Origin of the sequence: Methylophaga sp. UBA3603 (assembly GCF_002375335.1) — a bacterium.
In the GTDB taxonomy this organism is placed as follows: Bacteria; Pseudomonadota; Gammaproteobacteria; order Nitrosococcales; family Methylophagaceae; genus Methylophaga.
Genome location: NZ_DFMC01000008.1, coordinates 1 through 57,671, shown reverse-complemented (window position 1 = coordinate 57,671; position 57,671 = coordinate 1). Strand labels below are relative to the sequence as shown.

The 57,671-nt window shown below is 45.2% G+C and carries 58 protein-coding genes, 1 pseudogene and 2 riboswitches (1 of these 61 running past the window's edge); of the genes and pseudogenes, 24 read left to right on the top strand and 35 right to left on the bottom strand.

All coding sequences use genetic code 11. The annotated features are described in order from the left end of the window. Both B4F66_RS05735 and B4F66_RS05730 read right to left on the bottom strand, forming a co-directional pair. Nucleotides 1–1,139, bottom strand: the 5' portion of a protein-coding gene (locus B4F66_RS05735) for an O-succinylhomoserine sulfhydrylase (RefSeq protein ID WP_292357606.1). Its footprint begins 46 nt before the window's first position; the window shows 1,139 of its 1,185 coding nt (coding positions 1–1,139); it begins with the start codon at nt 1,137–1,139; its stop codon lies beyond the left edge, outside the window. Between the two features lie 201 nt (nt 1,140–1,340). Continuing rightward, nucleotides 1,341–3,170 (bottom strand): TonB-dependent receptor domain-containing protein, encoded by a 1,830-nt coding sequence (locus B4F66_RS05730; RefSeq protein ID WP_292357608.1) that lies wholly within the window; start codon nt 3,168–3,170, stop codon nt 1,341–1,343. A gap of 61 nt (nt 3,171–3,231) precedes the next feature. Further along, nucleotides 3,232–3,427, bottom strand: a riboswitch (cobalamin riboswitch). Between the two features lie 79 nt (nt 3,428–3,506). Further along, nucleotides 3,507–3,709, top strand: a riboswitch (cobalamin riboswitch). Between the two features lie 55 nt (nt 3,710–3,764). Between B4F66_RS05730 and B4F66_RS05725 the strand changes: the two genes are divergently transcribed. From B4F66_RS05725 to cobO, 10 genes are read left to right on the top strand one after another with little or no spacing between them, the layout of a single operon-like run. Next, entirely contained in the window at nt 3,765–4,340 is a 576-nt protein-coding gene (locus B4F66_RS05725; protein ID WP_292357609.1) for a hypothetical protein, read from the top strand. Next, on the top strand, nt 4,340–5,632 hold the full coding sequence (locus B4F66_RS05720) for a cobyrinic acid a,c-diamide synthase CobB (RefSeq protein WP_292357611.1): 1,293 nt from the start codon (nt 4,340–4,342) through the stop codon (nt 5,630–5,632). The genes B4F66_RS05725 and B4F66_RS05720 overlap by 1 nt, the downstream gene beginning before the upstream one ends. Next, the gene (gene bluB, locus B4F66_RS05715; protein WP_292357613.1) at nt 5,629–6,291 is read left to right on the top strand and encodes a 5,6-dimethylbenzimidazole synthase; all 663 of its coding nucleotides are present in this window, start codon (nt 5,629–5,631) and stop codon (nt 6,289–6,291) included. The genes B4F66_RS05720 and bluB overlap by 4 nt, the downstream gene beginning before the upstream one ends. Next, the gene (gene cbiB, locus B4F66_RS05710; protein WP_292357615.1) at nt 6,288–7,196 is read left to right on the top strand and encodes an adenosylcobinamide-phosphate synthase CbiB; all 909 of its coding nucleotides are present in this window, start codon (nt 6,288–6,290) and stop codon (nt 7,194–7,196) included. Before bluB ends, cbiB begins: the two co-directional genes overlap by 4 nt. Beyond that, nucleotides 7,189–8,178 carry a threonine-phosphate decarboxylase CobD gene (cobD, locus tag B4F66_RS05705; RefSeq protein WP_292357617.1) on the top strand — a complete coding sequence of 330 codons (990 nt, stop codon included), beginning with the start codon at nt 7,189–7,191 and terminating at the stop codon, nt 8,176–8,178. Before cbiB ends, cobD begins: the two co-directional genes overlap by 8 nt. Continuing rightward, entirely contained in the window at nt 8,175–9,641 is a 1,467-nt protein-coding gene (locus B4F66_RS05700) for a cobyric acid synthase (protein WP_292357619.1), read from the top strand. Before cobD ends, B4F66_RS05700 begins: the two co-directional genes overlap by 4 nt. After that, nucleotides 9,634–10,152 (top strand): bifunctional adenosylcobinamide kinase/adenosylcobinamide-phosphate guanylyltransferase, encoded by a 519-nt coding sequence (gene cobU, locus B4F66_RS05695; RefSeq protein WP_292357621.1) that lies wholly within the window; start codon nt 9,634–9,636, stop codon nt 10,150–10,152. The genes B4F66_RS05700 and cobU overlap by 8 nt, the downstream gene beginning before the upstream one ends. Beyond that, nucleotides 10,153–11,211, top strand: coding sequence for a nicotinate-nucleotide--dimethylbenzimidazole phosphoribosyltransferase (gene cobT / locus B4F66_RS05690; RefSeq protein WP_292357623.1), 1,059 nt, complete (start codon nt 10,153–10,155; stop codon nt 11,209–11,211). Beyond that, nucleotides 11,211–11,933 (top strand): adenosylcobinamide-GDP ribazoletransferase, encoded by a 723-nt coding sequence (locus tag B4F66_RS05685; protein WP_292357625.1) that lies wholly within the window; start codon nt 11,211–11,213, stop codon nt 11,931–11,933. Before cobT ends, B4F66_RS05685 begins: the two co-directional genes overlap by 1 nt. Nucleotides 11,934–11,940: 7 nt before the next feature. Further along, nucleotides 11,941–12,549 carry a cob(I)yrinic acid a,c-diamide adenosyltransferase gene (cobO, locus tag B4F66_RS05680; RefSeq protein WP_292357627.1) on the top strand — a complete coding sequence of 203 codons (609 nt, stop codon included), beginning with the start codon at nt 11,941–11,943 and terminating at the stop codon, nt 12,547–12,549. 366 nt (nt 12,550–12,915) lie between these two features. Here the strand turns inward: cobO and clpA are convergent, their stop codons facing one another. From clpA to B4F66_RS05650, 6 genes are all read right to left on the bottom strand, one after another. Further along, on the bottom strand, nt 12,916–15,165 hold the full coding sequence (gene clpA / locus B4F66_RS05675; RefSeq protein ID WP_292357629.1) for an ATP-dependent Clp protease ATP-binding subunit ClpA: 2,250 nt from the start codon (nt 15,163–15,165) through the stop codon (nt 12,916–12,918). A 32-nt stretch (nt 15,166–15,197) separates the two neighbouring features. After that, nucleotides 15,198–15,524 carry an ATP-dependent Clp protease adapter ClpS gene (gene clpS / locus B4F66_RS05670; RefSeq protein WP_292357631.1) on the bottom strand — a complete coding sequence of 109 codons (327 nt, stop codon included), beginning with the start codon at nt 15,522–15,524 and terminating at the stop codon, nt 15,198–15,200. A gap of 8 nt (nt 15,525–15,532) precedes the next feature. Continuing rightward, the gene (gene grxD / locus B4F66_RS05665; protein ID WP_014707423.1) at nt 15,533–15,844 is read right to left on the bottom strand and encodes a Grx4 family monothiol glutaredoxin; all 312 of its coding nucleotides are present in this window, start codon (nt 15,842–15,844) and stop codon (nt 15,533–15,535) included. A 73-nt stretch (nt 15,845–15,917) separates the two neighbouring features. After that, nucleotides 15,918–16,748, bottom strand: a complete 831-nt coding sequence (gene serB, locus B4F66_RS05660) for a phosphoserine phosphatase SerB (RefSeq protein ID WP_292357633.1) — start codon at nt 16,746–16,748, stop codon at nt 15,918–15,920. 91 nt (nt 16,749–16,839) lie between these two features. Beyond that, nucleotides 16,840–17,367, bottom strand: a complete 528-nt coding sequence (ppa, locus tag B4F66_RS05655) for an inorganic diphosphatase (RefSeq protein WP_292357635.1) — start codon at nt 17,365–17,367, stop codon at nt 16,840–16,842. Between the two features lie 151 nt (nt 17,368–17,518). Continuing rightward, complete coding sequence (locus tag B4F66_RS05650) at nt 17,519–18,328, bottom strand: sulfite exporter TauE/SafE family protein (protein WP_292411222.1); 810 nt, start codon at nt 18,326–18,328, stop codon at nt 17,519–17,521. A gap of 106 nt (nt 18,329–18,434) precedes the next feature. Here B4F66_RS05650 and B4F66_RS05645 point away from each other — a divergent pair, with 106 nt between their 5' ends. Continuing rightward, on the top strand, nt 18,435–19,754 hold the full coding sequence (locus tag B4F66_RS05645) for an MATE family efflux transporter (RefSeq protein ID WP_292357639.1): 1,320 nt from the start codon (nt 18,435–18,437) through the stop codon (nt 19,752–19,754). Here the strand turns inward: B4F66_RS05645 and B4F66_RS05640 are convergent. After that, nucleotides 19,751–19,951: a hypothetical protein gene (locus B4F66_RS05640; RefSeq protein ID WP_292357641.1), complete on the bottom strand. Its 201-nt coding sequence runs from the start codon at nt 19,949–19,951 to the stop codon at nt 19,751–19,753. The genes B4F66_RS05645 and B4F66_RS05640 overlap by 4 nt on opposite strands. 67 nt (nt 19,952–20,018) lie before the next feature. Beyond that, entirely contained in the window at nt 20,019–20,831 is an 813-nt protein-coding gene (locus B4F66_RS05635; protein ID WP_292357643.1) for an RluA family pseudouridine synthase, read from the bottom strand. 54 nt (nt 20,832–20,885) lie between these two features. Between B4F66_RS05635 and B4F66_RS05630 the strand changes: the two genes are divergently transcribed. The 7 genes from B4F66_RS05630 (at nt 20,886) to B4F66_RS05600 (ending at nt 26,940) form a co-directional block, all read left to right on the top strand. Next, nucleotides 20,886–21,344, top strand: a complete 459-nt coding sequence (locus B4F66_RS05630) for a DUF4124 domain-containing protein (protein WP_292357645.1) — start codon at nt 20,886–20,888, stop codon at nt 21,342–21,344. A gap of 2 nt (nt 21,345–21,346) precedes the next feature. Then, entirely contained in the window at nt 21,347–21,682 is a 336-nt protein-coding gene (locus B4F66_RS05625; RefSeq protein ID WP_292357647.1) for a phenylpyruvate tautomerase MIF-related protein, read from the top strand. Between the two features lie 71 nt (nt 21,683–21,753). After that, a complete protein-coding gene (locus B4F66_RS05620) occupies nt 21,754–23,469 on the top strand; it encodes a proline--tRNA ligase (protein ID WP_292357649.1) in 1,716 nt (571 codons plus the stop codon). A 2-nt stretch (nt 23,470–23,471) separates the two neighbouring features. Then, nucleotides 23,472–25,001 (top strand): fumarate hydratase, encoded by a 1,530-nt coding sequence (locus B4F66_RS05615; protein WP_292357651.1) that lies wholly within the window; start codon nt 23,472–23,474, stop codon nt 24,999–25,001. An 11-nt stretch (nt 25,002–25,012) separates the two neighbouring features. Then, nucleotides 25,013–25,465: a CopD family protein gene (locus B4F66_RS05610; protein WP_292357653.1), complete on the top strand. Its 453-nt coding sequence runs from the start codon at nt 25,013–25,015 to the stop codon at nt 25,463–25,465. Nucleotides 25,466–25,470: 5 nt separating this feature from the next. Continuing rightward, entirely contained in the window at nt 25,471–26,172 is a 702-nt protein-coding gene (locus B4F66_RS05605; protein ID WP_292357654.1) for a lytic transglycosylase domain-containing protein, read from the top strand. A gap of 51 nt (nt 26,173–26,223) precedes the next feature. Further along, nucleotides 26,224–26,940, top strand: coding sequence for an ElyC/SanA/YdcF family protein (locus B4F66_RS05600; protein WP_292357656.1), 717 nt, complete (start codon nt 26,224–26,226; stop codon nt 26,938–26,940). On the opposite strand, the gene B4F66_RS05595 is transcribed toward B4F66_RS05600, so the two are convergent. Continuing rightward, the gene (locus tag B4F66_RS05595; RefSeq protein WP_292357658.1) at nt 26,926–27,450 is read right to left on the bottom strand and encodes a retropepsin-like aspartic protease family protein; all 525 of its coding nucleotides are present in this window, start codon (nt 27,448–27,450) and stop codon (nt 26,926–26,928) included. The genes B4F66_RS05600 and B4F66_RS05595 overlap by 15 nt on opposite strands. A 108-nt stretch (nt 27,451–27,558) precedes the next feature. On the opposite strand from B4F66_RS05595, the gene B4F66_RS05590 reads away from it, so the two are divergent. Together B4F66_RS05590 and B4F66_RS05585 are read left to right on the top strand one after the other, a co-directional pair. After that, on the top strand, nt 27,559–28,239 hold the full coding sequence (locus B4F66_RS05590) for a tellurite resistance TerB family protein (RefSeq protein ID WP_292357660.1): 681 nt from the start codon (nt 27,559–27,561) through the stop codon (nt 28,237–28,239). 12 nt (nt 28,240–28,251) lie between these two features. Next, on the top strand, nt 28,252–29,820 hold the full coding sequence (locus B4F66_RS05585) for a hypothetical protein (RefSeq protein ID WP_292411224.1): 1,569 nt from the start codon (nt 28,252–28,254) through the stop codon (nt 29,818–29,820). A gap of 36 nt (nt 29,821–29,856) precedes the next feature. Here B4F66_RS05585 and B4F66_RS05580 read toward each other — a convergent pair whose 3' ends face one another. Then, nucleotides 29,857–32,589: a cation-transporting P-type ATPase gene (locus B4F66_RS05580; protein ID WP_292357664.1), complete on the bottom strand. Its 2,733-nt coding sequence runs from the start codon at nt 32,587–32,589 to the stop codon at nt 29,857–29,859. Between the two features lie 129 nt (nt 32,590–32,718). Between B4F66_RS05580 and B4F66_RS05575 the strand changes: the two genes are divergently transcribed. Continuing rightward, entirely contained in the window at nt 32,719–33,498 is a 780-nt protein-coding gene (locus B4F66_RS05575; protein ID WP_292357666.1) for an SDR family oxidoreductase, read from the top strand. Continuing rightward, nucleotides 33,498–33,956, top strand: a complete 459-nt coding sequence (locus B4F66_RS05570) for a YchJ family protein (protein ID WP_292357668.1) — start codon at nt 33,498–33,500, stop codon at nt 33,954–33,956. Before B4F66_RS05575 ends, B4F66_RS05570 begins: the two co-directional genes overlap by 1 nt. Before the next feature lie 2 nt (nt 33,957–33,958). On the opposite strand, the gene olsF is transcribed toward B4F66_RS05570, so the two are convergent. From olsF to glyA, 14 genes are all read right to left on the bottom strand, one after another. Continuing rightward, the gene (gene olsF / locus B4F66_RS05565) at nt 33,959–35,674 is read right to left on the bottom strand and encodes a bifunctional ornithine lipid synthase OlsF (protein ID WP_292357670.1); all 1,716 of its coding nucleotides are present in this window, start codon (nt 35,672–35,674) and stop codon (nt 33,959–33,961) included. A gap of 116 nt (nt 35,675–35,790) precedes the next feature. Next, the gene (panD, locus tag B4F66_RS05560) at nt 35,791–36,171 is read right to left on the bottom strand and encodes an aspartate 1-decarboxylase (RefSeq protein WP_292357672.1); all 381 of its coding nucleotides are present in this window, start codon (nt 36,169–36,171) and stop codon (nt 35,791–35,793) included. A 51-nt stretch (nt 36,172–36,222) separates the two neighbouring features. Continuing rightward, nucleotides 36,223–37,077, bottom strand: a complete 855-nt coding sequence (panC, locus tag B4F66_RS05555) for a pantoate--beta-alanine ligase (RefSeq protein ID WP_292357674.1) — start codon at nt 37,075–37,077, stop codon at nt 36,223–36,225. Continuing rightward, entirely contained in the window at nt 37,077–37,871 is a 795-nt protein-coding gene (gene panB, locus B4F66_RS05550) for a 3-methyl-2-oxobutanoate hydroxymethyltransferase (protein WP_292357676.1), read from the bottom strand. The genes panC and panB overlap by 1 nt, the downstream gene beginning before the upstream one ends. Then, nucleotides 37,868–38,527, bottom strand: coding sequence for a deoxynucleoside kinase (locus B4F66_RS05545; RefSeq protein WP_292357678.1), 660 nt, complete (start codon nt 38,525–38,527; stop codon nt 37,868–37,870). Before B4F66_RS05545 ends, panB begins: the two co-directional genes overlap by 4 nt. Beyond that, entirely contained in the window at nt 38,524–39,012 is a 489-nt protein-coding gene (gene folK / locus B4F66_RS05540; protein WP_292357680.1) for a 2-amino-4-hydroxy-6-hydroxymethyldihydropteridine diphosphokinase, read from the bottom strand. The genes B4F66_RS05545 and folK overlap by 4 nt, the downstream gene beginning before the upstream one ends. Then, nucleotides 39,012–40,385, bottom strand: a complete 1,374-nt coding sequence (gene pcnB, locus B4F66_RS05535) for a polynucleotide adenylyltransferase PcnB (RefSeq protein WP_292357681.1) — start codon at nt 40,383–40,385, stop codon at nt 39,012–39,014. The genes folK and pcnB overlap by 1 nt, the downstream gene beginning before the upstream one ends. Before the next feature lie 51 nt (nt 40,386–40,436). Further along, complete coding sequence (rnhB, locus tag B4F66_RS05530) at nt 40,437–41,009, bottom strand: ribonuclease HII (protein WP_292357683.1); 573 nt, start codon at nt 41,007–41,009, stop codon at nt 40,437–40,439. Next, a complete protein-coding gene (gene lpxB / locus B4F66_RS05525; protein ID WP_292357685.1) occupies nt 41,009–42,139 on the bottom strand; it encodes a lipid-A-disaccharide synthase in 1,131 nt (376 codons plus the stop codon). Before lpxB ends, rnhB begins: the two co-directional genes overlap by 1 nt. A gap of 10 nt (nt 42,140–42,149) precedes the next feature. Continuing rightward, complete coding sequence (ribBA, locus tag B4F66_RS05520) at nt 42,150–43,256, bottom strand: bifunctional 3,4-dihydroxy-2-butanone-4-phosphate synthase/GTP cyclohydrolase II (protein ID WP_292357688.1); 1,107 nt, start codon at nt 43,254–43,256, stop codon at nt 42,150–42,152. Further along, nucleotides 43,257–43,898: a riboflavin synthase gene (locus B4F66_RS05515; protein ID WP_292357690.1), complete on the bottom strand. Its 642-nt coding sequence runs from the start codon at nt 43,896–43,898 to the stop codon at nt 43,257–43,259. A gap of 2 nt (nt 43,899–43,900) precedes the next feature. Next, nucleotides 43,901–44,998, bottom strand: a complete 1,098-nt coding sequence (gene ribD, locus B4F66_RS05510; RefSeq protein WP_292357691.1) for a bifunctional diaminohydroxyphosphoribosylaminopyrimidine deaminase/5-amino-6-(5-phosphoribosylamino)uracil reductase RibD — start codon at nt 44,996–44,998, stop codon at nt 43,901–43,903. Between the two features lie 87 nt (nt 44,999–45,085). Then, the gene (gene nrdR / locus B4F66_RS05505; protein WP_292357693.1) at nt 45,086–45,559 is read right to left on the bottom strand and encodes a transcriptional regulator NrdR; all 474 of its coding nucleotides are present in this window, start codon (nt 45,557–45,559) and stop codon (nt 45,086–45,088) included. A 14-nt stretch (nt 45,560–45,573) separates the two neighbouring features. Continuing rightward, on the bottom strand, nt 45,574–46,827 hold the full coding sequence (glyA, locus tag B4F66_RS05500; protein WP_292357695.1) for a serine hydroxymethyltransferase: 1,254 nt from the start codon (nt 46,825–46,827) through the stop codon (nt 45,574–45,576). Between the two features lie 104 nt (nt 46,828–46,931). On the opposite strand from glyA, the gene B4F66_RS05495 reads away from it, so the two are divergent. After that, on the top strand, nt 46,932–47,795 hold the full coding sequence (locus B4F66_RS05495; RefSeq protein WP_292357696.1) for an NAD(P)-dependent oxidoreductase: 864 nt from the start codon (nt 46,932–46,934) through the stop codon (nt 47,793–47,795). A gap of 58 nt (nt 47,796–47,853) precedes the next feature. Here the strand turns inward: B4F66_RS05495 and B4F66_RS05490 are convergent, their stop codons facing one another. From B4F66_RS05490 to rho, 9 genes and pseudogenes are all read right to left on the bottom strand, one after another. Further along, the gene (locus tag B4F66_RS05490) at nt 47,854–49,149 is read right to left on the bottom strand and encodes an adenylosuccinate synthase (protein WP_292357698.1); all 1,296 of its coding nucleotides are present in this window, start codon (nt 49,147–49,149) and stop codon (nt 47,854–47,856) included. Beyond that, nucleotides 49,142–50,332, bottom strand: coding sequence for an ATP phosphoribosyltransferase regulatory subunit (locus B4F66_RS05485; protein WP_292357700.1), 1,191 nt, complete (start codon nt 50,330–50,332; stop codon nt 49,142–49,144). The genes B4F66_RS05490 and B4F66_RS05485 overlap by 8 nt, the downstream gene beginning before the upstream one ends. A 5-nt stretch (nt 50,333–50,337) precedes the next feature. Then, nucleotides 50,338–50,535 (bottom strand): DUF2065 domain-containing protein, encoded by a 198-nt coding sequence (locus B4F66_RS05480; protein WP_292357702.1) that lies wholly within the window; start codon nt 50,533–50,535, stop codon nt 50,338–50,340. Continuing rightward, complete coding sequence (gene hflC, locus B4F66_RS05475) at nt 50,532–51,404, bottom strand: protease modulator HflC (RefSeq protein ID WP_292357704.1); 873 nt, start codon at nt 51,402–51,404, stop codon at nt 50,532–50,534. Before hflC ends, B4F66_RS05480 begins: the two co-directional genes overlap by 4 nt. Nucleotides 51,405–51,406: 2 nt before the next feature. After that, nucleotides 51,407–52,621, bottom strand: a complete 1,215-nt coding sequence (gene hflK, locus B4F66_RS05470) for an FtsH protease activity modulator HflK (RefSeq protein WP_292357706.1) — start codon at nt 52,619–52,621, stop codon at nt 51,407–51,409. 94 nt (nt 52,622–52,715) lie between these two features. Then, the gene (hflX, locus tag B4F66_RS05465) at nt 52,716–53,861 is read right to left on the bottom strand and encodes a ribosome rescue GTPase HflX (RefSeq protein ID WP_292357708.1); all 1,146 of its coding nucleotides are present in this window, start codon (nt 53,859–53,861) and stop codon (nt 52,716–52,718) included. A 28-nt stretch (nt 53,862–53,889) separates the two neighbouring features. Then, nucleotides 53,890–54,099: pseudogene (gene hfq, locus B4F66_RS05460) on the bottom strand (RNA chaperone Hfq); the annotation flags it as partial. A gap of 75 nt (nt 54,100–54,174) precedes the next feature. Next, nucleotides 54,175–55,092 carry a tRNA (adenosine(37)-N6)-dimethylallyltransferase MiaA gene (gene miaA / locus B4F66_RS05455; RefSeq protein WP_292398496.1) on the bottom strand — a complete coding sequence of 306 codons (918 nt, stop codon included), beginning with the start codon at nt 55,090–55,092 and terminating at the stop codon, nt 54,175–54,177. Nucleotides 55,093–55,139: 47 nt separating this feature from the next. Further along, a complete protein-coding gene (rho, locus tag B4F66_RS05450; protein WP_014707466.1) occupies nt 55,140–56,399 on the bottom strand; it encodes a transcription termination factor Rho in 1,260 nt (419 codons plus the stop codon). Between the two features lie 250 nt (nt 56,400–56,649). On the opposite strand from rho, the gene B4F66_RS05445 reads away from it, so the two are divergent. Further along, nucleotides 56,650–57,213, top strand: a complete 564-nt coding sequence (locus tag B4F66_RS05445) for a Slp family lipoprotein (RefSeq protein ID WP_292357713.1) — start codon at nt 56,650–56,652, stop codon at nt 57,211–57,213. The last annotated feature ends 458 nt before the right edge of the window (nt 57,214–57,671 follow it).

The following is a 57,671-nucleotide window of genomic DNA, read 5'->3' as shown; positions in this document are numbered from 1 at the left end:
ACATTTTCCAAGCCTACCGATAAACGTATCATGCCATCACTGATACCTGATTCAGCTCGCGCCTCAACTGACACTCGACCATGAGTTGTTGTGGCCGGATGGGTGATAGTGGTTTTGGTATCACCCAAATTGGCCGTTATCGAAATAAACTGTGTGGCATTAATCAATTTCCAGGCAGCTTCCTGTCCGCCTTCGACTTCAAACGCAATAATGCCACCAAAATCAGATTGTTGCTGTTTTGCCAACTGATGTCCTGGATGTGACTCGAGCCCCGCATAAAACACCTGGGTAACCTGTTTCTGCTGCTGCAGCCAATGTGCCAGTTGATTGGCATTGGCTGAATGCGCTTTCATGCGTAAATCCAGTGTTTCCAAACCTTTCAGAAAAGTCCAGGCATTGAATGCACTCATGGTGGGGCCTGCTGAACGCAGGAAACCGTATACCTCTTCTCCAACCCGTTGCGCATCGCCGACCACCGCACCACCCACACAACGTCCTTGCCCATCGATATATTTGGTCGCCGAGTGAATGACGATATCGGCACCGAGTACTAATGGTAGTTGCAACGCCGGTGTACAGAAACAGTTATCAACAATTAAAAGGCAGTCATGTTGCTTAGCCAAAGCCGATAAAGCAGCTAAATCAGCAATTTCATTGAGTGGATTGGAAGGTGTTTCCAGAAATAACGCTTTGGTATTGGGCTTGATCGCCGCTTCCCAGGCTGCCAGATCGGTTAACGGTACATAGTCTGTCTTCAAACCGAATTTGCTCAGATACTTATCAAACAAAACCCGTGTCGTACCGAACACACTACGTGAAGAAACAATATGATCTCCGGCCGCGCATAAGCCCATAAAAGTAGCAAGAATAGCGGACATGCCCGAAGCTGTTGCCACGCAGGACTCACCCTGTTCCAATGACGCCAGGCGTTGTTCAAAAGTACGTACGGTTGGATTGGTAAACCGTGAATAGATATTTCCCGGTTCATCTCCGCCAAATCGTGCTGCCGCCTGTTCCGCGCTATCAAACACAAAACTCGATGTGGGGAAAATCGGTTCGGAATGTTCGCCTTCGGGCGTTCTTACCTGTCCGGCACGCACTGCGCGGGTAGCAAAACCTTTGTCTTTAAGATTGGTCATGACAACTCTGAAATAGCTGGAAAATCCTGCCATTCTAAAAGATAAGCCTTATTGCTGACCAGCTTTATCCTTAAGTGGCTTAGTGAAATAAACCTCAGGAAAGAGATTTAAGGAAATATTGGAAAATGGCTTTATTAATAATGGTGAAATTAAGCAGTTATGCTCAGCCAACAATGACTGAGCATGCAACAATGAATTACCTTATGGCTGATAATGTAAAGACAACATATAAGTGCGATCTAAGGTATTGAAGTTGTTGACGGTTTGATATTCCTTATCGAATACATTCATTGCATTTAACTTAACTGACCAGTCGTTATCTATCTGATAAGCCACTCTGAAGTCCACCAGACCATAACCACTTAAACGCGTGTTGTTAGCGGCATCATCATAACGATAATCACTGACTTTCCAGCTGCCGCCAATTAACCAATCACCAAACTGACGATCAACATGCAGATTCGCGAAGCGCTGTGCTCTGCGTGGTAGCTTATTACCCGTTTCTTCATCTTCGGGTGTAAGCACAGTCGCATTGAACTGTACCTGCCAATTCATCAGCGTTGTAGCCAAATCGAACTCAAGACCTTTAATTTTGGCTTCAGCCACATTTTCAGTGGTGGGAAATTGATACACCAGCAAATCACGGATTTTGTTCTGGAAAGCATGAACTCCCCAAGTACCCCAATCCGTGTTGCCTAACAAACCAACGCCATAGTTTTTGGATTTTTCGGCTTCTAAATCGGGATTGCCAACAAAAAAACCAACATCTGGATAATAAAGTTCATTAAATGTTGGGGCTTTAAATGCAGTTCCTACATTCGCCGTAAACTGAAGTGCCTGTGTTAATTGATAGCCCCACTCTGCAGTGCCAGTAGTTTCTTCCCCATAGGCTTCATTATCATCATGACGTGTACTTAATAACCAACTGTGATTACCTGCATGCCCCTGCCAGCTGATAAAAATCGCCTTGTTATCACGTGAGGTTTCATCGTAATCAATCGTGCCCTCAATACGATCGTTATCATAATCCAGCCCAACATTGAGACGTTGCTGTTTTGACAGCATAAAAGTATTAACCAGACTGAAAAACCGATGACGAGTATTGAACGTGCCATCGGCAGTACCATCCGCATAATTATCTGACTCGTCGCGGGATTCAGATAAATTAAAGGACATTAGCCAATTATCCGTGAATTGATAACGTGAATTTACACCCATAACCTGTTGAATATTATCAGCATAAAAATCTTCGGTCAGGGAAAAACTATCATAATGATTTTGTGATTGAGCGCGTAAAAAATTCGCTCCAACACTCCAGTCCTTATTGATATCGTGATCAATTTTTGCTGAAACACTATTATTTCGATAACCATCATGATCCGGATTATCTTCTTCTCTGGCATTAATTCCATTGGTTGATTGATGCGAGAAATTGGCATGATAACGAGTCGTTTCATTACCTCCACTTACGCCCGCACTTGCCTGTTTAGTATTATGACTACCAATATCCACCGAAGCATAGGGAGTTGGATCCTGGTTTTTACCTTGCCGGGTAAATATCTGAATGACGCCACCAATCGCCTCTGAACCATACAAACCAGACCTCGGTCCACGTACGATTTCAATTCGTTCAATCTGATTTACCGGAAAGTCCTGGATGGCAGCCCCTCCTGATGTAGCAGAATGCCATTTAACCCCATCAACTAAAAAAAGCACATGATCTGAATTTGTGCCTCGTAAATAGACACTGCTGTTTTTCCCCAAGCCACCGCTATTTGAAATATCCATACCTGGAAACCGTGACAGTAAGCTGGGCAAATTATTAATCTGCAAACGATCTATATCCGCACGTGTGATAACGGTATTCGGGGCCAATACATTTTCCGTGGGCATACGGTTTGCCGTAATCGTCATTGCATCAAGGGATTCCTGTTCAGCCAGAGCCGTAACAGAGAAGGTGGAAGTAGCCAGTGCCGCCAAAGTCAGTCGTGCACAGACACGCAAAGGCATGGCCTTTGTTGAAGGTTTCATATTGTCTCCTAGGGATACGCTCACCCGCGATCCAGGTTAATAAAGTCACACAACACGATTCGGTTGTGATGAACTTCAGGCCGGTCTCCGGACTCACGTTGTGGCTTGCGCCAGTACATCCGCCTTCCCACGATTAATACGCAGTGGCTGATTGGATGCATTTTCAACGTTTACCGTTGCGGGGGCAGTGTTGGATTTTCACCAACTTCCCGTTTAACTCTGATGGATATCAAAGCACCTGAAGAGGCGCGCATCTTAAATCTCCCATGGCTTATCGTCAAACCTGATAAGGACAATTAATGATTTCCAAATTGACAATATAGCTTGCTAATCCTTATTCTGTCGGCAGTTTCAGGTGTCGCGAAAGTGATGAAACGGGAAGTCGGTGCAGCCAAACATTGGATAAACCCGACACTGCCCCCGCAACGGTAAATGAGTTCAGGTTGAACGTTACGCCACTGTATCTATTACGGGAAGGTGTTCAACCGGTGACAACACCGCTCATGAGTCCGGAGACCGGCCTGAAATATCCTGGTCTGTTGACCGAAAATGCTATTAACCAAGTTGTGCGGGTGAGCACATCGGAGAACCTCAATGTCGTTATTATCTCTACGTCAGCAACTGATCGTGGCTGCACTTCTTGTCTTATTAATGGTGATGACTCGTGGTCATCATTTCGCCGATATCAACGTTTTACCCAGCGCCTCCTGGGCAGTATTTATGCTCGCCGGATTTTATCTGGCCTCAAAATTGTGGTTTCCGGCTTTTTTAGGTCTGGCTGTTGTGCTGGATTTGATGTCGGTATACATAGGCGGCGCCAGTAATTTCTGTGTTTCGCCATCTTATGGCTTTTTACTGCCTGCATATGGAAGTTTGTGGCTGGCAGGTCGCTGGTTTCAATCCAAATACCAATTTAACTGGACTGCTCTGTTTACACTGGCGATGACGCTGGTGACGGTTACCGCAGTTGCCGGCCTGTTCAGTGGCGGTGGTTTTTACTGGTTTTCAGGTCGTTATGTCGATCCAACCATGGCTGAGTATCTGACCCGGTTTGTCCAGTCCTATCCTGGCAACCTGAGTAAATTAAGCTTTTATATTGCTGCTGCCGCGGTGATTCATATCAGCTTCCGTTTTGCGAATTTGAGCCAGCGCAGTAATCAGCTACGTTAATGTCACAGCAGCCGCAAACCTGCGCTGCGCTGATTATTGCTGCCCCCGCCTCAGGTCAAGGTAAAACAACCGTTACCGCGACCTTGGCGTGGCATTATCGACGTCAGGGTAAACAGGTCCGAATTTTCAAAGTGGGTCCAGACTTTCTGGACCCAATGATCCTGTCATTTGCCTCCGGCCATCCGGTTTATCAAGTTGATTTATGGATGGTCGGTGAAACTCACTCCAGACAATTGATTGCCGACGCCGCCAAACAGGCAGATATCATTCTGATTGAAGGCGTGATGGGTTTGTTTGATGGTACGCCTTCCACAGCTGATTTAGCTGCCATTATAGGAATCCCGGTGTTAGCGGTCATTGATGCCAGTGCCATGGCACAAACATTTGCCGCTTTAGCATTCGGCTTAGCCAACTTTCGTCAGGATGTGACGTTGGCTGGTGTTCTGGCCAATCGTGTGGGCAGTGCCAGACATGCTGAAATGCTGACGTCCGCTTTACCTAACGATTTACCTTGTCTTGCTAATATGCCTCGTCAAATTGAAAGTCTGCCCAGCCGTTATCTGGGTTTGGTTCAGGCTGATGAACTCACGGATTTGACTGAGCGTCTGGACCGACTGGCAGATAGCCTGCAGCTGAATCCCGAATTTGTTTTACCGCAAATCAAAATCAACAATCAGCCTTTTGAAGCTTTACCCGCATTATTAAAAGATCTTCGCATCGGGGTGGCTAAGGATGCAGCGTTTGCCTTTGTTTATCAGGCAAATCTGGATTGTTTAACCGCTATGGGTGCTGAGCTGATATTTTTTTCCCCGTTAACGGATACAACGCTTCCTGAGGTAGATAGCCTTTATCTCCCTGGTGGCTATCCTGAACTGCATCTGGAAACACTCAGCCAAAATATGTCGATGCGTCAGGCGATATGTGAATACATTAATGCCAATAAACCAGTTGTGGCTGAATGTGGTGGCATGCTGTATTTGTGCCGCACATTAACCGATAAGCATGGCCAACAAGCTGAAATGTGTGGCGTGCTGGCCGCTGATGCCAAATTACAAGCCAGACTGACAGCCTTGGCATTGCAACAAGTTACTCATGATAATTACACTTTACGTGGTCATACCTACCACCATTCCTTGTTGGAAAATCAACCCATAGCTATCCTCTATGCTGAATGCCCAAACGGCAATAAAGTCAGTGAAGCCGTGTTTCAGCAACAACGCCTGACCGCCAGCTATATCCACTTTTATTTTCCGTCAGCCCCTGAACTCATTGCCCGCTGGTTTACCCCATGAGTCAGGATAAATACCGCTTTAATCACCAGGATCGTGAGGCTGTATATCGCGCTATTGGTGAGCGTCGTGATATGCGGCATTTTATTGCTGATCCAATCGATCAGGATATTCTGCAGCGATTATTTCAAGCAGCCTGGCAGGCTCCCAGCGTAGGACTGATGCAACCTTGGCGGATGATTCGGATTACCGATACCGGCATCCGCAATGCTATTCATCAAATCGTTGAAAATGAAAGAGTGCTGACTGCCAAGGCGTTGGGTGAGCGTGAAACAGAATTTCTGCAGCTGAAAGTTGAAGGCATCAAGGATTGCGCTGAAGTGTTGGTTGTCTCGTTGATGGATAAACGTGAGTCGCATATTTTTGGTCGCCGCACCCTGCCGGAAATGGATCTGGCATCGGTCTCATGTGCCATTCAGAATATGTGGCTGGCTGCCCGTGCCGAAGGATTGGGCATGGGCTGGGTCTCCTTATTTGATCCCCAAAAATTAGCCGATTTATTGGGGATTCCTAATGGGGCCTGCCCGGTGGCGATTCTGTGTCTGGGTCATGTTGATGATTTTTACCAACAGCCCATGCTGGAGCAGGAAAACTGGCGACAACGTCAGCCTCTGGATGAACTTATCTTTGAAAACCGCTGGGAAAACAATACTAAGTCATGACCTTTATTATCATGCTCAGCGCTTTGATCATTGACTGGTTTGTCGGTGAACCGAAACGGTTCCATCCTCTGGTCGGCTTCGGCACTTTGGTGAACAAAATCGAAGCACGTCTTAATCACTCCCATCATCATCGGTTTGTTCAGTTTTTTTTGGGTATTCTGGCATTGGTCATTTGTGTGGTTCCAATAACGGTTCTTACTTACCTGATCAGCCAGATTCCGTTCTGGGGCACCTTATGTTCCGTGGTGCTGTTAACGCTGTGCCTGGGTCATCGCAGTCTATTTGACCATGCCAGGCCTATTCTGCATGCCATGCAACAAGGCGATATCAAACACGCCAGAACATTGACCAGCCGAATTGTCAGTCGTGATAAAGATCATATTGATGTGAATAAAGCGACGATTGAATCCGTGCTGGAAAATGGTAACGATGCCGTTTTTGGTACGCTTTTCTGGTTTGTTATCGGTGGTGCAGCCGGAGCGGTTGCCTACCGTCTGGTCAATACGCTGGATGCCATGTGGGGCTATCGAACTCCACGCTTTTTCTATTTTGGTAAAACGGCAGCTCGGTTGGATGATGTATTAAATTTTGTACCCGCCCGACTGACCGCTTTAAGTTATGCCCTGCTTGGCAATACGCGAAAGGCATTGAGCTGCTGGCATCAGCAAGCACCGTTATGGGACAGTCCAAATGCCGGTCCGGTAATGGCCAGTGGTGCGGGCGCTTTGGATGTTCAACTCGGTGGGGCTGCTTGTTATCACGGTGAATGGCACCAACGCCCCATGCTCGGCACGTCAAATATTGCTGAAGCAAATGATATTGTGCGTGCTCTAAGATTAGTGTCTAACAGTGTGTTGTTATGGCTTTCCGTCATAGGGATTGTTACGGGGATCATTTATGCTTAATCACGGCGGCAGAATTCAAGCTTATGCCAAACAATATGGCATTGCTCGAGAGGATTGGCTGGATTTATCTACTGGTATAAATCCAAACGGCTGGCCCGTACCAGAACAGATCCCGGCAGAAATTTGGGCAAGACTGCCTGAAAATGAAGATGATTTAATCGATCAGGCTAAAGCGTATTATCAATGTGAACATATTCTGCCAGTTGCCGGATCGCAGGCCGCCATACAAATCTTACCGACATTAAGATCAGCTTGTCACGTTGCTATCCTTTCACCAGCATACGAAGAACATCGTCATTGCTGGCAGGTAGCCGGTCATGAAGTGGTCGCGCTGGAAAGTTTTGAGCTGGATCAACAGATTGATATGTTTGATGTGGTGATTGTTATTCACCCGAATAATCCCAGCGGTGAAACGTTTGATAGACAACGTTTATTAAACTGGCAACAACGTTTGCAAATGCGTAATGGCTGGTTGATCGTCGATGAAGCATTTCTTGATATCACACCAGAGCAAAGTCTGGCACCATTCCCCTGCCAGCATGGATTAATCATTTTACGTTCGCTGGGAAAGTTTTTTGGCCTGGCCGGTGTAAGAGTCGGGTTTGTGATCACACACCCTGATTTGTTAAAGCAAATCGCCGAAAAATCTGGCCCCTGGCCGATTGCTACAGCATCCAGATGGATTGCCTCGCAGGCATTAGCTGATAAAAACTGGCAACAGCAATCGCGTCAGTATTTACCGCAACATGCCCAACGACTGACAGAGCTGCTCGGTCAATATAAATTAGCACCCAGCGGCGGTTGCGCCTTATTTCAATGGGTTAAAACCGCTCATGCTGCCAGCATTCATCATCAACTGGCCCAACAAGGTATTCTCTGTCGATTATTCGATCGACCGGCAGCCTTAAGGTTTGGCTTACCGGCTACTGAACAGGACTGGCTACGTCTGGAAACCGCATTACAGAAGGTCGAACAACCATGACAGCTAAGACTTTAATGGTTCAGGGGACAACATCGGATGCTGGTAAAAGCACACTGGTAACCGCGTTATGCCGCTGGCTGGTCAAACAGGATTACTCTGTCGCACCCTTTAAACCGCAGAATATGGCGTTGAACAGTGCTGTTACAGCAGATGGTGGTGAAATTGGTCGTGCTCAGGCCGTTCAGGCCCAGGCCTGCAAACTGCCGCCGCATATCGATATGAATCCGGTTTTACTAAAACCCAACAGTGATACCGGCGCTCAGGTCATTATTCATGGCAAAGCCATTGCCAACATGGATGCCCGCTTTTATCACGACTATAAACAAACCGCGATGACTGCAGTATTAGAATCGCATGCCCGTCTGCTTAAACAATATGATGTCGTAATGGTGGAAGGTGCCGGTTCACCGGCAGAAATCAATCTGCGTGATCGGGATATTGCCAATATGGGTTTCGCTGAAGCCGTGGACTGTCCAGTGATCCTGGTTGCTGATATTGATCGTGGCGGTGTATTTGCTCACTTGGTGGGTACTTTGGATCTTCTGTCAGCTTCTGAGCAACAGCGTGTTAAAGGCTTTGTAATTAATCGCTTTCGCGGTGATATCAGCTTATTACAATCCGGTCTGGACTGGTTGGAGCAACGCACTGGCAAGCCGGTTCTAGGCGTTCTGCCCTATCTCCATGGCCTGCATCTGGAGGCCGAGGATGCGATTAATATTACGCAGGTAGAAAAAGCCGACAATGTGCTGAACGTTATCGTGCCGGTTATGCCTCGTATCAGTAACCATACCGATCTAGATCCATTACGGCTGCACCCAAACGTAAACTTACAATTTATCGGCCCAGATTCACCGATACCGCCAGCCGATTTGATCATTCTGCCAGGTAGCAAACATGTCAGCGCTGATCTGCAATGGCTGGAACAGCAAGGCTGGCCTGCAGCGATTCAAAAACATCTGCGGTACGGTGGCAAACTATTAGGGATTTGTGGTGGTTTTCAAATGCTGGGTCAGCAGATTGATGATCCAACAGGTGTTGAAGGTTCGCCTGGCACTTGCAAAACAGGTCTAGGCTTATTGGATATGCACACTACCCTGCATGCCGAGAAACAATTACGGCAAAATCAGGGACAGTTATTGTTCAATAATGCTGCCATCAGTGGCTACGAAATTCATGCCGGTGTCACCGAAGGCAAAGCTTTATTGCGTCCGCTGCTACAGTTATCGCATGGCCCGGATGGAGCGATCAGCGAAGATAATCAGATTATCGGCACGTATCTGCATGGACTTTTTGAACAGCAAACAAGCTGTGATGCCTTGCTGCAATGGGCTGGACTGAATAACGTAAGCAGTTCGGATTATCATGCTTTGCGGGAAGCAGATATTGAACGACTGGCAGAGATGGTTGAGCAGCATATGGATACCACAGCACTACTGACTATTTTAAAGGCAGCAAATGGCTAAAACCCTGATCCTTGGCGGTGTAAAATCCGGTAAAAGCAGACTGGCTGAACAACGCGCTATCAACAGTAAATTAGCCGTCTGCTATGTGGCGACGGCTCGTGCTGATGACAGTGAAATGCAGCAGCGTATTGCATTGCATCAACAGCAACGCCCTGCTCATTGGACTACTATCGAAGTACCGCTAAATCTTGCCGCTGCATTGCAGCAACAGGACGATGCAGATAAATGTCTTTTGGTGGATTGTCTGACCTTATGGCTGACCAATTTGCTGCTCACCGATGATGAGAATTTATTAACTAACGAAATCCAACTATTACTTGAGACCTTGCCAACTCTACAGGCTGACATCATTTTGGTCAGCAATGAAACCAGTATGGGCATTGTGCCGATGGGCGAATTGACCCGGCGCTTTTGTGATGAAGCCGGCAGCCTGCATCAACAACTTGCTGTGCTGATGGATAATGTCATCCTCACCGTGGCCGGTTTGCCGCATGCTTTGAAAGGAAACTGAATGATCGACTTCACCCAATGGTTAACATTACCTGCCAAAACGATTGACCAAAATGCTGCAGATGCAGCGTTAACGCGACAAAGCCAGTTGACCAAACCGGCAGGGTCATTAGGTCAACTCGAACAATTAGCAGTGCAACTGGCAGCACTGCAAGGCACAACGCCCCAAGCCGATCATGTGCATATCACCGTTTATGCAGCTGATCATGGTGTAATGGTAGAAAATATTTCGGCCTATCCACAATCCGTTACCGCCGCAATGATTCGTAATTTCGCCAGTGGTGGCGCGGCTATTAGCGTATTGGCGAAGCATTTGGATGCTTCGCTGGACGTGATCAATGTTGGCACGGTCAGTGAATTGGAAGAGATTAAAGGTGTGCAAGATCAGCGGATTGCTAATGGTACTGCCAACTTTCACCAGCAAGCTGCGATGACTGAAGCCGAATGCCAACAAGCCATGCTGATTGGTCAACATAATGTCGAATGCTGCATGCAGAACGGCGCCCAGCTTTATATCGCCGGTGATATGGGAATTGGCAACACCACAGCAGCCAGTGCAATGGCCTGTGCGATGTTGAATCTACCAGCCAGTCAATTGGCCGGTCCAGGCACCGGACTAAATGCTGAAGGCGTCTCGCATAAAGCAACTATCATTAAAGAATCCTTGTTATTACATAAAAACCATCTGGATTCTCCCTTAGCCATTTTGCGTTACCTGGGCGGCTTTGAAATTGCTGCCATGGTCGGCAGTTATTTACACTGCGCCAAATCTGGTCTGCCGGTGGTGATTGATGGCTTTATTAGTAGCGTGGCGGCTTTATCTGCTGAACAAATCTGTCCTGGTAGTCGGCAGTGGTTTTTATTCAGTCATCACAGCGCCGAACCCGGGCATAGCAAGATTTTACAGGCGCTTGAGGCTCAGCCTTTAGTGAACTTCAATATGAGGTTAGGCGAAGCCAGTGGCGCAGCCGTTGCTATTCCGTTACTAAGAATGGCCTGCGCTCTGCACAATCAAATGGCGACGTTTGAAGAAGCGGCCATCGCCGGAGCCATCAACTAATGCGAGCTTTGTTAATCGCCCTGCAGTTTTTAACTATTCTGCCGGTCAGATTGCAGGGTGAATTTACTGCACAGGATATTGGCCGCTCGTTATTGTTTTATCCAGTTGTCGGCTTACTAATCGGTATCGTGTTAAGCCTTCTGGGCTGGAACCTGACATCTCAGTCACCAATGTTCTCCGCCATATTGGTATTAGCGGTCTGGGTAACCATCACCGGGGCATTACATATCGATGGATTGGCTGACAGTGCCGATGCCTGGTTGGGTGGCATTGGCGATAAAGCTAAAACCCTAAGCATTATGAAAGACCCAGCAGCTGGCCCTATTGCAGTGGTGACAATCGTATTAGTGCTGTTAATTAAGTTTGTCATGCTGACAGTTTTACTCGCCGAACAGAACTGGTGGGCATTAATCTGGTCTGTGATACTGGCCCGCACAGCTTTACCATTATTGTTTTTAACCACTGATTATGTGCGGCCCCACGGTTTAGGCAGCATCCTCAAACAACAGCAATCTGGCGTGCATACACGCCGGTTGATGCTTCTCATCGGTGTATTGGCTTTATTCAGTGTCGGCCTGTTTGCCCTGTTGTTTGGGTTATTGGTTTTTCTATTGCTACGCTACCTGATGGAGCGTCGATTAAACGGGTTTACCGGTGATACTGCGGGCGCAATGGTGGAACTGCTTGAAGCTGCATTATTAATATTTTTTGTTTTATTTTAGGAAAATTATGACTGATTCTGAGAAAAGCCAACGCCATAAAGATCGCATGCAACGTCACAAGGAAGTGGTTGATCAGAAGATCCAAAAAGCCACTAAGGATAAAGGTTTATTGCTGTGCATAACTGGCAACGGCAAAGGTAAAAGTTCATCCGGTTTTGGCATGATTGCCAGAGCATTGGGCCATGATATGAAAGTCGGTATCGTGCAATTTATTAAGGGGGCGATGAGTACTGGCGAAGAAGCTTTTTATCGTCGATTTCCTGAGCAGGTGAGTTATCACGTGGTTGGCGATGGTTTTACCTGGGATACGCAAAACCTGGAACAGGATAAAGCTTCCGCAGAAGCAGGCTGGGATATTGTTAAAACGATGTTACAGGATGACAGTATCAACGTGGTTCTGCTGGATGAACTGAATATTGTCTTAAAAATGAAATATCTCGATGCAGATAAAGTAATAGCTGATTTAGCTGCCCGCCCGGCAATGCAACACGTGATTATTACTGGCCGCGGAGCACCGGACAGCATCATTGAAGCGGCTGATACCGTCAGCCGGATTGAGGATGTCAAACATGCATTTCGTGATGGTATCCGTGCTCAAAAAGGCATTGAGCTCTAAAGATTTTTTTGAGGTTTTTGGCTTGTTTTTTGCTGTGTCATCAAACGGTAAAGTTACTCACATTTTCTGTGGATAAGTCTGTGTTTAACTTTGGAGTTAGTCTCTAAGCTGTTCATATTTAAGCACTCTGCACAAAATGGTCAAAAAATGCTCAAACTAAAATATATGTTTACATTCAACAACTTAGGATCACCTCTATGATAATCAGTGAGTTAGCGACATCTGTTATATAAAGATGTGAAGATTTTGTGAAACAGGTGAATAACTTACCGTTATATAAGTCCCGATAAGCTGGGATTCTGGAATATAACAGACATAAAAAAACCCGGTAGTTAAGTTAATAACTACCGGGTTTGTCGTTTAGGGTTACACAGATTCTGTTTCTTTGACGATATCCAGAAACAGTTCATCATTTTTCAGGATAACTCTTACATGGCCACCATCGCTGAGTTTGCCAAATAACAATTCATCGGCCAACGGACGCTTGATTTTTTCCTGTACCAGTCGCGCCATTGGCCTGGCACCCATTTGTACATCGTAACCATGCTCTGCCAACCATTCACGCGCATCATTATCAATTTCGATGGTCACGTTTTTATCCTGCAATAGCATTTCCAATTCAAGCACCGCTTTATCAGCAACACGTAGAATCGCTTCTTTAGTAAGCGGCTGGAATTGAATAATACCGTCCAGACGATTACGGAATTCAGGTGAGAATGCACGTTTCAATGCTTCCGTACCATCCATATGATGCTCTTGTTTGGTAAAGCCAATCGAGCTGCGGCCCATTTCCTGTGCACCGGCATTACTGGTCATTACTAATACAATATGGCGGAAATCCGCTTTACGGCCATTATTATCCGTTAAAGTCCCATGATCCATCACTTGCAATAGCAGGTTAAAGACATCGGGATGAGCTTTTTCAATCTCATCCAACAACAACACAGCATGTGGTTGTTTAATGACTGCATCGGTTAATAACCCACCTTGATCAAACCCTACATAACCTGGAGGAGCACCAATCAGACGGGAAACTGTATGAGGTTCCATATACTCGGACATATCAAAGCGGATCAGTTCTACCCCAAGGATATGCGCCAACTGACGAGTAACTTCTGTTTTACCTACACCGGTTGGCCCTGCAAACAGGAAAGCACCAGTGGGTTTCTCGGGATGTCCCAAACCGGAACGTGCCATTTTAATTGCCGAGCTTAATGCAGAAATCGCATCGTCCTGACCGAAAATAACGTGTTTAAGGTTCGGTTCAAGATTACGTAGATTATCTTTATCTGCATTACTGACTGTCTTGGCAGGAATACGAGCAATCTTGGCAACGATCTGCTGGACATCCTGGATTCCAATCATTTTTTTGCGTTTTGACTTTGGCAGAATACGTTGGGCAGCACCAACTTCATCCAATACGTCAATCGCTTTATCCGGCAGATAACGGTCGTTGATATGACGGGCGGCCAGTTCTGCTGCCTGCTCAATTGCAGCATTGGAGTAACGCACATTGTGGTGTGATTCCAAGCCAGGCTTTAAACCTTTTAAAATTTCAATGGTTTCTGCAACGGATGGTTCAGGCACATCAATTTTCTGAAAACGCCGTGCCAAAGCACGATCATGTTCAAAAATACTGCGATATTCCTGATAGGTTGTTGAGCCGATACATTTCAATTCGCCATTGGCCAATAACGGTTTAAGCAAATTGGCAGCATCCATCGCACTGTTTCCTGCACTCCCCGCACCAATCATGGTATGGATTTCGTCAATAAACAGAATCGCATGATCCTGTTGTTTGATTTCGCGCAACAATCCTTTCAGACGTTTTTCAAAATCACCACGGTATTTGGTACCAGCAACCAGAGCGCCCATATCCAATGAATAAACCACTGCCTGCTCCAGCACTTCGGGTACATCACCATCAACAATACGTTTGGCAAGACCTTCCGCCAGCGCAGTTTTACCAACACCGGCTTCACCGACAAACAGAGGATTATTTTTACGGCGACGGCATAGCACCTGCAATGTCCGCTCAATCTCATTGGCACGGCCGATTAATGGATCAATCCGACCCAGTTTGGCTTCGGCATTCAGATTAGTGGCATATAACGCCAATGGACTTTTACTTTCGGAATTCCCATCTTCAACTTCAATCTTTTCGCTTTTGGTTTCTTCTGCCAGATTTTCGATGCTGCCGTGACTGATAGCGTTGACCACATCCAGTCGACTGACATCTTGCTTCTGCAGTAAATAAACCGCTTGAGATTGCTGTTCAGAGAAAATTGAAACCAGTACGTTCGCACCGGTTACCTCTTCACCACCAGAAGATTGCACATGCATCACTGCACGTTGCAGAATGCGTTGGAAAGCCAGCGTTGGCTGAGTTTCGCGATCGCTGTCTTCGGCCAATGTAGGCAGATTATCTGCAAGAAAATCGGTCAGATCCTGACGCAAGGCATTGATATCCACCTCGCAGGCTTTGAGCACCGCCAGTGCTTGTCCATTTTCCAGTAAGGCTAACAATAAATGTTCAACCGTCAGAAATTCATGGGATCTTTGTCGAGCATAATTGAATGCCTGACTCAGCGTGTGTTCAAGTTCTTTACTCAGCATATTGCTATCCGCCTATTGTCGTTGCAGCCATCTCATTCCTGTTCCATGGTGCACTGTAAAGGATGCCCATGTCTTTGGGCATAACTATTCACTTGTTCCACTTTGGCCTCAGCGATCTCAAATGTAAAGATACCGCATAAAGCCTGTCCTTCAGTGTGCACTTGTAACATGGTTCGTGTGGCACGTTCACGCCCCATATCAAACAAGGTTTCCAAAACCTCCACCACAAAGTCCATCGGCGTGTAATCATCGTTCATCATGATCACCCGATATTTGGGTGGTTGTTTTAAATCAGGTTTAGACGGCGCAACCGCAAAATCATGCTCGGTCTGCCAATCTTGATCATGTTTATCTGCCATCGCAAAAATCAACTCGCTGCTTCAACCATCTGTTTGAGCTCACCGTTTTCGTACAGTTCCATAATAATGTCACATCCACCAATTAATTCACCATTGATATACAGCTGAGGAAAGGTTGGCCAGTCAGCATAACGGTGAAGATTTTCGCGAACTTCAGGATCAGCCAATACATTCACATAAGCAAATTCTGAGCCACAGGCAGTCAGCGCCTGTGATGAGCGACTGGAAAATCCACATTGTGGAAACTCTGGCGTACCCTTCATAAACAGAATTACCGGGTTTGATTCAATCGCCTGCTTAATACGCTCCATAATATCCATTGTTGTTACCTCTTTATTTGGTTAGTTGTAGCAGATGGGGGCACCTGCTGTTAATTCAAGATTACGCCTTTGATTAAGGTCGTTGCAATAGTCCCAACACACCATCAAGACCACAGTGATTCAAAGCTGTATCGGCAGCTTGCTGCACTTTGGGTTTGGCATGATAAGCCACGCTCATACCCGCTTCAGCCATCATCAACAGATCATTTGCACCATCACCAATTGCCACTGCCTGGTGTTTTTCAATATTCAGTTCGGCGCAACATTTAATTAAAAAATCGGCTTTGGCCTGAGCACCGCAAATATCACCGGTTACTTTACCTGTGAGATAACCCTTTTCATGTTCCAGTACATTGGCCTGGGTAAAATCGAGATTGAGACGCTTTTTCAGTTTATCGGTGAAAAAAGTAAATCCGCCCGAAACCAGTGCGGTTTTTATTCCAGCCTGCTGCACCGTTTTTAACATCAACTCTGCACCAGGATTGAGCATAAGACGTTCGTTATAAACACGATCCAGCATATCGACGGGCAGTCCTTTTAATAGCGCTACCCGTTGTTTAAGTGATGTTTCAAAATCTATCTCACCACGCATTGCAGCCTCCGTAATCGCTGCCACCTGCGGTTTAAGATCCATGAAGTCCGCAATTTCATCGATACATTCAATGGTGATTAAGGTCGAATCCATGTCCATAACTATCAAACGGCAATTATCTGTTTCAAACTCAGCAGGAAGGACATTAATATCGACAGCATACTGTTGTCGTAACATCGACAAATCTGCATGCTGGGTATTTTCAATCAATGCAAAACTGTCTCGCCATTGGCATTGCCCCGTTAGTTTTTCGGCAATTTCATCGGCCAGTTCCCGAGTGAGTTGAGGTCCCTGAACAATTATCTGTGTCATGATGTTTCCAGTCTTAAAATGACAAACGGCGAACTGACATACATCAGTTCGCCGTGTGCAAAAACAGATTTAGTTATCAATTCAATGATAATTATTTCGCTTCATTTTGGTAACGTGAAACGCTGTCCACAATTTCCTGTTTGGCCGCATCAATTCCTGCCCAGCCTTCGATTTTAACCCATTTGTTCTTTTCCAAATCTTTGTAATGTTCAAAGAAATGTGCGATCTGATTGAGCAAAAATTCCGGCACGTCATTGATATCTTTAACATGGTCATACATTTTGTCATGAGGGACCGCAACGACTTTGGCATCTTCGCCCTTTTCGTCTGTCATTTTCAGCATACCGACTGGACGGCATGCCACCACGCATCCGTTAATTAATGGAAATGGCGTCACCACCAATACATCTACCGGGTCACCATCATCAGACAACGTATTCGGCACGTAACCATAATTTGCCGGATAGAACATAGCGGTATTCATAAAACGATCAACAAACAGCGCGCCAGTCGCTTTATCAACTTCATATTTAACCGGATTGGCATTTGCAGGAATTTCGATAATAACGTTGATATCTTCAGGCAGATTGCTGCCTGGGCCGACTCGGTCAAGATTCATAAAGCGATTGCTCCAATAAAAAATAGGGGTAAAAGAAACCCGCCAATTATAAAAGAAACTGTCCAAGCATCAAAGCCGACATCTCTTTAGGGCTTTATTGATCTTTCATCTCCGCCTCTGTTGTGAGATGAACGATCAACAAGCCCAGACGTTATCGACTGAAAAAATAGGCGGCGACACAAATCAGTAACAGCGAAAACAGACGGCGCAACCAATGTGCAGGTAACCGCTTTGCCAGTCTGGCACCAAACTGGGCAAAAATCACACTGGTCAGGATAATGCCGAGAAATGCCTGCCAATGTACGAAACCTGTTTGCCAGGCAGATTGCTGATTTATTTCACTTGGAGCAAACACAATGAAGCCAATCACTCCTGCAATGGCAATTGGCAAACCACAGCATGCAGCAGATCCAATCGCCTGTTGAATGTTAAGACGAGCCATCAGCAGATAAGGGACAATCAATGTTCCTCCACCGATACCGACTAGCGCCGAAAGTGCACCACTAAACAAACCATACAAACTCGAAGGCAATCGGTTTAACAATGCAGGAGACGTTGTACTGGCATTAGGTAGCCAAATCCGCAATGCCATTAACAAAGCAAAGGTAGCAAAAAATATCTGCAGCATATCACCGCTGATTAAACTGGCCAGCAGAGCTCCACCAAAACTCCCAAAAAGTAATGCTGGAACCAAACGGGTGACCGCCAGCATCGAAATATTTCCCAGTCGCCAATGCGCAAAGATAGAAGAAATTGATGTTACAACAATGGTCATCAGTGAAGTGGCAACCGCCATATGAATCAGATATTGATCCGGCAGCCCTTGTTTGCTGAAAAGCCATACCAACACCGGTACAATGACCAGTCCCCCGCCGATACCAAACAGCCCGGCAAGCGTACCGGCCACTATTCCGGCTGCGGCATAACTTAACCATTCAATCCACATAAGCTTCACATCCATAGGGTATGCTGTTTCTATTCGTTAAGATCATTGTTTTCCAAGCTGTATCGACTTTTGAATCCAGGGTACCCGAGACATGACGGGCTTATATTGATGGATAGTTAATTTGACAGAACACATAGTAACGCACCGTCAGGTCTGGCGAATCGCCGGACCGATGATTATCGCCAACATCTCTACCCCACTGCTGGGAATGGTCGATACAGCGATGGTTGGCCATCTCAGTGCAGCGCATTATCTCGGCGCCGTAGCGATCGGCAGCATGATTTTTACCTTTGTCTTCTGGGGGTTTGGCTTTCTCAGAATGGCCACCACTGGCCTGACATCACAAGCTTATGGTGAAAATAGTACCGCAAAAATGCAGGCTGTATTAATGCAATCCATCTGGTTGGCATTGGTAATTGCCTTGATATTATTGCTGCTACAGATGCCGATACGTGATGTGGCTTTGCATCTGGTAGACAGTAGTGGTGACGTCGAACAATTTGCCGCCATCTACTTTGATATCAGGATCTGGAGCGCACCAGCGACACTTATAAATTACGCCATACTGGGCTGGCTGATTGGTCGTGAAGCGTCAAAAGCAGCTTTGCTGATGGTGCTGGTAATCAATATTACAAATATTTTACTGGATGGCTTATTTGTCATGGGCCTGGGAATGGATGTTGATGGCGTTGCGCTGGCATCTGTTATCGCTGAATACACCGGTTTGATAGTGGGACTGGTATTACTCAATCATTACGGGCTAAATAAAAGCGGTATTCATTTATCACTCAGTAAGAAAGTGCTGCAACAAAGCCGGCATGGCTTAACTGTTCATGGCAATGTGATGATCAGAACCTTTTTGCTCATCTCCTGCTTTGCTCTGTTTACCACCCAGGGCGCCCGACAAGGCGATACAGTATTGGCTGCCAATAGTGTGCTGTTGAACTTTATTACTCTGATGGCATTTGTACTGGATGGATTTGCCAATGCAACCGAGGCATTAACCGGCAAGGCCATAGGGCGTAAATCCCCCTCCATGTTAAGAAAAGCACTTAGCTTGACTGCATTCTGGTCAGTATTAATGGCAGCTTTGTTTTCGCTGACATATCTGTTGTTTGGGGAATGGATTATTCGATTATTAACCGGTATAGAGGCGGTGATTGACTATGCTGGTATGCATCTTATCTGGGTGATTATTGCGCCGCTGATTGCGGTATGGTCATATTTGCTGGATGGACTTTTTGTTGGAGCAACACGCAGCCGGGAAATGCGAAACACCATGTTGTTTTCAGCATTCTGTTGCTATCTGCCAGCATTTTACCTACTACAGCCATTTGGCAATCACGGATTATGGGCTGCCTTGCTCATTTTCCTGGCAGCAAGAGGCCTTTCCCAAAGTCTCTACATAGGCGGGATCATGCGTCTGGCGGATCCGAATTAATGATTTTTTCTGGTCTGTTGATTTCCGGGTACTAATCGGCGATCACGTCCCGAACGACGTAACACATGACTCAAATCAAAACGGATCTGTTCCCGTCGCGTTTGCAGCTGACGTCGTTGATATCGGCGGCGATCATCATCACCATAAAACTGACCATATTCAGGATCTAAAACATATTGTTGCTCAGTCCGACTCATGAAAGGCCCCTTCCATAGAATTTTGATAGCAGATCATTACGCCGTAAAAAAACTAATGTCAACGTATTCAGCAGCTAAATATTTGTTTTTTATGGGTAATAGGGCAATCAAAAACTAAACGGCTGGCTTTCAACTGCAAACCATCTGCAGTCTTTTTCCCGTAACGGCTATCACCAGAGACCGGATGGCCAATCGATGCGCAATGACGGCGAATTTGGTGCATACGTCCCGTTTCAATTGAGACAGTTAACACTGTTCGGTTTTTATCAGCATCATAAGTACATTTAGCAAAATGGCTGACAGCATGCTTGCCATCCAAAGGGGAATTAACGGTCAGTTTTTGCCATTCAACGTCACCATCCACCTCGATCTCATAGTGCTTTTCAATCTTTCGTTGTTGAAACAACGTAGATAACTGAGCTGCCGCTTTTTGCTGATGGGCAATAATCATCAATCCAAAAGCTTCCCGATCCAGCCGTTGCACCAGAAAACTCTGTCTCGGTTTAGCAAAGGCCAGCTCGGATACTCGCAGTAAACTGCAATGATCGCCCCACTCGGTGCCTTGTGCCAACATACCGGCGGGTTTAAACCAGACACTGTAAGCCCCAAAATCATGTAATAACTTTGGGGGTACAGGGGTTTGATCCAATAAACGCTTATCGTAATAAAGCTGTAACAGCTCGCCAGAATTCAAGTTTTTTGTCGCTCGACGCAAACGTTGGGTGCGTTTACCTTTTTGCAACCAGACAGCTCCCTTACTCATCGCCTGCTTGATTTGCTGACGGGAAAGTTCACAGTGGTCAGCTAACAGATCGATGGCATTTACGGAGCCTTTTTCCACCGGAATTTTTAATTCAAAACGAACAGTATTATCAGACATTTTATGAAATAGCGCTTTGGCGTAGAATAATGATTTATTTTATAGGTATCCGTGATGTTTATACCGCAATTAAGCTGTTGCTGTCTTGCTTTAGTCCTTGCCATGACGGTTCAGGCGGATGCTTACAAGTGGGTTGATGATGATGGTGAAGTTATCTACTCACAAACCCCGCCTGTCGATAAACCCTATGAAAAAATGGATACCCCCCCTCCACCGTCGATGAATCCGGAAGCGGCAAAAAAAGAAATCGAGTTGCTGATTGAACAACAGAAAGCAAGCGATGAAGCCCGTGAGGAGCAACAACAAAATCAACAACAGGAAGAACAGGCTGCTGAAGCTTTAGCGGAAAACTGTCGAATTGCCAAATATAATTTACAGCAGTACCAGGACAATCCCGGTCGGCGCGTGATGGACTCAGAAGGCAATGTGACCCGCCCCACTGAAGAAGAAAGACAACAGAAAATTAGCACACTTAAACAGCAAGTTAACCAATTCTGTAAACAGGAGAAGTAACCATGCCTTATTTAAATATTGTGACCAATCAGCCTATTACTGATGAAACAGCCTTACTTAAAGTTGCCAGTAAAACCGTAGCGCAGGCTTCTGGTAAACCGGAAAGTTATGTGATGGTGGCTGTTGAATCCAAAACTGCAATGTCTTTTGGCGGCAGTACTGAGCCTACCGCTATTCTGGATTATCGTTCGCTTGGCCTGCCCAGCGACCGCAAAGCGTTATCTGATGCTTTATGTTCGATGATTGAGGAGCAGATTGGCGTCAGTGGCAGCCGTGTTTACATCAGTATGACCGACTCCGAACGACAAAACTGGGGCTGGGATCACAGTACTTTCTAACAAAATTCAACTGCGCTGATACGGTGTGTCAGCGCAGTTTTTTAATCCAATAATCAGGAATCACCTTTTCCATGCGTACTTCGAAGCTTCTCATTTCCACTTTAAAAGAAACACCTGCAGACGCTGAAATCGTCAGCCATCAGTTAATGTTGCGGGCAGGCCTTATCCGCCGTCTGGCATCCGGTCTGTATACCTGGATGCCGATGGGTTTGCGGGTACTGCGTAAAACCGAAGCAATTGTGCGTGAGGAAATGAATAAAGCCGGAGCCCAGGAGGTATTAATGCCTTCCGTGCAACCAGCTGAATTGTGGCAGGAAAGCCAGCGCTGGGAAAAGTATGGTCCTGAACTATTGCGTATAACTGATCGTCATCAACGTGAATTCTGTTATGGCCCAACTCACGAAGAGGTCATTACTGATCTGGTGCGTCAGGAAATTCGCAGTTACAAACAATTACCGGTTAATTTTTATCAGATTCAAACCAAATTCCGTGATGAAATCCGTCCACGTTTTGGTTTGATGCGAGCTCGTGAGTTTCTAATGAAAGATGCGTATTCCTTCCATGTGGATCAAGCATCTTTGCAGCAAACCTATGATGAAATGTATGCAACTTACACACGCATTTTCCAGCGTATCGGATTGAATTTCCGTGCAGTACTGGCAGATACCGGCAGTATCGGCGGTAATGCCTCACATGAATTCCATGTACTGGCCAGTTCAGGTGAAGATGCGATTGCCTTTAGCAATAGCAGTGATTACGCTGCCAATGTTGAATTGGCTGAAGCAGTCAAACCAGCAGGTGAGCGTCCTGCAGCATCTGCCGCCATGCAAACCGTTGAAACTCCCCACAAACATACCATTGAGGATGTCAGCAACTTTTTAAAAGTAACTGCTTCGCAATGTCTGAAAACATTGCTGGTAGAAGGCGCTGAGAAAAACAGCGTTGTCGCTTTGGTACTGCGTGGCGATCATGAACTCAATGAAATCAAAGCGGAAAAACATCCGTTAATTGCTGCTCCTTTAACGTTCGTAACGCCTGAACAGGTGCATGAAGCCACCGGCGCCAATATCGGTTCTATCGGTCCGGTCGGCCTGAACATTCCAATGGTTGTTGATCATGCCGCGGCAAACATTGCAGATTTTATCTGTGGTGCCAATGAAGATGAAAAACATCTGACCGGAGTGAACTGGGGCCGCGATTGTCCAGAACCAGAAACAGCAGACTTACGTAATGTAGTAGCAGGTGATCCTAGCCCTGATGGCCAAGGCACGTTGGAAATTGCCCGAGGTATTGAAGTAGGTCATATTTTCCAGCTCGGTGAAAACTACAGCAGCAAACTCAATGCCGTGGTGTTAACCGAAACCGGACAATCTCAGGTCATCACTATGGGTTGTTACGGCATTGGTGTGTCTCGTGTCGTTGCAGCCACTATTGAACAAAACAATGATGAGAATGGCATTATCTGGCCACAAGCGATCGCACCATTTGAAGTGGTATTAGTGCCCGTCAATGCACATAAATCACAACGTGTTCGTGATGAAGCTGAGAAGATCTATCAGCAGTTGCTTGCTGCTGGTGTCGATGTATTACTTGATGATCGTGGTTTGCGTCCGGGTGTCGCTTTTGCAGATATGGAGCTTATCGGCATACCCCATCGCTTGATTTTGGGCGAACGTGGTATGGATAACGGTGTGATTGAATATAAACATCGTGCGTCAGGTGAAGCGGATGAATTCGCTTTGGAGCGTGTGCTTGAAGCAATTCAACAAAAGTTGGCAACAGCATAAACATGACAGTAATTCGCCAACAGGACTTTGTGCAAAGCATTGCTGATGCGTTGCAGTTTATTGCCAATTATCATCCTCAGGATTTTATTCAGGCGATGAGCAAAGCCTATGAGCGTGAACAATCGCCGGCGGCGAAAGATGCAATAGCACAGATTCTGGTCAACTCACGGATGTGTGCTGAAAACAACCGGCCGATTTGTCAGGATACCGGCATTGTTAATATATTTCTCAAAGTCGGTATGCAAGTGCAATGGCAGACCGAGCAAAGCCTGGAAGATATGGTTAATGAGGGCGTACGTCAGGCTTATCAACATCCGGATAATGTATTACGTGCTTCTATCGTCGCTGATCCGATTGGCAGCCGCAAAAATACTGGTGATAACACACCAGCAGTGATTTACACCGAACTGGTGCCCGGCAACAAGATAGAAATTGATATTGCCGCCAAAGGTGGTGGTAGCGAAAACAAAGCCAAATTCACCATTTTGAATCCTAGCGATAGTCTGTTGGATTGGGTACTGGAAACTGTTCCCAAAATGGGTGCGGGTTGGTGTCCGCCTGGCATGCTGGGTATTGGCATTGGCGGAACGGCAGAAAAAGCCATGCTGATGGCTAAACAAAGCCTGATGGAAGATATTGATATTCAGGATTTGCTGGAACGTGGCCCACAAACGGCCACTGAAAAGTTGCGGGTTGAGTTATACGAAAAAGTGAATCAACTGGGAATTGGTGCTCAAGGTTTAGGCGGTCTAACGACGGTGTTGGATATCAAGATCAAGGATTATCCGACCCATGCGGCTTCGCTTCCCGTTGCCATGATTCCTAATTGTGCCGCCACCCGTCACGTGCATTTCACGTTGGATGGTTCTGGTCCGGCAACATTCACCCCGCCCTCTTTAACTGACTGGCCAGAAATCACTTGGCAGGCTGCGGAAAACACCCGGCATATCAATCTCGACACAATAACGCATGATGAGATTAAACAATGGCAACCTGGTGATACCTTATTACTCACCGGTCATTTTTTAACCGGCCGGGATGCAGCGCATAAAAAGATTGCTGATTTGCTGGATAGTGGTAAGCCGTTACCCGAAGGGCTGGATTTTCATAATCGCTTTATATACTACGTCGGTCCGGTGGATCCGGTTAAAAATGAAATTGTCGGTCCAGCAGGTCCCACCACGGCAACCCGAATGGATAAATTTACTGAAACCATGCTGGCGAAAACAGGTCTGTTAGGCATGATAGGCAAGGCCGAACGCGGTGAACAAACCGTCGATTTAATCAAAAAGTATCAATCGACCTATTTGATCGCGGTGGGTGGCGCTGCTTATCTGGTATCAAAAGCAATTAAATCTTCACGCTTGATAGCTTTTGAAGAATTAGGCATGGAAGCAATTCGTGAATTCTATGTAGAAAATATGCCCGTCACTGTAGCAGTTGATAGTCGCGGAAGCTCGGTACATCAAACGGGTCCTCAGGAATGGCGGCAGAAAATTGCTGGTATTCCCATTAAAACGATAACAACTTAGAGAGAATTATTATGGGCATTACAATAAGTTTACATTTACTGGCTTCGGTTATCTGGGTGGGCGGATTATTTTTCGCTTTTATGTTTTTACGCCCCGTTGCTGGGACCTTACTTGAACCCGAACAGCGCTTTCCGCTTTGGGCAAGTGTTTTTAAACGATTTTTTCCATGGGTGTGGGCGTCAGTGATCACGATATTGATTACCGGCTTCGGCATGCTGTTTATGCTGGGCGGTATGGGAGCCGTCGGTATTCATGTGCACATCATGTTGCTACTGGGAATTTTCATGATGCTATTGTTTATGCATGTATTTTTTAACCCTTACCGCAAACTCAAATGGGCTGTAGCAGAACATGACTGGATCGCCTCGGCTAATGAACTGGATAAAATTCGCAAATTTGTACGAGCAAATCTCATTCTTGGCTTAATAGTTATTGTCATTGGCTCAGCTGGCCGTTATTTTTAGTATCCATGACGCTTAAACCTTTTTATATTTCACTGCTTTCACTCGTATTGACGGGAGAAGTGCTGGCAAATGATATTAAACAGGTCCGAAACAGTGACGGTGTGGTGGAATTTAGTAATGCTGATATCGATGTTCGTAAGCCCACATCTATTCACAGCAATAAAACCATCATTTATAAATCACTTTCCAATGATGGGGAAAGTTTCAGTTTTTCTGATAAGAAACCGTTAAACGGTGACTTTGAGGTTCTGGCTTATGAATGTTATGCCTGTAATCCCACTTCAAAGATAAATTGGCATACCATCAGTCTGAATACCGACGATTATGCTGACACGGTCAGAACCATGGCCAAAAAATATAAAATTGATGCCGCTCTGGTCCGTGCCGTTATTCATGCCGAATCGGCTTTTAATGCCAAAGCTTTATCTAAAAAAGGTGCACAAGGTTTGATGCAACTGATGCCTGGTACTGCTAAAGATCTGGGGGTCACCAATGCATTTGATGTGCAACAGAATATTGAAGGTGGCGTGAAATATCTGGCCGGTTTGTTACACACTTTCGATGGGAATATCAAACTCGCAACGGCCGCATACAATGCCGGTCCAGGCGCGGTCAAACGTTACAAGGGCATCCCCCCCTATGCCGAGACAGAAGTATATGTTGAGCGCGTTGGCATCTTGCATCAGCGTTATGGACAGGAAGGCTGAGCCAGGCCATTCTGACTTAACCATAATTGTTTTATAATCAGGGATAGCTTTTTGTCTAAATTCAGCTTATTTAGAAAACGCCAGTTGTGGTTTCCAACAATTTGGGGTGGCTTAATAATTTTATTACTGCTAACCCTTTGTAGTTTGCTTCTATTAAGGCAACTGGCCGTTATCCTTGCCCCTACCGATCCAGTCGCGGATCGAACATATCTGGTAGTGGAAGGCTGGCAGGATGAAGACAGTTTGCTGGCAGCCCTGGCGATATTTAATGCTGAACAGTATCAATATATGATCACCACAGGCGGCCCGAATGTCCGTTTCTTAAGCCCGGCCCATGCTTCCTATGCTGAACAGGCGGGTGCATTTATGGTGCAGCATGGTCTGGATGCTGAAAAACTGATTATGATTCCTGCGCCGGAATCCGCACAGGAACGTACCTATCTCAGTGCGGTAATGGTGCGAGACTGGCTGGCGTTGAAAGAGACTGATTTAAAAGGGTTAAACGTCCATACCAGTGATGTACATGCCAGACGAACTCGCAGTTTATATCGTGAGGCATTCCCCAATGTCGAAATAGGTATATATGCGGCGGCGCCACAAGGTTTTGCACTCAATAAATGGTGGCAGACCAGTGATGGTGCAAAATCAGTGATAACTGAATTGATAGGTAATTTTTGGGTGGCGTGTTGTTTTCAACCGGGTGAGCCCGGTTCACATTATGAAAAATGGGCTGTTGAAAAAAGCGGCCAGACATCAGATTCCAGGTAAACTGAGCGTCAACGTACCATCACGCTGCGTCATCTCGAGATGCTTCATAAAACTCATACCAAGCAACACAATATCTTCTGACATATGAGGGTTAATATGTGCCTGAATATGCTGTAATTTGATTGCGCCGAGCTGCACGGTATCTAATTCGGTAGAATACACAGGAACCACGCCATTTGCCGTATTGACCATCGCCTGTCGGCCCTGCTTCAGACCCGCCTCTCTGGCAATTCCTGCCGGCACGCTGATATTGGTTGCACCGGTATCCAGCAAAAAGGTCACTTCATGCCCATTGATAAATCCTGGAGCAACATAGTGTCCTGCTTGATTTCGCAATAACACCACATCTGTCCCCAGACCTGCCTCCATCTCCATCAGATGGCGGTTAGGATTATATTTCTGTTCAATAAAGCCATTAAAAAATAAGGTCAGAGACCCCATTAATAACAACCAGAAAATAATGGTAAATGCTTTTGACGAGCCTTTTTGATGTGCTGGATTCATTTTCATTTAAGTTAATTCAGTTAAGGTAAAACCAATTTAATATAACCGCGGTCAGAGAATCACATTATGCGGGCAAGCCACTTGAATTACATCCAAACCTGGAGATATTAGCAAATGAACACACGCAGTCTGATGGATAAACTTCTGCAATCTGGTCAGCAGTTTCTCGACAAGCAAAATACTAGTTCCAATACCAGTGACAATAAAATTGGTCAGTTTTTAACGGGGGCTGGTGGGGGCGCTTTGGCGGGAACAGCGGTAGGTCTTCTGCTCGGGAATAAAAAAGCTCGCAAAATGGGTGGCAGTGTTCTGAAATATGGCGGTGTGGCGGCATTGGGTGCCGTTGCATTTAAAGCTTATCAGAGCTGGCAGCAAAACAATCAACAAACCGCACCTCAAGCCATGCCACAAACCTTAGACCGCTTACCCGCTCCAGAAGCTGAACTGCATAGCCAGGCAATATTACAAGCCATGATTGGTGCCGCCAAAGCTGATGGGCATATTAATGATGAGGAACGTTTGTTAATTGATCAGCAAGTTGCGCAAATCACAGATGATTCTGAGCTAAAACATTGGATAGATTCTGAGTTAAAAAAACCGGTTAATCCTGCTGAAATTGCCAAATTAGCATCTACACAGGAAATGGCCGCTGAAATGTATCTGGCCAGTTTGATTATGATTGATGAAGATAGCTTTATGGAAAAAGTGTATCTGGATGAGCTAGCACGTCAGCTTAAACTTGATGAGGCTTTAAAAGCCGAAATCCACCAGGCTAAAAACAACGCTGTCACATGATATGCTTGCCGCATGTCATTTCTACCCTCCCTGTTCATTGTGTTGCTGGGCACAAGTTTTGCCCAGTCAACGCCATTTTTTGATCCTGTTTCAGCAGAAATGGTACAACCTCCACTGACCAGTGGAAGTTGTACAAACTGCCATCTATCAGATCAGGCTAAATGGTATTTTGAGGAGGAGATTATTGCTTCCCTACCAACGCCATCTTCTGCATCAGTCAGCTTACCCAAATGGCTGGAAAAACAAGCTGAAATTAATGACAATATCCCCATATGGATTGCTTCCCCTACAGAAATTGAGTCAGCCAGGCTCAATAAATCAGGTAAATCACTTATTCTGGATGACGGCACACAAGTCAATTTTGAAACAATAGCTAAAATTCCACAAAATCAATCATTCTGGAATAAAAATACCACTGAGTTTTTTAAACAACGCGATATTCGTTTACGCGGCAAAATGACGGGGAATGCATTTATTGCGCGCACCGTCTGGCCGCTGGATTTTGCCATTAACAATTATCAGTTATTGCCACTCAGCGAAGATGAAGATTTGCAAGCTCTGGTTCAGGCTGATGATGGCGGCGTACAACAACCACATCAAAGTCGTCTGTTATGGGAGCGAACGCTCGGCTCTGCCATGGAGGCTGCTGGTAAACCGGTTTTAGGCTTGATGCTTAATGGTGCTCAGGGAGATGATCATGAAGCTCTGGCGGGGCATTTTGCAGTAGTGACCGGCCAGTTCGGTGATAATGGCAGTTACGCTGACTGGCTGGTCAATAATTTTTACAATCTGGAAACCATCAGTGAAAAAGGCATTATTGCTGCCGTCACTCCAATGGACAACTATCTGGCAGACCTCAATGCCGGACAAAATTATTATCGGCCGTCCTACATGCTGGTAGCTACGCTTAAAAATCATCAGCCAGCAGCAGAATTTCAACAATCTATTAATCAGGTAATGAATTATTTCTATCGGGGTAATTTCATTTATAACCACGCAGACGCAAACTGTACCGGCATCAGCATCGATAGCTTGCGTGCATTAAATTGGAATATCCCCACACGTGGCATAAATGGCTATGTTCAGGCGATTGGTGCCTATTTTTATACGGCTATTATTGAAATGGATCTGAATGCAGCCAGACAGATTTATGATTATCTGACGACCGAAACCACTCGCCTGTTACCAGCCGTAGCATTTGATGCTATTGGGGAAGATTTACTACGTTTAACAACCGGTCAAGCAACACGATCGCTTTCTAGCTACGAAAAAATTCTTGCTGATTCTATTGAGGCCATCTGGTTTGTCCGAATACCACAAATACCATCTAGTCGGATCTATGGTGATGCACCGGTTTACAGTTTTAGCGAATATGTGGAAACGGCACCGGCCGATAGGGATGAGTGGGTTACTATCGAGTTAGCTGAACGTAATATTCCAGCTTCTTTTCACAAGCAACCACCAGTTAATCCAAAACCACACCCTATTCCCTGGCCAATAGCACTGATTTTATTTGGTTTAAGCGGTTTTATCATTTTGGTGCTTCGCCGTTTGATAAAACACTTTTCCCGACGAAAATAAAACCGTTAGGCAATTGAGAGCAATCAAGTTTTCTCTTTAACTAACTGTTTCTTCAACTTTATGATGGTTGCTCATAAATCGACGCAGCCATTTTTCCAGCTCTAAAATCAAATACATAACAATACCCACCGCAATGATCTCGGTACCATGGCGTAATCCAATTGGTGTTGATTCAAATAATGTGTTCATAAATGGCGCGTAGGTAAAAATCAGCTGCAATAAAATGACCATTCCGATTGAAATAAACACTATAGATGAGGTGAACCACCGTTTAATTGACCACGATGCACTGTTTAAACAACGCACATTGAACAGGTAAAATACTTCCATCACCACCAGAGTATTCACGGCATATGTCCGGGATTGTTCAATTGAAGCCCCCTGAGACTGGGTCCATAAAAACATGCCATAAACCCCAATAACAAACAGTAATGACACAAAGCTGATACGCCAGACCAGAAACCCGGAGAGCATTTTTTCATCTCGTTGTCTTGGTTTACACTTCATGGCATTCTCTTCACCCGGTTCAAATGCCAGAGATAACGCCAAAGCAATTGAACTGACCATATTGATCCACAATATCTGTAAAGGAGTGATCGGTAAGGTCATGCCCGCCATTACTGCCGCAATAATACTTAATGATTCACCTCCATTGATGGGCAGTAAAAATAAGATGGCTTTTTTCAAGTTGTCATATACCGTACGTCCTTCTCTAACAGCTTTGGCAATCGAAGCAAAGTTATCATCGGCTAACACCATTTCTGCCGCTTCCTTGGCTGCCTCAGTCCCCCCTTGTCCCATTGCTATCCCTACATCTGCTCGTTTCAATGCCGGGGCATCATTTACCCCATCCCCCGTCATCGCAACAACATGACCATTGGCCTGTAAAGCTCTGACCAGCCTTAATTTATGCTCCGGTGCTGTACGGGCAAAAACATCAGTTTGGTGAACAGCATGTTGCAACTCTGCGTCACTGAGTTGTGTGAGATCGTGCCCGGTCAACACTGTTTTCGTATGATGCAAACCCAGTTTTGCTGCAATCGCACTGGCTGTTGCGGCATGATCACCGGTAATCATTTTGACCTGAATACCGGCTTTATGACAATCACTGACAGCAGTAATGGCCTCTTCACGGGGTGGGTCAATCAGCCCGATCAAGCCCAGTAACACCAATCCCTGGTCTAAATCTTTAAACTGCAATTCCCCTGTATGTTGCTCCACCGTTTTAGTGGCCACGGCCAGCACTCGCTGGCCTTCTGCTGCAATTTTTTCAATCTGTGCATGCCAATAAGTCTGATCAACTTCCACATCTCCTAGTTCTGTTCGCTGAAATTGGCAAAGCTCGATGAGTTTTTCCGGTGCACCTTTTACAGCAATAAAGTCATGGCCTTGGTGATCATGATGCAGGGTGGCCATAAAACGATGTGCGGTATCAAACGGGATAACATCACGTCTTGGGTAAAATTGTTTCAGCTCCTCCAGTGTAAAATCTGCCTTTAATGCGGCGCTAAGCATCGCTGCTTCCATCGGATCGCCTTCGGCCAGCCAATCATCACCACGTCGCTTTAATGCCGAATCATTGCAAATAGCGGCACAGCGTAAAAGCAACGTTAAAATTTCGTCCTGTTCGGTTTCAATGGCCTGCTCATCAATAGTAAACTCACCCGCTGGAGAATAACCCACACCACTGACGCTATAGTTATTTACCGAGCTCATCACAGTGGAAACCGTCATTTCATTGCGGGTTAAGGTACCGGTTTTATCAGAGCAGATAATGGATACCGCGCCCAGAGTTTCTACTGCTGGAAGCCGTCGAATAATGGCATTACGACTGGCCATGCGTTGCACACCAATCGCCAGCGTGATGGTCAGAATAGCCGGTAAACCTTCAGGAATACCCGCTACGGCCACACCAACCACAATCATAAACATCTCAATAGGCGGGGTCTGATTCAACCAGTAACCATAGCTGAATACCAATCCGGCAATCACCATAATGACCAGGGTCAGCCAGCGAGAGAACACTGAAATTTGCTGTAGTAACGGGGTAGTGAGATTTTCGATATCGGAAATCATGCCACTGATTCGACCAATCTCGGTATGTGCTCCGGTCGCAACCACAACGCCATGTCCCTGACCGGATGTGACCAAGGTGCCGGAATACGCCATACACAATCGATCACCTAACACAGCATCTGCCGCTACCGGCTCACTGTGTTTTTCAACAGCAACCGATTCGCCGGTTAATACCGCTTCCTGAATTTGTAAGCCTTTTGCGCTGAAAACACGTAAATCTGCTGGCACTTTATCACCGGGTTCCAACACCACTACATCACCGGGAACCAACTGATCGGCTTCAATCTGCAGACGATGCCCACTACGGATTACTGTTGCATGAGGCGCCAGCATATCTTTAATAGCATCAAGCGCTTTTTCGGCTTTTCCCTCCTGAATAAAGCCAATTAGCGTGTTTAATATGACAACCGCAAGAATTACCCAGAAATCTATCCAATGCCCCAGCAAAGCGGTAAGCAACGCTGCAGCTAACAACACATAAATGATCAAATTGTGCAGCTGAGCAAATAACCTGGCTATTGCTGAACGCCCTTTAACCCGAGGCAAATGATTTTCACCAAATTGCTGCAAACGTTGTTCAACAGTTTCGGAATCCAATCCATGCTTGTCACTCTCGAGTAGTGACAAACTTTCCTTTGAACTAAGGTGATGCCAGGATTGTTCGAATGGTTGAGTCTGCATATGCTGTTTCATCAGTAACTCCTGGTAACGATCATAACCTTAGCATAACGTGTTTATAGGTTAGGCCTATGTAACGAAGTGGTTTGTTTTGATCTACATCAAGCTGCACAATAGACAAATTATGTCTTTGTCTAGAAGGAAATGAGCATTAACACTATCAGTATTTTAGGGAGCGGCTGGCTGGGCTTACCACTGGCAACTCAACTATATAAACAAGGCTTTCATGTAAAAACATCGACTCGTCATCGTGAAAGATTCTCTGAAATTGCTACAGCTGGTGCCAGCGCATTTTATGTTGATATTGACCAGATATCCGATATCCAAGAATTTTTGCATAGCGAAATTCTGATTATAAATATTACCTCTAAAAATCAAACTGGTTTTACCAATCTTATTCAGCAAATCGAGAAATCACCGATTCAAAAGATATTGTTTATCAGTTCCACCTCGGTTTATCAAAGTCTCAATCGTGAAGTGAATGAGGATGAACATGCTGAAGACCACGACAGCATCTTGTGGGAAATAGAACAGCAGTTTCAAACCAGCAATCATTTCCAAACAACCATCTTACGTTTCAGTGGTTTGATTGATAAACGCCGTCATCCAGGCAGGTTTTTCCGAAATGGTCGTCGTGTGCCTCAAGCAGATGCTCCGGTGAATCTGATTCACCTTGATGATTGCCTCGGTATTATTGATGCCATTTTGCAACAGCAAGCCTGGGGAGAAACCTTTAACGGTTGTGCTGACACCCATCCCAGCAAACGTGAATTTTATAGTTATGCGAGAAAGTTGATGGGGCTACCCGCTCCCGAGTTTGACACTGAAACAGAAGTTAAATACAAAATAATCAGTAATCAAAAAATTAAAACAAAACTTAACTATACCTTTCAACATCCTGACTTAATGAAGATTGTATTTTAATGAGTGACCAAGACTGTCCTTGCCTTAGTGGGAAAACGTATCAAGATTGTTGTGGTTTATTACATCAGGGTAAACAGACTGCAGTCACGGCTGAACAGTTAATGCGTTCGCGTTATAGTGCGTTTGTAATGCAACAGAGCAATTATTTGCAGACTACCTTGCATCCATCTCAACGACAGCCAGACGACACCAACAGCTTGCAGCAAACGATGCAAACAACACAATGGCTGGGTTTAACTATTATCGAACATTCACAAGACGGCGATGAAGCTGAGGTCGAATTTATTGCCTTTTATCTGGATAATCCGATGGGGCAATTACATGAAAGATCACGGTTTTGTCGACAGGATGGCCTATGGTTTTATCTTGATGGTGAATTTCTGCCTCCCATCAAACTTGGCCGGAATGATAAATGCATTTGTGGCAGTGGAAAAAAACTTAAACGCTGCCACGGGTGATGTTAGGTATTTTTTTCACCTAAATAACGTTTGCGTTTAGCTGGTTTTAATTGCTGCAGATCGACCATCACCAGTCCATCGATACAGTTACCGAAATTGGCATCAATATTAAAATCGATAAACCGCACACCACTTGGCTCACAAATATCGGCGTATTGTTTATAGAGTGTCGGCACCGTTACATTCATATGCGCCAGTTGCTCGCGTACCGCCGTAAAGTCATTGTCAGCATCATGATTCACTAACGTTGAATTAACCCTTTGCTTGATTTCATTATCAAATATATAGGGGACTCTGCCCTTCGCCAGATTTTCTGCATCGGCAAAATGCTTTTGATAAAAACTGACAATCAACGCCTTGGCAAAATCAGGATAGGTATTACTCAAACTGACAGGACCAAATAGATACCGTACTTCTGGATAACGTTTTAGGTAGGCACCGATGCCATACCATAAATAATCCAGGCTGCGCTTACCCCAGTATTTGGGGCTGACAAAGCTGCGACCCAATTCAATACTTACCGGGAAATATTGCTGCATTGCCGCAGTAAACTGAAACAATTCACTGGTATAGATATCACGACCTGCATTCATAATACGAGCGACTTCGCCAATTCGATAAGCACCGGCTATCTCCAGTTCCTGCTCATCCCAGAGAATTAAGTGTCGGTAATCACGATCATAATGATCTAAATCACGTCTTTTACCTGTTCCCTCGCCAACCTGTCTGAAAGTGATTTCCCGTAAACGACCAATCTCCTGCATAACAGCTGAATTTGATTGATAGTCAAACAGATATATTTTTTTATTGTCGGCCGTTTCGCCCAATAATTCAGCCTGCTGCAATTCTTTTTTGATTGCCCGACGTTCCTGCGGATGGGCAATCGTCTGCTCAGTGACAAACAGCGGTTTTTTTCCTTTGGCCAGTCGATATAAGTGGCGCCTTAATAACTTGGCTTTTTCGGCCTTTATCAACGGCAATTGTTCAACCTGTTGATAAGCAATAGACTCCCCTACCCGCATCGAGATAGTTTTGGAGTTTTTATTGAACATTTCATGCGCCAGCATCATGCCTGACAATGGTTTATAAACCATCGAGGCGCTATAAAACAGCGAAGAGTTTCTGGCTTCAACATATATCGGCAAAATGGGCGATTGCGTTTTTTTGGCAAAATTTAAAAACCCACTGTTCCATTTACCATCACGAACACCACCTGGCCGGATACGTGATACTTCACCGGCAGGAAACACAATCACAGCCTCATCATTGTTCAGACACTCAACAATCCTGGCAATACTACTTTTACGGGTAGATTTGGAGAGATTATCTACGGGCAGAAACAACGAACTTAATGCTGAAAAATTCAACAGCATGTCATTGGCAACAATTTTCACATCACGCCTGACTTCACCCACCAGTTTTAATAAACATAGCCCATCTAACGCACCTAATGGATGATTGGCGACAATGACAACACGACCTGTAGCCGGAATATTGTTACGATGACGATGCGTAATGCTATAGCTGAAGTTGAAGTAATCCAGGACCTCATCAATGAAATCAAAGCCTTCAAGCTGCTTATGCTGTTCCAGGAAACGATTAACTTCCTGTTCATGAGTGATTTTTCGGAGAAAGCCTAACGTCGGAATTCTGACCCAAGGTTTTTGATTTTGAAAATTGGGGAATTTTTGTTGAACAGCTTGTTCAATATTGAGCATACGGTTTCTCTGGTAACTTCATGATGCAAAGTCTAGAGAACACATATGACAAAAAAATAACGGTTTGATGACTGTTCAGTGACAGTCTCGCAAACCGTTATATCTAAGGGGTTTAATCAGGCCGCTTGGACAGGAATAGCATGACGCATATGGGTAATATCATTATTTTCATTCAGATATACCAACGTCGGTTTAAAGCTTTTTACTTCTTCTGCATTCATAGCAGTATATGCACAGATAATAATGCGATCGCCCGGAGAGGCTTTATGTGCCGCAGCACCGTTAACTGAGATGATATTAGAACCGTCTTCAGCTCGAATTGCATACGTCACGAAACGTTCGCCATTAGCGACGTTGTAAATATGAATTTGTTCATACTCGTGAATGCCGGCGGCTTCGAGTAATTTGCCATCAATCGCGCATGAACCCTCATATTCCAGTTCAGAATGGGTTACACAGGCACGATGTAATTTAGCTTTTAACAGTGTCAGATGCATAGCTGGCAAAATTCCGTTAGTAAGCCGTATATTATCGCTTTTTAAGAAAGCTCAAGCAAGGTTACAAGCAATATTGTCAATCAATCTTACACTGCCCACACGTCCCGCCGCCAGCAACCGCAACTCTTTATCCACTGCAGGATTAGCCAATTGCAGATCTTCTGCCCGACGAATATCAATATAATCCAATGTAAACCCGGAAGCAGTTAATTGCGTATGGGCTTGAGCCAGTAAAGCCGAATAGTCCTGATTGCCAGACTCCAGCTGTTGTTTGAGTTCAAGCAGATTTGAATACAACGCTGCAGCTTGCTGTTTCAGCGTTTCGTTTAAATGTTGATTACGAGAACTCATCGCCAGACCACTATCTTCTCTTACAGTAGCTGCGCCCACGATCTTAATCGGCAAGTTCAAATCAGCCACCAGTTTACGAATCAGCAATAATTGCTGGTAATCCTTTTCACCAAACACCGCAACATCGGCCTGCACTATATTGAAGAACTTGGTAACGACTGTGGCAACACCATCAAAGTGTCCGGGTCGCTCAAGACCACAGAGCTTGTCATCCATACCAGGCACATGAATAAAGGTATGAAAATCCTTGCCCTGCGGATACATCACCTCAGTATCAGGAGTAAATAACAGATTACAGCCCACCTGAGTCAGCTTTTTAATATCTGTCTGCAACGTCCGGGGATAGTTGGCTAAATCCCGTTTGTCATCAAACTGCAATGGATTGACAAAGATACTGACCACCACTTTGTCAGCCAGAGTCTGGGCTTTTTTCACCAGAGAGATATGCCCGTCATGAAGGTTTCCCATCGTCGGTACAAAGGCAATAGTCCGATGTTCAGCACGCCAGGTCTTTATCTGACCACGCAGGCTCAGAATCGATTCAACAATTTGCATTAATACTGTTGCTCAGCTGTGGGAAACTCACCATTTTTAACGGCTTCAACATAACGACTTATTGCTGCAGGGATGTGACCACTGTCGGCCAGGAAATCATGGCTGAAACGCGGACGTTTACCAGGAGTGATACCTAACATGTCGTGTAACACTAAAACCTGTCCATCACAGTCAGCACCAGCACCAATGCCAATAACCGGAATCGTTAGCGCTTCACTGATGATCTTCGCCAATGCCGCAGGGACGCACTCAAGTACCAGCATATCGGCACCTGCTTTTTCCAAACTAATCGCATCCTGCAGAATTTTATCCGCAGCAGACTGTTCTCTCCCCTGAACCAGATACCCACCCAGCTTATGCACTGACTGGGGTAATAATCCCAGATGACCACAAACAGGAATGCCACGTCGGGTTAAGGCAGAAATTAGTTCAACCAGCTCTGCTCCCCCTTCCAGTTTAACCATCTGCGCCCCGCCTTCGGCCATTAACCGGGCTGCATTGTGCAAAGCCTGATCAGTATTGGCATAGCTCATGAACGGCATATCGGTGATCACAAACAGACGTTCACTACCGCGAATCACATTGGCGGTATGGTAAATCATATGCTCGACCGTGACTGGCAAGGTGCTTTCCTGACCTTGAATGACCATTCCAAGTGAGTCACCCACCAATACGATATCAACTCCAGCCTGTTCCAGAACGTGACTAAAACTTGAATCATATGCCGTCAGCACGGCAATTTTGTTACGCTCGGCTTTCATTTTACGCAGCTGATTGAGACTGGTTCGGCTCATGAGTTTTTCTCTTTCACCGGCAACGGATTGTAATACTGACGACCACTCTGGATAGTGCAGATCTGATCCAGCAATTGCTGATAATCGGCTTCACTTTTCACCAAATCAATTTGTTCTGCATTAACGATCAATAATGGAGAAGCATCGTAATAATGGAAAAAATCAGCGTAGGAATCAGCCAATCGTTTCAGATAAGCATCCTCGACATGCTGCTCATAACTGATACCACGCTGTGAAATCCGGGTTTTCAGGATGGGCAGAGAGGCTTGCAGGTAAATCACCAAATCAGGTGTCCGATGGTGCATGGTCAAACTATCGTAAACCATGTTGTATAAGGCCAGTTCGTCATCATCGAGCGATATTTGGGCAAACAAACGGTCTTTTTCCAGCATGAAATCAGCAACATGCAATGAGGTAAATAAATCATCCTGTTGTAGTGTTTTGGCTAATTTAACGCGCTGCATCAGAAAGCTCAGCTGCGTTGGCAATGCGGATTGTTTGGGATGCAGGTAATAGCGTTCCAGAAAGGGGTTCTGTTCCGGCGCTTCCAACAAGGTATTTCCAGAAAAGCTATCAGCCAACCTTTTAACCAGATGGGTTTTGCCGACACCAATAGGACCTTCGACAACAATATAGCGATGTGGCAATGTTTTCATAAGCTAATCTTATCCACTAGTTGTAAATCACCTTGCGGGCAGGAGAGCAATATTTGCTGTAAAGCACCTATGCCGGGAATCTCAATATCCGGTGCTATTTCGGCCAATGGATATAACACAAAGGCCCGCTCATGCATGCCTGGGTGCGGTATTTTCAGTCGCTCATCATCTAATATTTGCTCACCGTAGAGCAAAATATCCAAATCCAGCGTCCGTTCACCCCAATGCCGCTTTCGTTCGCGTCCATGGAGTTGTTCAACAGATTGTAAAGCATCAAGTAACTGATGTGGACTGAGAGATGTTTCCAGTGAGATCACCGCATTAATGTAATCAGGTTGATCGGCTGGCCCCATGGGCGGGCTCTGATACAACGAGGATACGGTGATGATGGTTACTCCGGCTAATGACTGTACATCATTTATTGCCGTTTTTATCTGTTGCAGTGGGTTTTGCAGATTACTGCCGAGTCCAATATAAACGAGCATTATTCAACTTTTTTATTAGCAGGTTTACGACGGCGGCGACGGCGAGGTTTACGTTTATCTGTCTCTGCGCCATTACCTAAAGCATTTACCATTTCGGCCTGCGCAGTAGCAGATGTCTGCTGAAAGGTTGTCCACCAGTCAGTCAGCTCTTGCAAAGGTTCACCGGATTGGGCCCGCAATGCCAGAAAATCGTAACCAGCACGAAACTTGGGATGCAATAACAAAGCAAAAGCACGTTTACCCTGACGGCGTGTCAATCGTGGTTGCATGGTCCAGATATCACGGGTAACCAGACTGAAGCGTTTGGGAATGGCGACGGTTTGAATCTGCTCGGATAATACTTCACCGGCAGCACGCTGCATGGCGGGTATTTCGGGCATTTCCTTACTCAGTTCCAGCCAACGTTGGCGCAATGGCTCCCATAATAATGCAGCGAACAAAAACGCGGGAGTAACCGGCTTGTTGTCAGCCAGTCTTTTATCGGTATTTTCCAACGCTTTCATCAGCAAAGTGCGAGGAAAACCATTATTTTCCTGATGTAACAAAGCCGCGGTTTGAGGATAAAGATGATCAAACACACCGTAGTGACAAAGTAACTCGTGAGTTACTGCTGCCTGCCCACTTAAATACAGTTTTAAGGTTTCATCAAATAATCTGGCCGGAGGAATATCGCTGAGTAATGGGGCCAGATCCACAATCAATTGTTCGGTTTCGGCTTCCAGCTTTAAACCCAATTTAGCCATAAACCGTACAGCACGAAGCATTCTCACCGGATCTTCACGATATCTGACGGGTTTATCACCAATTAAGCGAATCAGACCTGCCTGCAAATCGGCAATACCACCGGTGTAATCAACAATAGAGAAGTCTCTGATGTTGTAATAAAGGGCGTTAATGGTGAAATCGCGACGCCATGCATCCTGCTCTAATGTGCCGTACACATTATCCTGCATGATACGACCTTGCTTATCGACATGATTTTTAGCTTCAGGTGGCGCTCGGAAAGTGGCTACTTCAATAATCTCATCACGACCAAAGCGCACATGAACCAGTTTGAAACGACGACCAATTAACTGGCTGCGACGAAATAACCGATGCACCTGCTCAGGCAGAGCATTGGTAGAAATATCAAAATCCTTGGGTTCGTAACCTAATAACAAATCCCGTACACAGCCACCGACCAGATAGGCCTCAAACCCAGCATCTTTAAGGGTATAAAGCACTTTTAAGGCACTGGGACTGATTAACTGTCGAGAAATATTATGATCGGCGCGCGACACAATAAGTGGTGCGGCTCCCTCGGCTGCTGCACGGCTTTTTTTACCGGCTTTGATCCGTTTGAATGAATTAATGAGTGAATTTATCGAAAGCATAAGGTGCGAATAATACCATGCTTAAAGACGATAGCCGGAAATTGCATTAATTTATCTCATTGCCCGGCGAACCGGGGCAAATGACTGTCGGTGAATTGGTGAAGGTCCTAAATCCATTAGTGCTTGCTGATGCTGTACCGTCGGATACCCTTTATGCTTCGCGAGTCCGTAGCCAGGGTAAAGCTGATCCAACACCAACATTTCACGATCTCTGGCAACCTTTGCCAATATGGAAGCCGCCGCTATGGCTGGTTCACTTAAATCACCTTTAATGATTGTGGTGACCGGACAAGTCAATTGGGGGGCATGATTACCATCAACCAGTGCATGTTCCAGCTCAAAAGGCAAAGCGGCCACTGCACGTTGCATCGCTAATAAGCTGGCTTGCAAAATATTTAATTGATCAATTTCTTCCACTTCTGCCCGGCCCAACGCCCACGCATAAGCATATTCCTCAATTAACGGGACAAGTTGTTCGCGGCGCTTTTCACTGAGCTTTTTAGAATCGGTCAATCCTGTAATAGGTTTATTAGGATCGAGTATGACTGCTGCGGTCACCACTGGCCCTGCCAAAGGCCCCCTGCCAACTTCATCTATTCCAGCAATTAAAACAACCGACTGCATTAAATTAAACTCAGTACGAGTTTGGCAGCATTCTCTGCCCCGCCACTTGGACCAAGTGCTTGTTTGACCTGCTGACGAATGTTTTCAGCATGTTGCTGCCGTTGGGGATGGGTAAGCAGATCCATTAGCTGCTGTTCCAACCGGACTGGCGTAACGTCATCCTGGAGCAACTCTTTAATCACCGGCTGTTTTGTCACAATATTGCATAACCCAACATAGGGAATTTTCACCAGACGTTTGAGTATCCGGTAACTCCATGGAGAAACTTTATAGGTAATAAAATGGGGGACTCCCAGTAACGCAATTTCCAGCGTCACGGTACCCGATGCAGCAACAATCGCATCACAGGCCTGGATAACCTCATAAAAATCATCCTTGATAACCCTTACATTCAAACATGAGCCAGCCAGATACTGTTGCAGAAAGCTTTCATCAATACCGGGGGCCTGGGGAATGACTATCTGAATCGGAAAATGCCGTTTTTCTATTCGTTCAGCCGCTTCCAGCATCACTGGCAGTAAGACTGAAATTTCACTGCGACGGCTGCCGGGAAATAAACCAATAACCCGAATATCTTTATCTAATAAGAATTTTTCCCTTGCTGCAGTTTTGGATAACTGGGTATGCACAGCATCAACTAAAGGATGCCCTACACATGTAACGGCAACCTCTGCTTTCTCGTAGATTTCCTGTTCAAACGGAAATAACACGGCCATATGATCAACATCACGTTTGATTTGTTCGATGCGCCCTGCCCGCCAGGCCCAGATCTTCGGACTGATGTAATACAAAACTTTAATGCCGAGTTTTTTGGCTTGTTTTGCCAGTTTTAGGTTGAAGCCAGGATAATCAATCAAAATTAACAAATCTGGTGGCTGACGACGTAATTCCTCGACCACCTGATTAAAAATGCCTTTGATTTTGGGATAGCGTTTGATCACCTCCACTAGTCCCATTACCGCTAATTCAGCAAAATCAATACTAATATCAGCCCCTGCAGCCCGCATTTTGTCACCGCCAATACCCGTTATATAGATTGAAGGTTGCTGCTGCTTTAATGCGGACACCAGACGAGCGGCATGCGCTTCGCCCGAAGCTTCACCCGCCACAATGTAAATATGATGACTCACTAATACTGGCTCAGTCTTCTACATACCCGGTTAATTCAAGTCCAAAACCGGAAACACCGGTCAGCTTGGTTGGAGTACCAATCACCCGCATTTTACGTATCCCTAAATCTGCAAGGATCTGCGCGCCAACACCAAAGGTTCTCAGATCCCAGCTGGCTTTGAACGGTGCAGCTTCGCCTTGATCCTGCTGCTGATAACGGGCGATTTTTGCGGCCAGTTGTTTGTTCTGTTCTGGCTGTCTTAATACCACAAGCACACCTTTTCCAGCTTGCTGAATTCGTTGCATCACATCCGGTAAAGGCCAATGGGTTGGTTCACGTTTCGATGCCAGTAAATCCCCTAAAGGATCGGCCATATGCACACGTACTAATGTTTCCTGTTCTGCATTAATTTCGCCATATACTAACGCCAGATGGGTTTGACCACTTACATCATCCTGGTAACTGTGCAGAGTGAAATCACCATATTCGGTGGGAAATTCACAGGTCGACATCGCTTTAATCGTCATTTCATTTTGCAGACGATAACTGATTAAATCTGCGATCGTGCCTATTTTAAGCTGATGGGTTTCGGCAAACTTTTCCAGATCCGGACGGCGGGCCATGGTGCCATCATCATTGAGAATTTCGACAATAACTGCGGCCGGCGTACAGCCTGCCAGATAAGCCAAATCACAACCTGCTTCTGTATGTCCGGCACGAGTTAAAACGCCACCTGGTTGTGCTTTTAATGGAAAGATGTGTCCGGGTTGCACCAGATCCTCAGGTTTAGCCTGAGGTGCGACGGCTTTTTGGATGGTTAATGCACGATCAGCTGCAGAAATACCAGTGGTCACGCCATCAGCCGCCTCAATTGAAACAGTGAAGTTGGTGGCATAAGGTGTTTGATTATCGATCACCATAAGTGGCAGACGCAACTGACGGCAACGATCTTCAGTTAATGTGAGGCAAATCAATCCCCGACCGAATTTAGCCATAAAGTTAACGGCTTCAGCAGTAACTTTATCCGCCGCCATCACTAAATCGCCTTCATTTTCGCGATCTTCATCATCCATGATGATGACCATTTTGCCTTGCTTGAGGTCGTCGATAATTTCCTGGGTGCTGTTGATTTGCATTTAGCGAATATAACCCTGTTGAGTGAGAAAATCCCGGCTGATGGTGGAGCCAGTCTGAGGTAACAGACGTTCAAGGTAACGGGCAATCAAATCCACTTCCAGATTGACCCGAGTGCCGGTTTGATAGTGTTTGATAATGGTTTCTTCAAGCGTATGCGGAATGATATTGATATCAAAACCTCCATCAAATACGCCATTCACGGTCAGACTGACCCCATCGATGGTAATTGAACCTTTTTCTGCAATATAACGCTCCAGCTCTGTCGGGACTTTTATCTTATATTGCCAGGAACGGGCCGAAGCCGTTTTACTGATCACTTCACCTAAACCATCAACATGCCCGCTAACCATATGACCGCCTAAACGATCCCCAACGGCAAGGGCTTTTTCAAGATTGGCTTCACTACCCTTTTTTAATTGTCCCAGACTGGTTCGTTGTAGGGTCTCCTGAGAGACATCAAACTGTAAACTTCTGCTCGCCATTTCGACTACGGTTAAACACACACCATTGACCGCGATACTATCGCCCAGTTTTACGTCAGTCAGATCCAGTTTGGCCGGATCAATATGCAAACGAATATCTCCGCCGCGTGATTCCAGTGATTTCAGCTGGCCTACGGCCGCGATAATACCTGTAAACATGTTTAAAAAGCCTCGTTGTACTCTGGGACTGCGGTAATACGCCAGTCCTGACCAATTGCCCGTATATCGGTAATGTGTAATTGAATATTTTGCGCCATGCGATCCATGCCCGGTAAATGAAATACGGCTCTGGCCGCATCCCCCATCAGTTTTGGTGCCACATAAAAAATCATTTCATCAATTAATTGTGATCGTAACAAAGCACCATTTAAAACTGCACCTGCTTCGACCATTACTTCATTAATTTCACGCTTGGCCAATACAGCCAGCATACCGCTCAAATCAACCTGATTGTTTGGCGCAGGTAATACAATGGTTTCCACATCAGCGCGAACCATTCGCTCACAAGCGGTAAACAACAATACTTTAGCGTCATTGAGGATCCGGGCTGAAGTCGGCATACGCAGTTCACTGTCGACGACAACTTTTAGCGGCTGACGGATGCTCTCACCATGAGGATACCAGTCATCTACATGTCGAACGTTAAGTAACGGGTCATCTGCCAGTACCGTACCGACCCCTGTCAGGATCGCTGAGCTGCGAGCCCGGAGTTTCTGTACATCGGCACGCGCTTCAGCGCCGGTTATCCATTTACTTTCTCCTGAAGCCATTGCGGTGCGGCCATCAAGACTCATCGCCATTTTACTTCGTACATAGGGTCTGCCGAGGCGCATACGTTGAATGAAGCCTGGATTTAATTGTTCCGCCTGGGATTGCAAAATCCCCTGATGGACTTCAATACCCGCGTGTTCAATACGTTGAATACCCGTTCCAGAAACAACCGGATTCGGATCAGTCATTGCAACAAATAAACGTTTGATACCCGCACGGATTAATGCATCAGCACATGGCGGAGTTCGTCCAAAATGACTGCAGGGCTCAAGGGTTACATAACAATCTGCACCTTCTGCATCATGTCCGGCATCATGCAGAGCATTTATCTCGGCATGTGCTTCTCCGGCACGATGGTGCCAACCCTGGCCGATTATCTGATCATTTTTTACAATCACACAGCCAACGCGAGGGTTTGGATCTGCTGTATATAATCCTTTCCAGGCAAGTTGTATTGCCTGTGCCATAAATTGTTCGTGTTGGCTCATTGGGAATGCCTCCACAGATTAATGTTCGTTATGATTGTAATCGCATTCGAATGATGCGTTGGAACAAACTGGTGCTGACCGTAAGATTCAGCTGTCTTTGTCAGATAATGCACGATTTTCCATACGTTCAATTTCTTCCCGAAACGCATTCACATCCTGAAAACTTCGATAAACAGATGCGAATCGGACATAAGCTACTTCATCCAGTTCACGTAATGCATCCATTACCCAATCACCCACAAGACGACTTTGCACTTCTCTTTCACCCGTTGCCCATAAGCGTCGAGTGATAGTTTTTACGGCATTATCAATAGCGTCAATGCTGACCGGGCGTTTTTCCAGGGCCCGCATAATGCCCGCGCGTAATTTATTTTCATCAAACGCTTCACGGGTGGCATCACGCTTAATCAACCTTGGCAAACTCAGCTCAGCGGTTTCATAAGTGGTAAACCGCTCATTACATTCCTGACACATACGACGTCGTCGAATCGCATCTCCCTCAGAAGAAAGACGCGAATCGACGACTTTTGAATCTTCAGCTCCGCAAAACGGGCAACGCATCAGTCAGCTCAAACTTATGAATAAACTGGCAATCGTTTGCAGATCGTCATTACTTTGTCACGAATAGCTGCAATCACTTTTTCATCACCATGACTATCAATAACATCACACATCCAGCCTGCCAAATCGGTGCAATCCTGCTCGCTGAAGCCACGTGTTGTAACCGCAGGTGTTCCGACACGAATACCAGAGGTAACGAATGGTGATTGTGGATCATTAGGCACAGCATTTTTATTGACCGTAATATGGGCATTACCCAACCAGGCATCAACTTCTTTACCAGTCAAACCAGCTTCAATAAAGCTGACCAGGAACAAATGGTCATCGGTTCCTTTAGAGACTACATCATAGCCACGTGCCATAAAGACTTTGGCCATCGCCTGGGCATTTTTCACAACTTGCTGTTGATAGGTTTTGAACTCCGGCAACATTGCTTCCTTGAAAGCAACTGCTTTTGCCGCAATGACATGCATTAATGGCCCACCCTGAAAACCAGGGAAAACGGCTGAGTTCAGCTTTTTCTCAATTTCAGGATTGGATTTGGCCAGAATCAGACCACCACGCGGGCCTCTTAATGTTTTGTGAGTCGTTGTGGTTGTCACATCAGCGATTTGGACCGGATTTGGATACAGGCCTGCAGCGACCAAGCCGGCAATATGAGCCATATCAACCAGTAAATATGCACCGACTGAATCCGCAATATTACGGAATTTTTGCCAGTCGATAATGCGAGAATAAGCCGAAAAACCGGCAACGATCAATTTAGGCTGATGTTCTTTTGCCAGTCGTTCAACTTCACTGTAATCAATTTCACCAGAATCACTACTGATGCCATAAGCCACGGAGTTATAGATTTTGCCAGAAGCACTGACTTTTGCGCCATGAGTTAAATGACCACCGTGTGCCAGACTCATGCCCAGAATCATATCACCGGGTTGCAATAAAGCCAGATAAACTGCAGCATTGGCCTGTGAACCTGAATGTGGTTGCACGTTAGCGTAATCAGCACCGAATAAAGCTTTTGCTCGTTCAATAGCCAAATCTTCAGCGGTATCAACGTGTTCACAACCGCCATAGTAACGTTTACCGGGATAACCTTCTGCGTATTTGTTGGTTAACAATGAGCCCTGAGCTTCCATCACCCGTGGGCTGGTATAGTTCTCAGAAGCAATTAATTCGATGTGATCTTCCTGACGCTGTTCTTCAGCAGAAATTGCCTGAAACAACTCGTCATCAAAATCAGCAATGCTCATGTTTTTTTTGTACACAGTTTTCCCCTGTAGCGGCTGTAAATGCCCGCATATTGTATCCCACAACGCACGTAGCATCTATGTAAGAATAGACTTTTTAATTCATCCAAACTGGAGTCATTATGAAAATAGGTATTCTTGGTGGTGGCCTTATGGGAAATGCCCTGGCACAACACCTTCTCACCCAACAATGTGAGTTGAGTATTTACAATAGAAGTATTGAAAAAATTGCAGATTTAAACACACATGGCGCCCGTATCTGTAGTGCTGCCAGTGAAGCTGTTGAAAAAAGCGAGATTGTCGTTTTACTGTTAAGCGATGCCGATGCTATTGCTACCGTTTTAGACAGTGTTGCGCCCGGCGCATTTATGGATAAGTTGTTTATCCAAATGGGTACGATCGCACCACAACAGTCGCAGCACATTGAACACCAGCTAAACAATGCCGGTGCAGAATATCTTGAGTGCCCGGTCTTAGGAAGTTTGCCAGAAGCGCGAAGCGGCAAACTGATTCTGATGGCAGCTGGAACAGAGGATAATTATCAACAGGCGCTTCCTTTATTAAAAATGATTGGCGAAACGCCTCGATATATTGGAAGGACTGGCCAGGCAGCGACCATTAAGTTAGCGTTGAATCAATTAATTGCTGGCCTTACAGCAACCTTTTCATTAAGTCTGGCCTTGATTGAAGAGAATGGGATTGACGTTGATCAATTTATGCAGATTTTGCGTGAAAGTGCTTTATATGCTCCAACCTTTGATAAAAAGCTGGATCGTATGCGCAATCGTGATTTCAGCGATCCTAATTTCCCGACCAAACATCTTGCAAAAGATACTCGTTTATTTCTCGAGGTTGGGGAGCAACTTCGTCTTGATACCAGTGCATTAGAAGGTATCAGTCGATTACTGGATAAAACAATTGCTATGGGTCTGGAGAATACTGATTATTCGGCAATATATGCCGCGATTTCACCTGATAGAAAATAATTCCATGATCAAAAACGCCCTCTGTTAGAGGGCGTTTTGATAAGGCTTACAACAGGAATTACAAGCTAAACAAATCACGGCGAATAATCGTTTCACAGCGGTCGGGACCGGTGGAAATAATATCAATCGGCACACCGGCCAAGTCCTGAATCTTGTTAATATAATTACGAGCATTTTCCGGCAAGGCATCAAACTCAGTGATACCCAAGGTGGAGTCCTGCCAACCAGGCATATCAATATATACCGGTTCACATCCCTCAAACTCATCAGCACTCAGTGGCAGAACGGTTACATCTTCTCCATGGCGTTTGTAACCAATGCATAAGCGAATCGTTTCCAGTCCGTCCAGTACATCCAGTTTTGTTAAACATAAACCGGTAATGCTGTTAATCCAGCTGGCACGGTTTAGCGCCACCATATCAAGCCAGCCACAACGACGATCACGACCGGTTGTCGAACCTTTTTCGTGTCCCTTTTCAGATAAATGTTTACCAATGCCACAGCTTAATTCTGATGGAAATGGACCTGCGCCGACACGAGTAGCATAGGCTTTGGTAATACCCAATACATAATCAATATGACAAGGTCCAACACCCGCACCCGTTGCGCTACCACCGGCAGTCGTATTGGATGAAGTGACATAAGGGTAGGTTCCGTGGTCAATATCCAGCAACGCGCCCTGAGCACCTTCAAACATCACGCGATCACCGTTGAGATAATATTGCTGCAGCATAGCCGGAATATCGGCAATCATTGGCAACAGTACATCACGCATGGCTAAAGTTTCATCACGTACCTGTTCAAAACTCACAGGAGCAGCCTGATAGTAATTTATCAAGGCAAAATTATGAAAGCTGACAACTTCACACAGTTTTTCCACAAATTTTTGCTCGTTAGCCAGATCGCCAAGCCGCAGCCCCCGACGAGCCACTTTATCTTCATAGGCTGGACCGATGCCTCGGCCAGTGGTGCCAATCGCGTCTTTGCCACGGCGTGACTCTCTGGCGACATCCAGCGCTACGTGATAAGGCAGAATCAACGGACAGGCAGCACTGATTTTAAGACGCTGGCGAACCGGAATACCATTGGTTTCCAATTCGTTCATTTCTTTGATCAATGCTTCTGGCGATAGCACCACACCATTACCAATAAGGCATTGAACATGTTCACGCAATATACCGGACGGTATCAGATGCAAAATGGTTTTTTTGCCCTCAATAACCAGGGTATGTCCTGCATTATGTCCGCCTTGAAAACGCACAACGGCAGAGACACTGTCGGTTAACAGATCAACGACTTTGCCTTTACCTTCATCACCCCATTGGGAACCAATTACTACAATATTTTTAGCCACGCGTGTTATTTCCTGTATCGACCACTTGCCAGCGGCCATCTTGTTGAATCAATGTTTTTTCAGTTTGTGTGGTACTGCCAGGTAAATCAAATACAACAATATTTCCCTGTTCACGTAAGTTTGAGACCAATTCAAGCTGTTGCTGATCAGTTGACCATTGCGTCGCTATAACCTGACGTTTTTCAGTTGGTTTGGGGAAACTGGTTACCAGCTTTTTCAGATCCAGGCTGAAGCCAGTCGCGGGCTGAGCGTGACCGAAATCCTGACCAATATCGTCATATCTGCCACCTAAGGCAATCGCCTGTGCCGAATTTGACTGATAAGCCGCAAAAACCACTCCCGTATGGTAGTGATAGCCTCGAAGCTCTGCCAGATCAAAATTCAATTGAATCTCTGGTAACCGTTGTTTTGCCATCTCAGCAAGAACAACCAGTGTGTCGAGTGCTTTTAATACCGAATCAGGGGCATCCTGTAATATTCGTTTTGCTTTATCCAAAACGCTGACGTCACCATTCAACTCGGATAGGGCCGCCAACATATTACTAGCGTTTTCAGCAATAGCGTAACCTGATAATAAATGCAGTATTTCCGGCAAGGCTTTGCGTTGCATGGCAGAAAACAATGCCTGCTCTTGCTCATCATCCAATTCTGCATAATCAGCTAATCCACGATAAATACCAACATGACCAATATCTAAAGAGATTGAACCTGAAACCCCACTGATCTCCAGTAACTCGACCATCAGTTGGATACTTTCCATATCACTTTCTGGACCAGCATGGCCGTATATTTCAGCCCCTAATTGGATCGGATTACGTGAACTGGCCTGACCAGCCGGCAATGTATGCAATACGCTACCGATGTAGCAAAGACGTAATACATCTGAATTATCGCGTAAACGATGGGCAGCGATTCTGGCAACTTGGGGAGTCATATCAGCGCGAATTCCAAGCAATCGGCCGGATAACTGGTCTATCAATTTAAAGGTTTGCAGATCCAGGGTTTTTGCGGTGCCGGTTAATAAGGAATCCAGATATTCAACCAGAGGCGGTACAACAAGCTGGTAGCCCCAACTTTGCATACGATCAACCAACAGCCGATGCATTCGTTCCAGCTGTGCAGCCTCTTCAGGCATTAATTCATCGATGCCCTCAGGGAGCAACCAACTTTCTTTTAGTGTCATGTAAATTAATTAACCCAGTATAAAATCAACAGGCCAGCCAGCATACTCAGCAATCCTGTTATGCGTATTTGCTGATCCGTCATTGTGGCAATTTGGAGTATGGCTCGCCTTAATGCTGTGGGATTAATAAACGGCAAAATCCCTTCTATAATCAACATTAATGCGGTGGCGAGCCATAGACTCTGAATCAGTGAGTCACTCACTGTTCCAATGTATTCAAGTCACTAAAACTGCTGAAGAAATCACCTTTCGGTTCAATGACCAGCATGTCATCTCCTTGGAAGATATGCTTGTATGCACCTAAACGGCGATAGAATGAATAAAAATTCTCATTCTGACCATACGCATCGGCATAGATTTGGGTTGCAATCGCATCACCTTCACCACGTAACATTTCTGATTGGCGATTTGCCTCAGCCAGTATTACGGTACGTTGTCTGTCTGCATCTGAACGGATTTTTTCTGCTTCTTCTGCACCGCGTGACCGTAAATCTTTCGCTACCCTTTCACGTTCAGCTTCCATCCGCGTGTAAACCGATGAACTTACTTCAGTAGGCAAATCAATACGCTTAATGCGGACATTAACAACCTCAATACCAAACTCGTTTGAAATCCTGTTTGCTTCATCCATCAAGCCACTGACCATCTCAGAACGTTCACCAGAAACCACTTCCTGAATCGTGCGGCGCCCAAATTCGGCACGTAGCCCATCTTTGATAATCTGGGATATGCGTAATTTGGCGCTTTCTTCATCTCCACCCATCGAAGTGAAGTAATCAGCAACATTGGAAATACGCCATAGGACAAAAGAATCCACAATAACGTTTTTCTTTTCGCCGGTCAGGTATCGTGCTGGTGTGGCATCAAGACTGAGAATACGACCATCGAAACGACGAACTTCATTCACAAATGGAATTTTGAAATGAATACCCGGCTCAAAGTCAGCATGTTCAATTTGACCTAAACGAAGCAATATAACGCGCTCACGTTCATCCACAAAGAAGATGGCAGAACTCATCGTGATCAATGCCAGGACAACAATAAAAATAATTGTAGTAAATTTAGAACTCATGATTATCGTCCTCCCCGGCTACGTGATCCATCTTGATCAGAAGAACTTGTTGTGGATGTAGTGGTGCTATTACCCGTTGTCGGGTAATTCAAGTTATTTAAATCTACACGAGGAGCATTACCACCACTGCTACGCATTCTATCCAATGGCAAGTAAAGAACATTGTTTCCACCGCTATCAATATCTACCATTACTTTCTGACTGCGACTGTAGACAGATTCCATAGCATCAATATAGAGACGTTCCTGGGTGATTAACGGGGCTTTCTCGTATTCGGTCATAACCTGAACAAAACGACTGGCTTCACCATTTGCTTTGGCAACCACCTGACTCTTGTAAGCTTCAGCTTCCTGAATATCACGGAAGGCCTGCCCGCGAGCCCTTGGGATAATATCATTTGCGTAGGCTTCAGCTTCATTCTTCTGTCTGACTTCATCTTCACGTGCTTTGACCACGTCTGCAAAAGCTGACTGAACCTGCTCAGGCGGTTGAACATCCTGCATACTGACACTGGTAACTGTCAAACCGGTAGCGTGAGCATCCAGCATGGCTTGCAAGCGTTGCTCAGTCCGAGTGGCAACTTCACTCCGCCCCTCAGTTAATACAAAGTCCATTGTCGATTGCCCAACAACTTCACGAACAGCACTTTCCATCATCTGACGGAGAATGGTGTCTGGAGTACGAACATTAAACAAATACTGCGCCGCATCGTTAATGCGATATTGGCCAGCAATCTTTAAGTCGACAATATTTTCGTCATTCGTCAACATCAAAGACTCAGACAAAACATTACTTTCTGGTCTGCCACCTGCAGAACGATAACCAATCTCAACAGAACGTATTTTTGCAACATCAACCACTTCAACTTTATCGATTGGATAAGGGAAATGCCAGTGAGGACCAGGCATAGCTGTGTGACTGTATTGACCAAAACGTAAAACCACACCGCGCTCGGCAGGTTCGACAATATAAATTCCGGATAGCAACCAAACCAGTAAAATAATAGCGGCGATTAAGCCAGCGCCGATTGAACCGGCTTTATTATTATTGCCTTCTGGCGGTTGAGTATTATTTCCACCACCTTTGCCACCAAACATTCCGGCAAACTTACGCTGTAGGTTTTTTACTACTTCATCAAGATCAGGGGGGCCATCATTGCCACCACCACGCTTACCCCATGGGTCTTTATCACCACTACCGGGTTCATTCCAAGCCATGTACCGCTCCAAAATTTAATTTATGATTTTCAATGTGGAAACCGAATGAATCTATTTTACGGACATGGTTGCCGATAGCAACCAAAAGTCCGTTTTAATTGACTGATTCAATCGCTGAGAGTTGCTCAGGAAAATATTCTTGTAATGCCATCCTCAATAGATCCAAGCCTTCACCTGTTTGCGCAGAAAGCCAGATACGACGTATTTTTCCTTGCTGATCCCGTTCAATTTTCGGCTGAACATTTTCCAGGCGATCAATTTTGTTATAAATAATCAATTGCGGTAACTCGTCAGCACCTATCTGTTGCAGGACATCGTCAACATGTTTCATCAACTCATCCCTGTCGAGTGCAGCGGCATCTACAACATGTAACAACAGAGAAGCATCCCGTGTTTCTTCCAAAGTGGAACTGAAAGACTCAACTAAATCATGGGGAAGCTGACGAATGAATCCGACTGTGTCAGCAATTATCAGAGGTTCAGTTTCTGCTAACCTTAATCGGCGTAACGTAGGATCCAACGTAGCGAATAAACGATCGTCAGCATAAACATCAGCAGCCGTCATTCGATTGAAAAGTGTTGATTTTCCTACGTTGGTATAACCGACCAAAGAAACAACCGGCACACCGGCACGTTGTCTTGAGCGTCTTCCCTGATCTCGTTGTGAACGCACTTTATCAAGGCGCTTCTTAAGGGATTTGATGCGTTGTCCAAGCAGCCTTCTATCTGTTTCTAACTGAGTTTCACCGGGACCACGTAAACCAATACCCCCTTTTTGTCTTTCCAAGTGAGTCCATCCACGAACCAGCCGTGTGGAAAGGTGCTGCAATTGTGCGAGTTCTACCTGAAGTTTACCTTCATGTGAGCGGGCTCTTCGAGCGAAAATATCCAGAATCAGACCGGTGCGGCCTAATACACGGCATTTTAACCGCTGTTCAAGATTACGTTCCTGACTGGGAGAGAGTTCGTGGTTAAAAATCACTACCGCAGCATCATTGGCTGCTACAAGTTCAGCTATTTCTTCTACCTTGCCTGAACCGGCGAAGTACTTTGAATCAGGCCGCTGACGTTTGCCATGCACTACGGCTGAAATATTGGTACCTGTTGAATTAACCAATTCAAGGAATTCCTGTTGTTTTTCATCAAATCCCCGATCATTAAAATCAAGGTGAACTAAAACAACGGATTCCTGTTCGGAATTCTCTTCAAAAGCTGCATTGCTATCAGGCCGATCAAACAATCAATAAACTCCCTTATTCTTCTTGGGTTATCTGAACATTTCTTGCAGGAACAATAGTCGAAATGGCATGTTTATAGACCATTTGATTCACTGAGTTTTTCAGTAAAATGACAAATTGATCGAAGGAATCAATCTGACCCTGTAGTTTAATGCCATTGACCAGATATATTGAAACTGAAACATTTTCTCGACGTAATGCGTTTAAAAAAGGATCCTGCAAGGATTGGGCTTTGGCCATTGTCGACTCCATCGTTGTTATTATTGTTAAATTTCAAATAGTATATTAGGCATTCTAAAAGGCTGCACAGAATCGTCAAGCATTATCGGATGTAGCCAGCTTGTAACGTATAAAATCCAATACCTGTTGTTCTGGTAAATCTGTACTGCTGTCAAACCAAACACCATCTTTTTGAGCTCTTAACCAGGTCAGCTGACGTTTCGCCATTTGCCTTGTAGCAATAATTGCTTTTTCAATAAAGGTGGCTTCGTCATACTCTCCGCGCAGAAAAGACCATGCCTGTCGGTAGCCTACAGCCCGAATTGATGGCAATGCTGGATGCAGATCTTCACGCCGATACAGTTTTCTGACTTCATCAATAAATCCAGCTTGCATCATTGTTTCGTATCTTTTGGCGATTCGTTGATGCAGAATTTTTCGATCAAAAGGCGATAGAATTATTTTTATGACTTCATAGGGCAATAAAAAATCTGAATATTTGGTTAATTCAGTTAATGATTTCCCAGAAATCTCATAAACTTCCAAGGCACGTAATAATCTTTGCGGATCATTATTATGAATACGTTTTGCCGAAACAGGATCTATTTTGGCCAGTCGATCATGCAAATACGGCAAGCCAAATTGCTGAAGCTCATTCGCCAGTTTTGATCGGACTTGTGCGTCAGCTTCTGGTAACTCTGCAATGCCATATTGCAACGTTTTAAAATACAGCATCGTCCCGCCAACCAGTAACGGAACTTTTCCCCGCTGGGTAATATCATCCATTAACGCCAACGCATCCTGACGAAATCTTCCCGCAGAATAAGCCTCTGTAGGATCAAGAATATTCACCAGATGATGAGGATACTTCTGCAACGTGAGTGCATCTGGCTTGGCTGTACCAATATCCATCTGCTTGTAAACAAGAGCAGAATCAACACTGATAATTTCTACGGGAAGATTCTGAGCAAGAAATATTGCCAGCTCTGTTTTACCTGCGGCCGTGGGCCCCATTAAAAAAATGGCTGGTGGCACAGCTTGGCCAGACAACAAATCGATAATTACCCTTGCTTCATTGAGTCAAAAAACTCAACATTGGTTTTAGTCGATTTTAGCCTATCCATCAGAAATTCCATTGCTTCAATGGGTTCCATTGGAGCCAGAATCTTACGTAAGATCCACAGCTTCTGAAGATCTTCTTCATTAGTCAGTAATTCTTCACGACGGGTACCGGAACGTGTGACATTAATCGCAGGATAAATACGACGGTCAGCCAATTTACGTTCAAGTAATACTTCCATATTACCGGTACCTTTAAACTCTTCGAAAATAACCTCGTCCATGCGTGAACCGGTTTCAATCAGAGCCGTTGCAATAATGGTTAAACTTCCACCTTCTTCAATATTTCGGGCCGCGCCAAAGAACCGTTTAGGACGTTGCAGCGCATTTGCATCGACACCACCAGTAAGGACCTTACCGGATGAAGGCGAGACTGTATTGTATGCACGCGCTAAACGGGTAATTGAATCTAACAGAATAACGACGTCATGCTTATGTTCTACAAGGCGCTTCGCTTTCTCAATGACCATTTCTGCAACTTGCACATGACGTGTTGCCGGTTCATCAAAGGTACTTGAGACAACCTCTCCTCTTACAGAACGCTGCATCTCGGTGACTTCTTCCGGACGTTCATCAATCAATAATACAATCAGATCGCTTTCAGGATAATTTGAGGCGATTGATTGAGCTATTGATTGCAAAATCATGGTCTTACCAGATTTTGGTGGCGCGACAACCAAACCACGTTGCCCTTTACCAATTGGTGCAGCTAAATCGATAATACGAGCTGTCAAATCCTCAGTACTGCCATTGCCACGCTCAAGATTAAATCTTTCATTGGCAAACAATGGAGTGAGGTTTTCAAAGGGGACTTTGTTACGAGAGTTTTCTGGTTTTTCGTAGTTGATCTCATCAACTTTTACTAAAGCAAAATAACGTTCACTGTCTTTAGGTGGACGAATTTTACCTTTAATAGTATCGCCAGTTCTTAAGTGAAATCGGCGGATTTGGCTGGGTGAAACATATATATCATCTGGCCCAGCGACATAGGAGTCTTCGGGCGAACGTAAGAAGCCAAAACCATCCGGTAATAATTCTAAGACGCCCGTAGTGTAGACGTCATCGCCTTGTTTGGCATGTGCTTTAACAAGTGCAAATATTAGTTCTTGTTTTCGATTGCGGGCAAGGCCCTCAAGATTCATGGATAGTGCAAGTTCCATTAATTCAGCAGCGGACTGCTTTTTCAGTTCTGTCAGATTCATGTATTACCTAAAATGGGTTTTAAAATCAGGATTACCTTGGATGCGCGCGGAGAACGCGATTATGTGAAGTATGGGAGATTTAACCAGAAAATTGTCGGTAAGATTATCAGTAATTATTAAAACCGTCCAGCATTTTTAGGAAAAAACTCCCTAAATATAAAAAGACCCACGCAAATAGTCTCGTAATGAAACTTATACTAGATTGGTTTTGTTCTAAATAGGTAAAATCAATTTTTCAAAGGTTCAATCAATGAAACAGATGTCTGCATTTTTCGTGACAAGTTTTGTACTGGTTTTACTGTCCGGTTGCAGTAATATCCCAAAGCAAATCTCGACCGCTCCAAGTAATGATCTACAACTTAATGAAATCCAGGGGCAGATTGAAAACTTTGCCAATCAGGATGTTCGCTGGGGTGGCGAAGTAGTGAGTGTAGAAAATAATAATGATGCTTCAATCCTGCAAATTGTTCAATATCCACTTAATCATTACGGTAAACCAGTTACAAGTCAATCAAGTGCTGGTCGTTTTCTAGCAAGAACAACTGAATTTATTGATCCTGTTGTTTACAAAAAAGGGACGTTACTGACTTTTACCGGCACCCTAAATGGAATGGAGACAAGAAAAGTAGACCAGAAAGAGTTGATCATGCCTGTTCTAGAAGTTTCATCAATGTATAAGTGGCAACTGTATCAACCAATTCAGCGAGATCCTTTTTATGATCCTTTCTTTTATAACGGTTTTTATCCCTATAATGGATACTATAATAGGTATTGGCAATATCAACGATTTGGTTATCCTTACTATTATTGGTGAATAGATAACGTTGCTATGAAAGGTTTATTTTGTCTTACATCAAATCAAGTTTAGGAAGATCTCGTCTCATTAAACTGCGCCTTTTTTTATCTTCAAATGGCTAACTTTTAGCTCACGTGTATATCACTCAATAACTCTGATATCGACTTGGTGTTTTATATAAAAGCGCGACATTTATTCACAGGTATGTGATGTATGCCGATAACGCAGGAGCAGTTATCGGTGACCTACTTTATCAGCCACCTCCCTGTGGCTGCCCCTACGGGCTCGCTTCGCTCATGCAAAACCGCTTATCTCCCTGGACGGAGTGTATGCAAAGCCATGTCTGGAACATGGCTTGTCCCGGCGATAATGTCACATGGGGAGTCACATGCTCAGGCAGGATAACGCAAACCTTCAAGCCAAAAAAAAGAGCCCATCCGATTGGATGGGCTCTTTTTTTGTATTAAAGCCTGGCA

Bases quoted from the DNA above. Each gene is read 5' to 3' on its own strand.
- B4F66_RS05615 (WP_292357651.1), top strand. From the start codon at position 23,472: ATGACAGTAATTCGCCAACAGGACTTTGTGCAAAGCATTGCTGATGCG.
- B4F66_RS05545 (WP_292357678.1), bottom strand. From the start codon at position 38,527: ATGAAAACATTGCCACATCGCTATATTGTTGTCGAAGGTCCTATTGGT.
- B4F66_RS05620 (WP_292357649.1), top strand. From the start codon at position 21,754: ATGCGTACTTCGAAGCTTCTCATTTCCACTTTAAAAGAAACACCTGCA.
- hflK (WP_292357706.1), bottom strand. From the start codon at position 52,621: ATGGCTTGGAATGAACCCGGTAGTGGTGATAAAGACCCATGGGGTAAG.
- panB (WP_292357676.1), bottom strand. From the start codon at position 37,871: ATGAGCCGAACCAGTCTCAATCAGCTGCGTAAAATGAAAGCCGAGCGT.
- nrdR (WP_292357693.1), bottom strand. From the start codon at position 45,559: ATGCGTTGCCCGTTTTGCGGAGCTGAAGATTCAAAAGTCGTCGATTCG.
- B4F66_RS05700 (WP_292357619.1), top strand. From the start codon at position 8,175: ATGACAGCTAAGACTTTAATGGTTCAGGGGACAACATCGGATGCTGGT.
- B4F66_RS05725 (WP_292357609.1), top strand. From the start codon at position 3,765: ATGTCGTTATTATCTCTACGTCAGCAACTGATCGTGGCTGCACTTCTT.
- cobD (WP_292357617.1), top strand. From the start codon at position 7,189: ATGCTTAATCACGGCGGCAGAATTCAAGCTTATGCCAAACAATATGGC.
- B4F66_RS05590 (WP_292357660.1), top strand. From the start codon at position 27,559: ATGAACACACGCAGTCTGATGGATAAACTTCTGCAATCTGGTCAGCAG.
- clpS (WP_292357631.1), bottom strand. From the start codon at position 15,524: ATGGCAGATAAACATGATCAAGATTGGCAGACCGAGCATGATTTTGCG.
- B4F66_RS05515 (WP_292357690.1), bottom strand. From the start codon at position 43,898: ATGTTTACAGGTATTATCGCGGCCGTAGGCCAGCTGAAATCACTGGAA.
- B4F66_RS05635 (WP_292357643.1), bottom strand. From the start codon at position 20,831: ATGTCTGATAATACTGTTCGTTTTGAATTAAAAATTCCGGTGGAAAAA.
- B4F66_RS05730 (WP_292357608.1), bottom strand. From the start codon at position 3,170: ATGAAACCTTCAACAAAGGCCATGCCTTTGCGTGTCTGTGCACGACTG.
- bluB (WP_292357613.1), top strand. From the start codon at position 5,629: ATGAGTCAGGATAAATACCGCTTTAATCACCAGGATCGTGAGGCTGTA.
- cobT (WP_292357623.1), top strand. From the start codon at position 10,153: ATGATCGACTTCACCCAATGGTTAACATTACCTGCCAAAACGATTGAC.
- miaA (WP_292398496.1), bottom strand. From the start codon at position 55,092: ATGGGGCCCACGGCCGCAGGTAAAACAGAGCTGGCAATATTTCTTGCT.
- olsF (WP_292357670.1), bottom strand. From the start codon at position 35,674: ATGCTCAATATTGAACAAGCTGTTCAACAAAAATTCCCCAATTTTCAA.
- serB (WP_292357633.1), bottom strand. From the start codon at position 16,748: ATGACACAGATAATTGTTCAGGGACCTCAACTCACTCGGGAACTGGCC.
- pcnB (WP_292357681.1), bottom strand. From the start codon at position 40,385: ATGCTTTCGATAAATTCACTCATTAATTCATTCAAACGGATCAAAGCC.
- B4F66_RS05495 (WP_292357696.1), top strand. From the start codon at position 46,932: ATGAAAATAGGTATTCTTGGTGGTGGCCTTATGGGAAATGCCCTGGCA.
- B4F66_RS05685 (WP_292357625.1), top strand. From the start codon at position 11,211: ATGCGAGCTTTGTTAATCGCCCTGCAGTTTTTAACTATTCTGCCGGTC.
- ribBA (WP_292357688.1), bottom strand. From the start codon at position 43,256: ATGCAAATCAACAGCACCCAGGAAATTATCGACGACCTCAAGCAAGGC.
- B4F66_RS05585 (WP_292411224.1), top strand. From the start codon at position 28,252: ATGTCATTTCTACCCTCCCTGTTCATTGTGTTGCTGGGCACAAGTTTT.
- B4F66_RS05595 (WP_292357658.1), bottom strand. From the start codon at position 27,450: ATGAAAATGAATCCAGCACATCAAAAAGGCTCGTCAAAAGCATTTACC.
- cobU (WP_292357621.1), top strand. From the start codon at position 9,634: ATGGCTAAAACCCTGATCCTTGGCGGTGTAAAATCCGGTAAAAGCAGA.
- B4F66_RS05605 (WP_292357654.1), top strand. From the start codon at position 25,471: ATGACGCTTAAACCTTTTTATATTTCACTGCTTTCACTCGTATTGACG.
- B4F66_RS05720 (WP_292357611.1), top strand. From the start codon at position 4,340: ATGTCACAGCAGCCGCAAACCTGCGCTGCGCTGATTATTGCTGCCCCC.
- B4F66_RS05625 (WP_292357647.1), top strand. From the start codon at position 21,347: ATGCCTTATTTAAATATTGTGACCAATCAGCCTATTACTGATGAAACA.
- hflC (WP_292357704.1), bottom strand. From the start codon at position 51,404: ATGAGTTCTAAATTTACTACAATTATTTTTATTGTTGTCCTGGCATTG.
- B4F66_RS05580 (WP_292357664.1), bottom strand. From the start codon at position 32,589: ATGAAACAGCATATGCAGACTCAACCATTCGAACAATCCTGGCATCAC.
- rho (WP_014707466.1), bottom strand. From the start codon at position 56,399: ATGAATCTGACAGAACTGAAAAAGCAGTCCGCTGCTGAATTAATGGAA.
- B4F66_RS05445 (WP_292357713.1), top strand. From the start codon at position 56,650: ATGAAACAGATGTCTGCATTTTTCGTGACAAGTTTTGTACTGGTTTTA.
- folK (WP_292357680.1), bottom strand. From the start codon at position 39,012: ATGCTCGTTTATATTGGACTCGGCAGTAATCTGCAAAACCCACTGCAA.
- B4F66_RS05630 (WP_292357645.1), top strand. From the start codon at position 20,886: ATGTTTATACCGCAATTAAGCTGTTGCTGTCTTGCTTTAGTCCTTGCC.
- B4F66_RS05640 (WP_292357641.1), bottom strand. From the start codon at position 19,951: ATGAGTCGGACTGAGCAACAATATGTTTTAGATCCTGAATATGGTCAG.
- grxD (WP_014707423.1), bottom strand. From the start codon at position 15,844: ATGGATATTATGGAGCGTATTAAGCAGGCGATTGAATCAAACCCGGTA.
- cobO (WP_292357627.1), top strand. From the start codon at position 11,941: ATGACTGATTCTGAGAAAAGCCAACGCCATAAAGATCGCATGCAACGT.
- B4F66_RS05575 (WP_292357666.1), top strand. From the start codon at position 32,719: ATGAGCATTAACACTATCAGTATTTTAGGGAGCGGCTGGCTGGGCTTA.
- clpA (WP_292357629.1), bottom strand. From the start codon at position 15,165: ATGCTGAGTAAAGAACTTGAACACACGCTGAGTCAGGCATTCAATTAT.
- B4F66_RS05570 (WP_292357668.1), top strand. From the start codon at position 33,498: ATGAGTGACCAAGACTGTCCTTGCCTTAGTGGGAAAACGTATCAAGAT.
- panD (WP_292357672.1), bottom strand. From the start codon at position 36,171: ATGCATCTGACACTGTTAAAAGCTAAATTACATCGTGCCTGTGTAACC.
- panC (WP_292357674.1), bottom strand. From the start codon at position 37,077: ATGCAAATTGTTGAATCGATTCTGAGCCTGCGTGGTCAGATAAAGACC.
- rnhB (WP_292357683.1), bottom strand. From the start codon at position 41,009: ATGCAGTCGGTTGTTTTAATTGCTGGAATAGATGAAGTTGGCAGGGGG.
- ppa (WP_292357635.1), bottom strand. From the start codon at position 17,367: ATGAATCTTGACCGAGTCGGCCCAGGCAGCAATCTGCCTGAAGATATC.
- ribD (WP_292357691.1), bottom strand. From the start codon at position 44,998: ATGAGCCAACACGAACAATTTATGGCACAGGCAATACAACTTGCCTGG.
- B4F66_RS05610 (WP_292357653.1), top strand. From the start codon at position 25,013: ATGGGCATTACAATAAGTTTACATTTACTGGCTTCGGTTATCTGGGTG.
- B4F66_RS05485 (WP_292357700.1), bottom strand. From the start codon at position 50,332: ATGACACTAAAAGAAAGTTGGTTGCTCCCTGAGGGCATCGATGAATTA.
- cbiB (WP_292357615.1), top strand. From the start codon at position 6,288: ATGACCTTTATTATCATGCTCAGCGCTTTGATCATTGACTGGTTTGTC.
- B4F66_RS05650 (WP_292411222.1), bottom strand. From the start codon at position 18,328: ATGGATGTGAAGCTTATGTGGATTGAATGGTTAAGTTATGCCGCAGCC.